This is a genomic window from Micromonospora sp. NPDC050276 (genome assembly GCF_044459545.1).
In the GTDB taxonomy this organism is placed as follows: domain Bacteria; phylum Actinomycetota; class Actinomycetes; order Mycobacteriales; family Micromonosporaceae; genus Micromonospora.
On record NZ_JBITJA010000011.1, the window covers coordinates 112,646 to 169,547 of the forward strand.

Below are 56,902 nucleotides of genomic sequence, written 5' to 3' on the forward strand. Positions count from 1 at the left end.
TCGGCCGCAAGACCGCCAACGTGATCCTCGGCAACGCCTTCGACGTCCCGGGCATCACCGTCGACACGCACTTCCAGCGGCTGGTCCACCGGTGGCGGCTGACCACCGAGACCGACCCGGTCAAGATCGAGCACGCGATCGGCGCGCTGTACGACAAGCGCGACTGGACCATGCTGTCGCACCGGATCATCTTCCACGGGCGACGGGTCTGCCACGCCCGCAAGCCGGCCTGTGGCGCGTGCACACTCGCGAAGCTTTGCCCGTCGTACGGCACCGGACCGACCGAGCCGACGGTCGCCGTCAAGCTGCTCAAGGGCCCCCGGGCGCGCGACCTCGCGGTGGCGGCCGGGGTCGACCCGGAGCTGGTGCCCGCGCAGGCCGTCGCCGCGGAGGTGCCGTGAACCGGCGCCTCGCCCTCGTCATCCTGCCGCTGCTGCTGGCCGTCGCCGGCTGCACCAGCGGCGCGCCCGACGACGATCCGGCCCCCCGTCCGGCCGCCGCCGAGCGGCCATCGCCGTTCCGGGACTGCGCCACGCTGAGCACGGCACCCACGGCCGCGCCGTCCGGTTCCGGCACGGCGACCCCCGGCACGGCGACCCCCGGCGCGACGGCGTCCGGCGCGGCGACCCCCGGTGCGACGGCGTCCGCCGCCGGCGGGCAGGCGCTGCCGGAGTTGACGCTGTCCTGCTTCACCGGCGGTGCACCCGTCGTGCTGCGGGAGGTGGCCGGGCCCGCGGTGATCAACGTCTGGGCCTCCTGGTGCCCGCCGTGCCGCAAGGAGTTGCCTGCCTTCCAACGCCTGAGTGAGCGGGCTGGCGGTCAGCTCCAGGTGGTCGGGGTCAACAGCCGGGACAGCCGCAGCGGGGCCCAGTCCATCGGTGAGGACTTCGGCGTCCGGTTCCCGATCCTGGTGGACCAGGGCGAAGCGCTCCAGCGCGAGCTGAAACGCAATGCCATTCCGCTGACCCTCTTCGTCGACGCCGACGGTCGGATCCGACACATCGACGCCAGCGGCGCGCTCGACGACGCCCAGCTCGCCAAGCTGGTCCGCCAGCACCTCGGCCTGACGGTGCCGGCGTGACCCGTCGACCGCCCGAGTGGATCGAGCCGTTGCTGACCCGGCTGGGCACCGCCCGTGCCGAGGATTTCACCCGGCTGACCACCCCGGCCGAAGGTGGCCGGGAGAGCGCCGTGCTGGTGCTGCTCGGCGAGCAACCCGGCGCGGGCCCCGACGTGTTGATCCTGCAACGCGCCGCCACCCTGCGCAACCACGCCGGCCAGCCGGCCTTCCCCGGGGGTGCGGCCGACCCGGAGGACGCCGACGTTCGCGCCACCGCCCTGCGCGAGGCGAACGAGGAGGTGGGCCTCGACCCGGCCAGCGTGACGGTGCTGGCCGAGCTGCCGAAACTGTGGATTCCGGTCAGCGACTTCGTGGTCACGCCGGTGCTGGCCTGGTGGCACGATCCGCACCCGGTGCACCCCCGGGAGCCGGCCGAGGTGGCACACGTCGCCCGGCTGCCGGTCAGCGAGCTGGTCGACCCGGCCAACCGACTGCGGGTCCGACACCCGAGCGGCTGGATCGGGCCGGCGTTCTCGGCCCGCGGGATGCTGGTCTGGGGCTTCACCGCCGGGGTGCTCGCCACCCTCCTCGAGATGGGTGGCTGGGCCCGCCCGTGGTCGCGCGGCCGGGTGGTGGAGCTTCCGCCGACCGGGGCGACACCGGCCCCGTCGGCCGGCACCGACGAGGCCGACGAGAACGCCCTGCGCTGACCGCACGGTCACCATCCGCAAGCGATGGTCATCTGGTGGGCGCACTGCCCGTACGCTTGACCCGTGTCCGTCGTGGATCTCGTCCTCCTGCTGCTCATGCTCGTGTTCGCGATCAGCGGATACCGCCAGGGTTTCGTCATCGGCGTCACGTCGCTGTCCGGCTTCTTCCTGGGTCTGCTGCTAGGTCTCCAGCTCGGGCCGCTGTTCGCGAGACAGTTCGTGGACGCCGGCACCCGGGTGCTGATCTCGCTCGTGGCGATCTTCGGGCTGGCGGTGATCGGGCAGGCGCTCGCCGGGTGGCTCGGCTCGCACCTGCGCAAGACGATCACCAGCGACGTGGGCAAACGGATCGACGACATCGGTGGAGCGTTCGTCTCGCTGTTCGCGGTGCTCCTGCTCGCCTGGCTGGTCGCCGTGCCGCTCGGCTCGTCCTCGGTGCCCTGGCTCGCCGCGTCGGTCCGCAACAGCGCGTTGATCACGGTGGTCAACCAGGTTCTGCCGGAACGGGCCCACGAGTTGTCCACGGCGTTGGAGGACACCGTCGACACCGACGGGTTCCCGGATGTCTTCGGTGACCTCGCGCCCACCCGGGCCCGGCAGGTCGATCCGCCGGATCCCGCGCTGGCCGGCTCGCAGGTGGTGGTCAGCGGTCGGCAGTCGGTCGTCAAGGTGCTCGGTTCCGCGCCCAGCTGCTCACGCCGGATCGAGGGTTCCGGCTTCGTGTACGCCGACGACCGGGTGATGACCAACGCGCACGTCGTGGCCGGCACCCGCTCGGTCGCGGTGGAGCTGGGCGGCGAGCGGTACGACGGCAAGGTGGTGGTCTACGACCCGAACCGCGACCTGGCGGTGCTGCTCGTGCCCGGACTGCCCGGCCCGTCCCTGCGGTTCGCCGCCGGCAACGCGGGCAGCGGTGCCGACGCCATCGTGCTCGGCTTTCCGCTGGACGGCCCCTACAACGCGCAGTCGGCGCGGATCCGGGACGTCGACCGGATCAACGGCCCGGACATCTACTCCTCCACCGACGTGACCCGGGAGATCTACACGATTCGGGCGCTGGTCCGCAGTGGCAACTCGGGCGGTCCGCTGCTCTCCGCCAACGGCCTGGTGCTTGGTGTGATCTTCGCGGCGGCGTCCGATGACCCGAACACCGGCTTCGCGGTGACGGCGGCCGAGGCGCGCCCGGTGGCATTGGCCGGCGCCGAACGCAACCGGCAGGTCGGCACCGGAGAGTGCACCTGAGCGTCGCGCGGGGTCAGCTCAGGACGCCGTCGCGGGCCGGCCGGACCGGCCGGAGGCCGGTGTGCGCCCGCCAACTGGTGAACGCTGCGGTGGTCGCCGCGACCACCGCCACACCGAGCAGCCAGCCGCCCACCACGTCGCTGGTGAAGTGCACACCGAGCGCCACCCTGCTCAACCCGGTCACCACGGTCAGCAGCACCGCGCCGACCCAGAGCGCGGCCCGGGCCGCCCCCCGCCCGGCGGATGGCAGGAGCACCAGCAGCAGCACCCCGGCGGCCAGGGTGGCGTTCAGCGCGTGCCCGGAGGGGAACGAGTAGCCGGCGGCCCGCGCCACCGGGTCCAGCAGGTCCGGCCGGTCCCGGCCGACGAGCAGCTTGAGCAGCGGGCCGACCGATCCACCGACGACCATGGTGGTGGTCGCCCAGAGGGCCAGCCGGCGGGCGCCCCGGCGCAGCAGCCAGACCACCAGGAGCAGGGCGACGGCCCGCAGCGGCATCGGCGCGAACACCTCGGTCCAGATCCGCATCAGCACGACCCAGGCCGGGTGATCCTGCGCGTAGCCGTGCAGCGCCTGGGTGACCGCCGTGTCCAGTCGGTGCAGCGGCGTCCAGGCACCGAGCACCAGCAGCGTGAGCAGCGCGAAGGGCACCAGCACCAGGAACGCGGCCGCCGCGGCGAGGGTGAGCCGCAGCCCCAGCGCGTGGTCCGGGTCGAATCTCCGGTGTCGCCAGGACGGCTGACCGGTGGGGGCGAGAGCGGGCGGCCGGTGCGTACTCATGGGTCCGTTCTACCCAGCCGGGTGGACAGTCAGGCCGGCCGGCAGATCGTGATCAACGGACCCGCTGACGGAGCCGGCGCAGCAGCAGGGCGGCGCCGCCGGCCAGGACGACCAGAAGCACGAGCCCGGTCCACACCTGCTGCGGTGCGGACGGGTCCTGACCGCCCGCCGCCCGGGCCGTCCACCGGCTCTGCTGACCGGGCGCGGCGAGGCCGAGCGGGTCGCTGCCGGCACCGGCCACCGGGTTGTCGTCGACGGAGCCGGGCGCCGGACCGAAACCGGTCACGCCCGGCGACGTCTGATCGTCCAGCGGGTTGGCGGTCACCGGCGGCACCTGAGCGGTCAACGCGGCCACCGGGTCGACCACCCCGTACCCGAAGCGGTCGTCCCGCCCGGTCGGGCCCAGGTCCCGTGCGGTGGCCAGCAACCGGTTGACCACCTCGCCCGCGGGCATCTGCGGATAGCGGGACCGGACCAGCGCGGCGGTGGCGGCCACCAGCGGCGCGGCGAAGCTGGTGCCCTGCACCCGCCAGTACCCGCTGGGGGGCTTGGCGCCGACCAGCCCGCTCGCAGGGGCGGAGAGCACCGTGGCCTGGCCGGTGATCGACCCGGACCACAGATTGTCGCTGCTGCGTTCGAGACCGGCGACCGCGATCACGCCCGGTTCCCGGGCCGGATACCAGACCTTGCTGCTGGTGGAGGTGGCCAGGTTGCCGGTGCAGGCGACCACGACCACGTCCCGAACGAACGCGTAGTCCAGGGCCGCGGCCAGGGCCGGGCTGTCGCCGGCGCCACCCAGCGACAGGTTGATCACACGGGCCCCGTTGTCGACCGCCCAGCGGACCCCCTGGGCGACGATCAGGGCGTCGTCGTAACGGTTCTCCTCGTCGAGCACACGGACCGGCAGGATCCGGGCGTCCGGCGCCAGGCCGACCACGCCCCGTTTGTCGTCGCTGCGCCCGGCGATCAGGCCGGCGACCGTGGTGCCGTGCCCCACCGGATCCGGACCCGCGCTGCCGCCGGAGCCGACCAGGTCCTTGCCGGGCAGCACCTGACCAGCCAGGTCGGGATGGGTGCCGTCCACTCCGGAGTCGACCACCGCCACGGTCACACCCCGGCCAGTGGAACTGCGCCAGGCCGTCTCGGCCCGCAACTCGTCGAGCTGCCACTGCTCGTCGCGGACCTGGTCGGTGCGGGAGATGGTGTCGCCGGGCGCGAACGCCATCGGCGCGCCGGCGAGTTGTCCGCCGTTCGTGGGCGTGGCGGCGGGCACGGCTGCCGCGGTCGGGGCCACGACGGCGAGCGCCGCGGCCACGCCGAGCAGCACCCGGCCGGTCGCTCGTCGGGCCGCTGACGGACCGCTGTACCGCACCCCAGTCACATCCTGAGCCATTCATCCCGACGGAACCATGACGATCGGAGATTACCGGTTTCCCCACCCGTCACGGGAAGAACCGGCGAGTCAGGTCACGGCGGCGGCAGCTGTGCGAGCTGAACGAGGCGTACGCCCTCCCGCCGAGTGACCAGTCGACCACGCCCCGGCGGCAGCGGTCCGGGCCGTACCGGGCCGACGAGTGCGCCCTCCTCGGGGCTGCCCGCCATCACCAGGCCGGCGGTGGACAGCTCCCGCAACCGCTGCACGATCGGCTCGTACTGAGCCCGACCCGCCCCACCGGAGCGGCGGGCCAACACCAGGTGCAACCCGATGTCCCGGGCGTGCGGCAGGTGCTCCTCCAGCGCGCGCAACGGGTTCGCCGGCCCCGCGGCCACCAGGTCGTAGTCGTCCACCAGCACGAACAGCTCGGGACCGGACCACCAGGACTGGTCCCGCAACTGTTGCGGGGTGACCTCCGGCCCGGGAGCCCGCCGTTCCAGATAGCCAGCGGCCGACTCGACCAGGTCGGCGGTGTGTGCCGCGGCGGTGCCGTACCCGATCAGGTGCGGCGTCTCGATGGCACCGAGCAGGCTGCGTCGGTAGTCGACGAGGATCACCCGGGCCTGCTCCGGAGTGAACCGAGTGGTGATCGACGTGGCCAGCGCGCGCAGGAACGACGACTTGCCGCACTCCGAGTCTCCGAAGACCACGAAATGCGGCTCGGTGGCGAAGTCGAGCAGCACCGGGCGCAGGTCGGCCTCCGCGATTCCGATCGGCAGTCGCAGCCCGGTCGTCGCGGTGAGGTCCAGATCGGCGTACGGCAGCACCGGCGGGAGCAGCCGGACCCGGGGCGCCGGCGGGCCCGACCACCCATCGGCGGCCTTCTTGACCAGGTCGGCGGTGTCCCCGCTGGTGCTGGCGAGTTGCGGCAGCGCGGTGAGGAAGTGCAGGCCCTCCGCCGTCACCCCACGGCCGGAGCGCTCCGGCACGTTCGCCGCCGCACGCCGGGCCACCAGCGAGTCGGCCGGGTCGCCGAGGCGCAACTCCAGCCGGGAGCCGAACAGGTCCCGGATCGCCGGGCGGAAATCCAGCCAGCGCAGCGCGGTGGCGACCACGTGCAGCCCGTACGACAGGCCCCGGGTGGCCAGGTCGGTGACCAGTGGCTCCAGGTCGTCGTACTCGCCGCGGATGGTGCTCCACCCGTCGATCACCAGGAACACGTCGCCGTACGGGTCGGCGCCCGGCTGACCGGTCGCCCCCGCAGCCGCCCGGCGCTGCCGGTACGCGGCCATCGACTCCACGCCCAACTCGGCGAAGCGGCGTTCCCGATCGGCCAACAGGGTGGTCATCTCACCGACGGTGCGTCGTACGGCGGTCGGGTCGGCGCGGCCGGTCACCCCGCCCACGTGCGGAAGGTCGCGCAGCGCGGCCAGCCCACCACCACCGAAGTCGAGGCAGTAGACCTGCACCTCGGCCGGGGTGTGGGTGAGCGCCAGCGCGCAGATCAGGGTGCGCAGGGCGGTGGACTTGCCGCTCTGCGGCGCGCCGACCACCGCGACGTGCCCGGCCGCGCCGTCCAACGCCAGCCAGAGCAGGTCCCGGCGCTGCTCCAACGGTCTGTCCACGACGGCCAATGGCACTCCGAGTGCCCCGTGCAGCTCCGGGTTACCCACGGTGAGCCCGCGCCTCGGGTCCACCTCGACCGGGCCGAGCAGCTCGTCCAGGGCCGGCGGCTGACCGAGCGGCGGGAGCCACACCTGGTGCGCCGGTGGGCCCTGCCCGACGAGCCGATCCACCAGCAGGTCGAGCAGCGTCCGACCGCCCTCCTCCTCGGTCACCACGGGTACGACCGGGGTTGCCGGCTCGGGCACCGGCACGACGTGGGTGGTGAACGTGAGCAGCCGTGCGCCCCCATCGCCGGTGACGCCGCCCGGCGCGGCCCGACGGCGGACGGCACCGGAGACGTACGCGGCCTTGAAGCGGGCCAGTGGGTCGGTGCCGGCGCGCAGGTAGCCGTGGCCCGGTGAGCGGGGCAGCTCGTGCGCGTCGGCCACCCCGAGCACCGTCCGGGACTCCAGCGCGGAGAAGGTGCGCAACCCGATCCGGTACGACAGGTGAGTGTCCAATCCGCGGAGCCGGCCCTCCTCCAGCCGCTGGCTGGCGAGCAGCAGGTGCACGCCGAGCGACCGGCCCAGCCGGCCGATCTGCACGAACAGGTCGATGAAGTCGGGCTTGGCGGAGAGCAGTTCCGAGAATTCGTCGCAGATCAGCAGCAACGACGGCAGCGGGGCGAGCGGGCTGCCGGCCGCCCGGGCCCGCTCGTAGTCGCGCACGCTGGCGAAGTTGCCGGCCCGCCGCAGCAGCTCCTGGCGGCGGACCAACTCCCCGTTGATCGCGTCCACCATGCGATCGACCAGGGGCAACGCGTCCGCCAGGTTGGTGATCACGGCTGCGGTGTGCGGCAACCGGTCGAACGAGGTGAAGGTGGCGCCACCCTTGAAGTCGACGAGCACGAAGTTGAGCTGCTCGGAGCTGTGCGTGGCGGCGAGCCCCAGCACCAGCGTGCGGAGCAGCTCGGACTTGCCCGAGCCGGTCGCCCCGATGAGCAGCCCGTGCGGGCCCATCCCGTCCTGGGCGGACTCCTTGAGGTCCAGCTCGATGGCACCGCCGTCCGCGCCCACCCCGATCGGCACCCGCAGCCGGTCCCGTGCCGAGCGCGGCAGCCAGCCCTGTTCCGCCGTGAAGCTCTCCGGGTCGCCGAGGCCGAGCAGCTCCGGAAGGCCCAGGTCGGCCTGCAGCGGGGCGTCCGGTCCGCGGGCCGCACCGGCGAGTCGCAGCGGCGCCAACCGCCGGGCGATCGCCTCGGCGTCGACCAGGTCCAACTGGTCGGCGGTGCCCACCTCGGCGTGCCCGTCGGACGACAACGAGTGCAGCCGCCGGCCGTGCAACTCCAGCAGCAGCGCGTACCGGTCCAGCAGTCGGGGCGGCGGGGTGTCCAAATCCAGCACGGTGACCGCGTCGATGCCGCCATCGCCGGTCAGGTCACTGGCACCGGTCAGGTCGCCGCCGTCGAGGACCACCACCACGTGCGGACCGTCGGTGGCCGGGCCGGCCGGGCTGAACCGGGACCGGGTGGCCAGCACGTCGGACAGCAGCGACTCCAGCTCGGCGGCGGAGCTGGTGACCAGCCGGACCGGGCCGAGCGCGTCGGTGCGGCCGGGATGGTGCGCGTGCGGAAGCCATTTCACCCACTCCCAGCAGCTGCGGCGCTCCGGCCCGGCGCAGACCGCGACGAGCAGTTCGTCCGGGGCGTGGAAGACCGCCAACTGGGTCAGCACGGCCCGGACCAGCGCCTGCGCCGCCGGGTCGCCGGTGGTCGGGCCGCCGGTGGTCGAGGTGGTCGCCCGGCTGCGGCCGGCGGGTCGCACGTGCACCCGGGCGAAGCTGCGCAACGACAGCGCCACCGGCAGGTCCGGCACCACGGAGTACGCGTCCAGGAAGCGGCGCAGCGCGCCGGCCGTCATCGGCTCCAGCTCCTCCAGGGGCCGGGTGACGGGTGGAACGAGTGGGGTGGCCAGGGTCTGCGGCCCGACGGCGACTCGTACCACCGCGAAATCCGGGTCGGCCGACCGCCGCTCCCAGACCCGGTGACTGTCCACGGTCGACCAGAGCCCGCCCGGGTCCGGGTGCCGGTAGTAGAGCCCGGCCCGCTGCTGGCCAGCGGTCCGCCGGACCCGGCGCCGCAAGGTGGCCAGGTGGCGCAGGTACTCCCGGCGGGCGGCCATCATCTCGGACTTCTTCGGGGTGCCGGAGGCGCTGCCCCAGGACGTCACCAGCATCGCCAACGAGGAGAGCCCGAACATCCCGCCCACCACGTACGAGTAGGCGCCGCCGCCCCGGCCGAACATCATCGCCATGGCCACCGTGCCGCCGAGCATGGGCAACAGCATCAACATCTGCTGCCATCGTCCGCCGGTCACCACGGGGATCTCCGGCGGCGCCTCGACGGGCAGCTCACCGGCGGGAATCTCCGGCGCTGGTCGACGCGGCGGGCGCTTGATGACGACGGTGGACACTCGGCCTCCTGACAGCGCTGGGTAACCCGAGCCTGGCTCATGGTAGGTAAAGTCCTGTCGTCCGCGCAGCCTCCGATCCCCCTCGATATGGAGACCAGTCGATGACTACCGGGCTGGCACGCGTCACCATCAGCGCGCCGCAACGACGGGTGGACGTCGCCCTGCCGGAGCAGGTGCCCCTGGCTGAGCTGCTGCCCGACGTGCTCCGGCACGCCGGAGTCGGGCTGGCCGACGACGGCGAGCAGCACGGCGGTTGGGTGCTCCGCCGCACCGACGGCGCGCTGCTGGTGACGGCACAGGCGCTGCTGCCGCAGGGGGTCCGCGACGGTGAGGTGCTGCACCTCGTGCCGGCCCGCGCGCACTGGCCCGAGTTGGAGTACGACGACGTCATCGAGGCGATCGCCGACGGTGCCCGCCGCCGCGGCGGCGCCTGGTCGCCCACCGCCACCCGGGCGGCCGGCCTGGCCGGTGCCGCCGTGCCGCTCGCGGTCGGGTTGGTCGCGCTGCTCGCCGGCGGGCCGACGCACCGGGCCGGCTGGTTGGCGGCCGCCGCGGTGGCGCTGGTGCTCACCGTGGCCGGCACGGTGGCCTCCCGCGCCAACGGCGACGGCACGGCCGGTGCGACGCTCGGCGGCTACGCGCTGCCCTACGCGTTCGCGGCCGGTGCCCTCGCGGTCGGCTCCGGTGACCCGGTCGGGCCGTTCGCGCCGGCCCGCTGGGTGGGCGCCCCCGAACTGCTGGCCGGCTCGGTCGCGCTGCTGCTGGTGGCGTTGATCGGTCTGCTCGGGGTGGCCAGCCGGCTGCGGGTCTTCGTGGCCGGTGTCACTGTCGGCCTGATCGGCGCCGGGGCCGCGCTCGGTGGGCTGTTGATGACCACGGCCGGTACGGCGGCAGTGCTGCTCAGTGCACTGGTCTTCGCCGTCGGCGTGATCCCGCTGCTGGCCATCCGGCTGGGCAAGCTGCCCCTGCCGCCGATCACCCTGCCGGCCTCGACCACCGCGGAGGAGCCGGAGCGGGCCCGCGACCTGCCGGACCGGAGCCGGGTGCACGCAGCGGTGATCCGCACCGAGGAGATGCTGACCGGAATGCTGATCGGCCACGCCCTGCTGGCGGGGGCCACAGCGGTCGTACTCGTGATTGCCGGCGGCACGGCCGGTCGGGTGCTGGTGGCCGTCACCTCGGCCGTGCTGCTGCTGCGGTCGCGACTGTTCGTGGCGCTGCGACACCGGGTGCCGACGGTGCTCGCCGGGCTGGCCGGCTACGCGGTGCTGGGCGCGGTGCTGGTCGGTCGGGCCGATGAGGCCGGGCGGTTGGTGCTGGTCCTCGGCGGGGCGGTGCTGGCCCTGGTCGCCGTCGCCAGCGGCACCGGGTACGCCCGCCGGCCGGTCTCGCCGTACCTCGGGAGGATCGCGGACCTCACCGACACGGCCCTGGTGGTGGCCGTGGTGCCGATCGCGTGCGCGGTGCTCGACCTGTACGACCGGGCCCGAGGGCTGCTCGGTTGAGCGACCCCCGGGCCCGGTGCGTCAGCTGTCGTCAGTGGGTGGATTCGCCGCGCGCCTCGGCGTCCCTGGCCCGCTGGTAGGAGGCGTGGATCTCGGCCTCGGCCTCGGTGCGGCCGACCCAGGTCGCGCCCTCCACCGACTTGCCGGGCTCCAGGTCCTTGTACACCTCGAAGAAGTGCTGGATCTCCAGGCGGTCGAACTCGCCCAGGTGGTGGATGTCGCGCAGGTGCTCCTGGCGGGGGTCCTCGTAGGGGACGCAGAGGACCTTGTCGTCCCCGCCCTTCTCGTCGGTCATCCGGAACATGCCGATGGTGCGGCAGCGGATCAGGCAGCCCGGGAAGGTCGGCTCGGGGACCAGCACGAGCGCGTCCAGCGGGTCGCCGTCCTCGCCCAGCGTGCCCTCGATGAACCCGTAGTCGGCCGGGTACTGGGTGGAGGTGAAGAGGGTGCGGTCCAACCGGATCCGGCCGGTCTTGTGGTCCACCTCGTACTTGTTCCGGTGACCCTTGGGGATCTCAACCGTCACGTCGAAATCCATCTGCACGCTCCCTCGTCTGCCCACGCTGGCTAACGGAACCACTGGCGACCCTCCGGACAGGTGAATGCCCACCCGCCGACTCCGGCCGCCGCATAGTCTTCGGACCGAAGTAGTGTCACCCAAGCCGTTTTTTGCTGGGGGAGGAGGGGGTCGTGGGGAGGGAAGATTCACACTACCGCCCGGACGGGGGCTCCGCGCACGGTACCGGACGATCCGGCTCCGGCAGCGCCAAGGGGCGGGTCCCGGTGCCGGAGGCGCACCTCCCACGCGCTCCCGAGCCATCGGTCCCGGCACCGGAGACGGTGCCCGAGCGGCCCCCGCCGCTGCCCTGGCGCCCGCCGGCCGGCCCGGCGTCGCCCACCCCGAACACCGGGCGCTTTCCGGTAGGCGGTGAGCGGCCGGTGAGCGGCCCGCCGCGCGGGAGTGCCACGGTACCGGTCAGCCCTGCGCCGGTCAGCCCGTCATCCGGTCCCGGGCCGACCGCCCCCGCTGCAGGCCCCCCGCTGGGCCCGCCGATCTCCGCGTTGCCGGCGTCCGGCGGTGCCGCACCCGTACCAGCACCCGCCGCGCCGCGCCGCCGGCGGCTGCCGATGGTGCTGGCCGCCGTGCTGCTGCTCGTGCTCGTCAGCGTCGGCGTCGTGGTCACCCGTCCCGGCCCGGTCGCCGGATGGCTGGGTGACGACGCCGGTTCGGCACCGAACGCGGCCGGCGTGACCCCGGACCCCGCCCCGTCGGAGGTGCTGGCCGGGCCGGACCCGAACGCCCCGGTGCCCACCCCGGACGGGGTTCGTGCCGCCCTCGACCCGCTGGTCGGCGTCGCCGCCCTGGGTGACCGGGTGAACGTCTCGGTCGCCGACGTGATCACCGGCCAGACGCTGTTCGCCAAGGGGGCGGACGACGGCACCGTGCCCGCATCGGTGACCAAGCTGGCGACCGCGGTGACGGTGCTGGCCGCCCGGGGGCCCGGCTACCGGATCCCTACCCGCGCGGTGGCCGGCGCGCAGGCCGGCGAGGTGGTGATCGTCGGTGGCGGCGACCCGACGCTCGCGATCAACAAGAAGGGCTACTACCCGGGTGCGGCGCGCCTCGACGATCTGGCCGCCCAGGTGCGGACCGCGCTGGGCGGCACCACGCCAACCAGTGTCATCGTCGACGGCTCAATCTATTCCGGCCCGGTCTACGGCCCTGGCTGGGACGACGACATTCCCACCGGCGGGTCGGGTGGCGCGGTGACCGCGTTGATGACCGACGGCGCGCGTGTCGACCCGGGTGTCGAACACGGCTCCGCCCCGCGGTTCGCCGAGCCGGACCTGGCGGCCGGCAAGGCGTTCGCCCGGTTGCTCGGTGTGCCGACCGACGCCGTGAAGCGTGGCACGGCCCCCGCCCCGGCCGCGGCCGGCGCCACCCCGGCACCCGGCACCGAACTGGGCGTGGTGCAGTCTCCGCCGCTGATCCGGCTGGTCGACGTCATGATCAGCGAGAGCGACAACCTGGTGGCTGAGGCGCTCGCCCGTCAGGTCGCGTTGGCCCGTAACCAGCCGGCCTCGTTCGACGGCGGCGCCGCCGCGATGGACGCGGTGGTGGCGGAGTTGGGCCTGCCCGCCGACGAGATCACCGTCTCCGACGGCAGTGGCCTGTCCCGGCGCAACCGGATCAGCCCATCGCTGCTGACCGATCTGATCCGGTTGGCCGCCAGCCCGGACCATCCGGAGTTGGCCGGCGTCTTCGGTGGTCTGCCGGTGGGCGGGTGGTCGGGGACCCTGAACGAGCGCTACGGCAGCGCCGCTGGCACCGCCGCGGGTGCGGGCAGCGTCCGGGCCAAGACCGGCACCCTGACCGCCGTGCACTCCATCGCGGGCCTGGTCACCACGGCCGATGGTCGGCTACTGACCTTCGCGGTGCTCACCGACAAGGTGCCGGGTGGCAGAGAGACCGCCCAGCCGGCACTGGACCGGATCACCGCCGCGCTGGCCAGCTGCGGTTGCGGCTGACCGTCGCCAGTCCGGCGCGGCGGAGTCACCATCGGCGTCGATCGAGGGCGCGAGCCCGGGCCGGGGTGTCGCGGCGCGGGTACGGTGGGTCCATGGCGCAGTTCGTGGACTGGGATCTGGCCGCCGCCACGGCGGGGGCGTTGAGCAAGTCGGGCCCCCGCGTGTCGTACGCCGAAGCCACCGACGTGGTCGGCGACCTGCGCCGACTGACCGACGAGGCGGCCGGGCACGTGGCCGACTACACGGGGCTGCGGGCGCAGGTGTCGCACCCGCCGGTCCGCGTGGTCGACCGCCGCGACTGGGCCGCGACCAACATCGCCGGGCTCCGCGAGGTGATCACTCCGCTGATGAGTCGGCTCTCCGGCGACAAGCAACCGGGCGCGTTGACCGAGGCGATCGGGTCCCGGCTGACCGGGGTGCAGGCCGGCACGGTGCTGGCCTACCTCTCCGGCCGGGTGCTCGGCCAGTACGAGGTCTTCTCGGCTGACCCGGGCCAGCTGCTGCTGGTCGCACCGAACATCGTCGAGGTGGAGCGCAAGCTCGGCGCCGACCCGCGAGATTTCCGGCTCTGGGTCTGTTTGCACGAGGTCACCCACCGCACCCAGTTCACGGCCGTGCCGTGGATGAGGGCCTACTTCCTCAGCGAGGTGCAGGCATTCGTCGACGCCTCGTCCAGCGGAAGTGAGCACCTGGTCGAGCGGTTGCGGCGCGGGGTGGCCACGTTGTCCGAGGCGGTCCGTGACCCGGAGAGCCGCACCAGCGTGCTGGACATCGTGCAGACCCCCGCGCAGCGCGCCGTACTGGACCGGCTCACCGCGTTGATGACCCTGCTGGAGGGGCATGCGGAGTTCGTCATGGACGGCGTCGGCCCGCAGGTGATCCCGAGTGTGGAGCGGATCCGGGCGTCGTTCAACCGTCGCCGGGAGGCGGGCAACCCGCTGGAGAAGGCGATCCGCCGGTTGCTCGGGGTGGACGTCAAGATGCGCCAGTACGCCGAGGGGCGCAAGTTCGTGCACGGTGTGGTGGAACGTGTCGGCATGGACGGGTTCAACTCGATCTTCAACTCGCCGCTGACCCTGCCTCGACTGTCCGAGTTGGGCGACCCGGATGCCTGGGTCGCCCGGGTGCACGGCCCAGCCGGCACCTTCCCGGCCGCTGGCTGATCACCCGCCGGTGGCTGCGCTCGCCCCGCCGGTGGCCGCGATCCGGGTGGCGGTCCGTCGCGCCCTGGCCGGTCTGCCGTCCGGCGGTCCGGTGCTGGTCGCCTGCTCCGGTGGTGCCGACTCGCTGGCGCTCGCGGCGGCCACCGTGTTCGTGGCGCCTCGGCTGGGCCGCAGCACGCTGCTCGTCACCGTCGACCACGGCTTGCAGGACGGCTCCGCGGAGCGGGCCGAGGCGGTGGCCACCTGGGGGCGGGAGGCCGGCTTCGCGTCCGCGACGGTGGTCCGGGTGGAGGTGGCCGGGCGTCCCGGCGGGCCCGAGGCGGCCGCCCGCGAGGCCCGTTACCAGGCGTTGACCGAGATCGCCCGGCAGCAGCACGCGGTCGCGGTGCTCACCGGGCACACCCGCGACGACCAGGCGGAGACGGTGCTGCTCGCGCTCGCCCGGGGCGCCGGCCCACGAGGCCTGGCCGGGATGCCCGCCCGGCGGGATCTGGGCGGGGTGCCACTGCTGCGCCCGCTGCTGGAGATCGGCCGGGAGCAGACGCGCGCGGCGTGCACGGTGCTCGGGCTGAGCCCGTGGCAGGACCCACACAACGCCGATCCGTCGTACGCCCGGTCGAGGGTGCGGGCCGACCTGCTGCCGGCGTTGGTTCGGGCACTCGGCCCCGGTGTGGTGGACAACCTCGCGCGTACCGCCCAGTTGGTTGCCGCCGACAACGCGGCGCTCGACGAGTTGGCGGCGACGGCGTTGGCGGCGGCCCGGCACCCAGCGGGCGGGCTCTCGGTGCCGGCGCTGGCCGGCCTGGCCCCCGCGGTACGCGGCCGGGTGCTGCACGCCTGGGCGCGTGAGCTGGGTGCCGTGCCGGGTGCCCTGTCCCACCGGCACGTCGCCGCGCTGGACGCCCTGGTCGTCCGGTGGCGTGGTCAGGGCCCGGCCGACCTGCCGGGTGGCCTCCGGGTGCTCCGTCGCGCCGACCGGGTGGCCCTCGTCGTCCCCGGCTGAGACTCCTGATCAGCCGCTGTGCGCCCGGTCCCGGAAGGTGGTCCGGTAGCTGTGCGGGGTGGCGCCGACCCGGCGGCTGAAGTGGTGGCGGAGCGCCGCCGCGTCACTGAAGCCGGACTGGTCGGCAACCGCCTCCACGCTCAACGGGGTCTCCTCGAGCAGCCGCCGGGCGAGCAGCACCCGCTGGTTGGTGAGCCAGTCGTGCGGGGTGGTGCCGGTCTCGGCGCGGAAACGGCGGGCGAAGGTGCGCGGTGCCATGCCGGCGCGGGCGGCCAGCTCCTCCACGGTGATCGTGCGATCCAGGTGACCCATCAGCCACTCCAGCACCGGCTCGAGGGTGGGTGCCTCGGGTGCCTTCGGGATGGGCGCCTCGACGTACTGGGACTGGCCGCCGTCGCGGTGCGGTGGGACGACCATCCGTCGGGCCAGTCGGGTCGCGGTGGCGGAGCCGTGCTCCTGGCGGATCAGGTGCAGGCAGGCGTCGATGCCGGCCGCCGTTCCGGCGCTGGTGAGCAGCCGACCGTCCTGGACGTACAGCGAGTTGCAGCGCACCCGGGCGCGCGGGTGCCGGCGTTGCAGCTCGTCCACGTACCGCCAGTGGGTGGTGCACTCCCGGTCGTCCAGCAGCCCGGCCTCGCCGAGCAGGAAGGCCCCGGAGCAGACGCTGAACAGGTGCGCGCCGCGGGCGTCGGCCCGACGTAGTGCGTCGAGCACCGGACCGGGGACGGTGGTGCCCTGGCTGTGCGCGGGGATGGCCACCAGGTCGGCCTCGTCGACCGGGCCGAGGTCCGCGTGTGGCGTCAGGTGGAAGCCGGACGAGGTCCGCACGGGGGCGCCGTCCGGGCTGCACACCTGGAAGTGGTAGGCGGGGAAACCGTCGGCTGTCCGGTCGGTGCCGAACACCTCGGCGAGGACGCCGAGCTCGAAGGGAGCGACCTGGTCGAGGGCGAGGACGGCCACTGTCCGAAGCATGTGACGAGGGTAACCCGACGGGTGGCAGTAAATCGATGACCAATGGCATTCCTGCCACTGTCCGGTCGGGTCCAGGGGGCGCAGACTGGTCTCAGTCCGGTGCGCACCGGCGGCGAAACCGACAGCAACCATGCGAAAGTGAGCGCCGCCATGGAGTTCTTGCTCTTCCTCCTGTTCCTCGTCCTGCTCGTCGCCGCCTCGGCGGCCGGCCTCACCGTCGACAGCCACGATTCGGCCGACTGGAAGCCCAGCGACGACGGCCGCCGCTGGCGGCCACGCACCAACTGATGCGGTTAGCGCGATTTGCGCGGAAAATCCTCGGCGGGACCGCGCCAAAAGGTGCGGCCCCGCCGACGGAGGCCATCCGACGTACGGCAGGCTAGGAGTCATGGCTGACGGCTCCTGGTACGACGCCGACATCGACCACGTGATCATCTCTGAGGCGCAGATCCGCGAGAAGACGGCGGAACTGGCCAAGCAGGTCTCCGCCGACTACGCCCACGTGGGCGACGGGCTGCTGCTGGTGTGCGTACTCAAGGGCGCGGTGATGTTCATGGCGGACTTCGCCCGGGCGCTGGGCCGTAACGGCCCGCCGGCGGAGCTCGACTTCATGGCCATCTCGTCCTACGGCCAGGGCACGACCTCTTCCGGGGTCGTCCGCATCCTCAAGGACCTGGACCGCGACATTGCCGGTCGGCACGTGGTCGTCGTCGAGGACATCGTCGACTCCGGGCTCACGCTCTCCTGGCTGCTGCGCTACCTCGAGTCGCGCTCGGCGGCGAGCGTCGAGGTGGTCGCCCTGTTCCGCAAGCCGGACGCGGTGAAGGTGCCGGTCCCGGTGAAGTACGTCGGCTTCGACATCCCCACCGAGTTCGTGGTCGGGTACGGCCTCGACTTCGGTGAGCGCTACCGGGAACTGCCGTACGTCGGGGTGCTCAAGCCCGAGGTCTACGCCCGCTCCTGACGCGGGCCCGACCCCTCGCGGCCCCCCGATCACCGGCGCGAGGCCGACTCGCATCGGCATCCATCAAGCCGACGTTCAGCGCGCTCTCAGCTGATGCGGTTACCGTGGAGCACGGTGGCCCGGAGGTTACTCCGCGCTCGACCCCCTCGATCGCGTGACCGGGCGTTCAGGTGGTCGAACCGGACTCCCCGCCACGCCGGTCTCTACCCGGCCCGCCGTACGTTGGTTGCGGGGCTGGTGGGCCTGCCCACGGTGCGTGCCGTCGATCTCGAAGGCGCGCCGGGTGCGGGGGGCTCGCAGGCTCGCTCCTGGCGTACATGGTCTTTTGAAGGTGCACGACTGCGGGGCTCGCAAGCTCACTCCTCGCGTACACGGTGTACCGTCGAATGACCGCGGCGCGGCAGTTTTCGCGCCTCGGGGTCGAGGCCGGCCCGCACGGCGGCTCCGGCCGCCGCTCACCGCGGCCACACCATCAGACGGTCAGGACGTCGATCAGGAGGATGCGGGCGCTCCGGCGCTCGACAACAGTATGGAACGTACGCGTTTCTTCCGCCGACCGGTGGTCTGGATCATCCTGGTCATCCTCGGCGCCGTTGTGCTCAGTCAGCTGTTCACCGCTGGTCCCAGCTACCACCGCGTGGACACTTCCGTTGCGCTCGATCAGCTGCACACCGCCAAGATCAACAAAGTCATCTTCCAGGACAAGGAGCAGACGCTCCAGCTGGACCTGGCCCAGAAGACGAAGTTCGGCAAGACCGAGACCAACAAGATCGAGGCTCAGTTCCCGTACCAGGCTGGCGACCAGATCTGGAACGAGGTGCTGGACGCCAAGGCAGCCAACCGGGTCACCGGCCCGGCCGACGCCAAGGTCTCCTCGGACAGCATCTGGGTGAGCCTGCTGGTCAACCTGCTGCCGATCGCGCTGCTCGTGCTCCTGCTGCTGTTCTTCATGTCGCAGATGCAGGGCGGCGGCTCCCGGGTGCTCAACTTCGGTAAGTCCAAGGCCAAGATGATCACCAAGGACACTCCGAAGACGACCTTCGCGGACGTCGCGGGTGCCGAGGAGGCCGTCGAGGAGCTGCACGAGATCAAGGACTTCCTGCAGAACCCGGCGAAGTACCAGGCCCTGGGCGCCAAGATCCCGAAGGGCGTGCTGCTGTTCGGCCCGCCCGGCACCGGCAAGACGCTGCTGGCCCGCGCGGTCGCCGGCGAGGCCGGCGTGCCCTTCTACTCCATCTCCGGCTCCGACTTCGTCGAGATGTTCGTCGGCGTCGGCGCCAGCCGGGTCCGCGACCTGTTCGAGCAGGCCAAGACGAACGCTCCGGCGATCGTCTTCGTCGACGAGATCGACGCCGTCGGTCGGCACCGTGGCGCCGGCATGGGCGGCGGCCACGACGAGCGGGAGCAGACGCTCAACCAGCTGCTCGTCGAGATGGACGGCTTCGACACCAAGGGCGGGGTCATCCTGATCGCCGCCACCAACCGGCCGGACATCCTCGACCCGGCGCTGCTGCGCCCGGGCCGGTTCGACCGGCAGATCCCGGTGGACGCCCCCGACATGGAGGGCCGCAAGGCCATCCTGCGGGTGCACGCCAAGGGCAAGCCGTTCACCCCCGATGTCGACCTCGACTCGGTGGCGCGGCGTACCCCGGGCTTCAGCGGCGCCGATCTGGCCAACGTGATCAACGAGTCGGCCCTGCTCACCGCCCGTAAGGACCAGCGGGCGATCACCAACGACTCGCTGGAAGAGTCGATCGACCGGGTGATCGCAGGTCCGCAGCGACGGACCCGCGTGATGAGCGACCAGGAAAAGAAGATCACCGCGTACCACGAGGGTGGCCACGCGCTGGTCGCCTGGGCGCTGCCGCACGCCGCGCCGGTGCACAAGGTGACGATCCTGTCGCGTGGCCGCTCGCTGGGCCACACCCTGGTGCTCCCGACCGAAGACAAGTACACCCAGACGCGCGCCGAAATGATCGACACCCTGGCGTACGCGCTGGGCGGCCGTGCCGCTGAGGAACTGGTCTTCCACGAGCCGACCACCGGTGCCGGCAACGACATCGAGAAGGCCACCCAACTGGCCCGCGCGATGATCACGCAGTACGGCATGAGCTCCAAGCTCGGCGCGATCAAGTACGGCACCAGCGGGGACGAGCCGTTCCTCGGCCGCAACATGGGCCACGAGCGGGACTACTCGGACTCGGTGGCCGCCGAGATCGACGGCGAGATGCGGGCACTGGTCGAGCTGGCGCACGACGAGGCCTGGGAGATCCTGGTGGAATACCGGGACGTCCTGGACAACATCGTGCTCGAGCTGATGGAGAAGGAGACCCTCTCCACGGCCGACATGGCGCGGATCTGCTCCCGGGTGGTCAAGCGCCCGCCGCTGGCGCCGTACAACGGCTTCGGCAAGCGCCAGCCGTCCACCGAGCCGCCCGTGCTCACCCCCGCGGAGAAGGACAAGCTCAAGGCGCAGGCCCAGGCCGACGGCGCGCAGGCGTCGGTCGGCGGTGGGGCGCCGTCCAACAACTCGGACGGCACGCACTGAGCAACGACCCGACGGCCAGCTCCCCGCACCGGGAGCTGGCCGTCTCCGCGACCGAACCCGACGGCGACGACGAGCTGGACTACGTGGCCGCGCGGCTGATCAGCGGCAAGCTGACCGGCCGCCCGGTCGAAGATGCGGTCGACCTCGGCCGGATCGAGAAGGCCGTCCGGGAGATCCTGATCGCGGTCGGCGAAGATCCGGACCGCGACGGACTTCAGCAGACTCCGGCCCGAGTCGCCCGCGCGTACGCCGAACTCTTCGCCGGCCTCCGGGTCGACCCGGCCCAGGTGCTCAGCACCACCTTCGAGGCCAACCACGAAGAGCTGGTCATCGTCCGAGACATCGACGTGATGAGCCTCTGTGAGCACCACCTGCTGCCCTTCCGGGGCAGCGCGCACATCGGCTACATCCCGGGCCCGGACGGGCGGATCACCGGCCTGTCCAAGTTGGCCCGACTGGTCGAGGTCTTCGCCCGTCGTCCGCAGGTGCAGGAGCGGCTCACCTCGCAGGTCGCCGACCTGCTGATGAGCAAACTCGCACCACGCGGGGTCGTCGTCGTGCTGGAGTGCGAGCACATGTGCATGGCGATGCGCGGCATCCAGAAATCCGGCGCCAAGACCATCACGTCAGCCGTGCGCGGCATCCTGCAGACCGACTCCAAGTCGCGGGCCGAGGCGATGGCGCTGATCATCCCCCGCTGACACTCCGACGCAGTACGGCCGGCTGTCGCTTTCCTGCGAGGGCTGGTCAGCCGGCGAGCAGAGCCAGCAGTAGGCCGGCCGTGGCCAGCACCGCCGGCACCAGGCACACCAACGCGCCGAAGCGCACCGTCCGGTCCAGCCGCTCAGACGGGGCAACCCGGAACAACCGCCCGATGCCGATCCAACCGGCGACGAACGCGACCGCCGGCATCGGCAGCCCGCAGATCAGTGCGGCCACGGTGGCCGGACCCACCCCCGTCGCCACGTACACCGCGAGCTGGATCAGTGGCACCACCAGCGCGAACGGCCCGTACACCAGGAGGTTGCGCGGCCGCGCGGGCCAGGACCCCGGGCGGAACCGGCGGCGCGCGGCCAGCGCCGCGTCCGCCGCCTCGGCCCGACCCCGCGCGGCCCGCAGCGCCGCCAACACGGCCGCCGGCCCGCCCGCCATCGACCGGGCCGCCTCGGACAGTTCCGGCGGCGACGGCACCAGGGAGATCGCCGGTACGCCCAACTCCCGCAGCCGTTCCTGCTGGCTCGCCAGCCCGGTGCGGACCACCGTCAGCTCCTCCCGGGCGGCCTCCGCCGATCGGGCCTGCTCACCGGCGGCGGCAGCCGCGCTACGGCGTACCCCATCCAACTGGCGGGCCGCGGCCAGATACTCCGCCCAGCCCGCGCTGGGCTCGGCCGCTGCCGGCGCGGCATCGCGCTGCCGCACCGGCCCGGCCACCGTTGCGCTCGGACCCACCTCGACACCTCCCACGCGCGCCACCCGATCAGCCGGCCTCGTCGGCGAACGGCACCAGGACAATGCCCCGCTCGCCCGGGCCGTCCCAGAGCACCGCTCGGTCGGGGCGCGCCTGCCACTCCACCGGCCGACCGAAGACCGCGGTGAGCTGCGCAACCGGCACGTCCAGCACGGCCACCGCGGCCAACTTGTCGACCTCACCCGGCGGCTCGAACAGCGCGGCGAACGGTGGCACGGCGCGCCACCAGCCCAGCAGATGCCGGCCCGCCGGCGGCCCGTCCAGCAGGAGGGACCGCAGCCGCTCCACCGGCAGCTCCCGAGGGCCCGGCCGGTCCAGCCCGAAGACCACCAGATACGTGGGAAGGTCGTCGACCGTGTCCGCGAGCAGCGTCGAAAGATCCACCAACTCGGCCGAGTGCCGGACCGCCAACTCGGCCGTCAACGCCTCCGCCAGCGCCCGAGAGCCCGGGTCCGGTGCCGCCACCAGGAAGCGGGCCGTGCCCGGCGCGTGATGCGCCGACGTGCTCCGGGCCGCCGTCGCCAACAGCCCGCCCGCCGCGGTGCCCGAACCCAGCACCGCGAGGTTGCGCCCGGCCGCCGGCCCCACCGGTACGGCGACCGTCGAGCGGGCCACGTCCACCGCACGGCCCAGCAGGGCGGCCGGTCCGTGCGCCTGCCCCGCCAGGGCCGCCCGGTGTCGCGGATCGTTGCCCAGCAGCGGACGTGCGTAACCAGCGAAGACGACCGGGGGTACCGACCCGGCCGGCCGGGCCGCCCACAACTCGTGCCGCAGCCGCTCCACCACCTCCGGGTGGTCCTGCGGATCCGGGTGACGGATCAGCCGCTCGTGGCCCCGGATCGCGCCCCGAGGGCCGCCCAGCCCGCCGGCCGTGTTCACCACCGCGCTGCCCACCGGCAGACCGGCCGCCGAGTCGTTCGTCGGCTCCAGCACCGGACTGCCACCCGGCAGCGCCACCCGCACCGGAAACTGCCCCAGCACCGAATCCCGATGACCACCATCCGCGCGCGCACTCAGCCCCAACTCACCCGCGCCCGCCAACACCAGGTGCACGCCGTACGCCCGACCGGCCCGGGCCAGCCCGTCCAACTGGGCGGCCACCTCGGCGGCCAGCCGGTCCCGCTCGGCGAAGAGCAGCGGCACGTTATCCACCACACAGACGATCCGCGGCAGCGGCTGATGCTGACGCAGCTCCGCGAAGCGTTGCCCCCCGGCCCGGGCACCCGCCTCGGTCCGGCGCTGCACCTCGGCCGTCAACTCGTCGAGCAGGTCGCGGACGTACTCCCGGTCGGCGGCGATCGCGGCCGCGCGTACCTGCGGAATCCACGACCGGTCCCGCTCGGTCTGCAGGAACTCCACGAAGGATTCGCCGTCACCGAGATCCGCGAGGTAGAACGCCAGGTCGTCCGGGCCGTACCGGGCGGCCAGGCCGAGCAGCGCGGTGGTCAGGAACGCCGCACGCCCCGCCGCGGACCGGCCGCTCACCAGCCAGTGCGGGGTCAACTCGGTGAAGCCCAGCGGCACCGACCGGCCGGCGGCATCACCGACGGTGGTGGTCAACCCGTCCGCGGAATCCGACTCCCACAGCCGCTCACCCGTCGGCGGCAGCAAAGCAGCCAACCCCAACCGGGAACCCGCCTCCACCTGCTCGGCGAGCCGTCGACAGACCGCATCGACCAGTTCGGCCGGCGGGTCCGACTCGACGAAGACGGGCGAGTTCAAACCGCCCGGCGGATCGGCGCCCGGACCAGCGAACGACGCCCCCGGCGGGTCGCCGAGCAGCGCGTACGCGTTCCGCAGCGCCAGCGGCGTCGTGTGCGGCAGCGGTGCTCGGGCCGAGTACGGGCCGGCGGGAGGCCAGCCCGCCACCACCAGGTGCAGCCCCGCACCCGGCCCCTGCTCGGCCAACACCTCGATCCGGGCCAGATCGCTCGGGCCGGTCGACTCCGGCAGCGCGGCCACCACCAGCAACAACGTGCGATCGTGACGGCGCCGCCCACTCGCCCCCGGCGTGACCCACTGCTCCGCCTCAGTCAGCACCGCCCGCAGACCCACCACGTCCACCACCGGCGGCGGCAGCAGGCCCGCATCCGCGAGCGCTCCGAACGGTGTCAGCGCAACCCCGGTGGCATCCACCGCCCGAACCAGCAGGGCGCCCGCCGGCGCCGCGCCCAACAACCGCAGGAGTACGGCCCGGAGCAACCCGGCCACCCTCGGTTCCCGCGCGTCAGCGTCCACGCTGAGGTGACCGGTGCCGACAAGCGGAACCAGTGCGGGGAAGCGTGCGTCGTCCAAGGGTGCGGCAGTGCCGACTCGGACGAACGGCGGCGGACCGTCACCCGCCGGAGAGTCCACAGTGAGCGAGTCAAGTGCCGCGCCCGACCAACCCGGCGCCAACAACGCCGCTACGGTCCGTAGACGATCGGCCACCTCGTACTGGCGGCGCTGATCGGCCGGAGCCGGTCGCGTCTCGTCCAGGATCCCGGCCGCCGCGGTTGCGACGGCCGCCGCCCGACGGTGCAGGGCTGCGGCGCGGTTCGTGCGAGCCTTCGGACCGGCCACCGCGTCCACCCCCTCTGCCCGAGGTTGGCAACCCCTCCCCAAGCAGAGACGGTATCCCAGCCGAGGCGACTCCTCCGGGAAGTGCCCCGGCGCTGCGCCGGTGTTGTCGTGGATCTCACCGGTGGGGAGCGGTCCGTCACGATCCGCTGGATCTGAGGCATTGGCTCCGGCGCGTCCAGCCGATAACGTCAGGAGGTGGAATCAGTGCAGCCCCCCGCCGGTTCCCAGGTCTCCCGCGTACCGGCCCAACGGTCACCGTCCGAGCAGCTGCCGCCCGCCCCGGCAACGCCGGCACCGCAGCCGCCCCGTCGCCGGATGCGGACGGTGCTCACGGTTGTCGCTGGGGTGCTCGCACTGCTCTGCCTCGGCGGGGTCGCGACGGCCTATGTCTGGTACAACCGCGCGGCAGCACCGGATCGCAGTACGCCAGACGTTGTGGTGATCAACTATCTCCAGGCGACGCTCGTCTCTCGCGATTCGAACCGAGCTAAGTTGTTCACCTGTGACGGTGCGGTCGCGTCGGTCGACAAGTTCGCTGCTGAGGTAACCGAGCGGGAGCAGGAATTGGGCGTCTCTTTCTCGATCAATATCGAAGACGTTGCCGTCTCCAAGACCGCTGCTGCCGATGCTTCGGTAACCGCTGTCATCCGACGAAGCGCCGCAATTGACGGAGTTCATCAGAGCTTGGCGGATACCTGGCGGTTCGATGTGGAAGATCGGGAGGGATGGCGCGTCTGTGCCGGCTCCAGAGTCAGCTGACTACTATTCGATCCACAGCAAATGGACGGGAACCTCCAAGGTCGTGGGGGATTGCCCACGCCAGGCCCAGCGGTACCACTCCACCTCGGGCGTGATGCGCACGCAGATGTCCCCCTCCGCCCCCGAGTAGGTCTCGGTGACCGCTCGAAGGTCACGGTGCTCCAAGCCGCCCTCGACGTGCACCACCCGCCGACCGGTGACCGCGTCCGCCTCGAAGACGGGTGTGGGGCTCCGGTGCGCCGGACCGTCCAGCGAGACCAACCGGATGCCGGTATCGCGGGCACTGTCCATCCCCGGTCGGCTGCCGACGGTCTCCACCCAGACCCGCTCCACCGGCACGAGCGGCGCGAACACCTCGACCTGGTCGGCTTCGGCCCGGTACCACTCGTGCTCGGGGATCACCGGCACGTAGGTCCGCGCGCTCTGCACCACCCGGTCGTCCGCGCGTAGGTCACCGCGCCAGCCCAGCCCCGGCAGCCCGACCAAGACCCGTCGCCCGCGCAACTCCACCCGCTCCGTCGCGGGGACGATGGCCAGCGGTCGAGGTGGCTGCGGTGCCCAGTCGGGCTGGTCGGCGAACGGGTCGGGCAACGGTCCGGTCATACCCGCGGCGGCCTCACTCGGCGGCGCGCAGCGGGGCGCCCCGCTGGCGCATGAACGGGACCGGGTTCACCGCGCCAGACGCATTGCGGTCGTTGCGCACGTGCACCTCGAAATGCAGGTGTGGGCCGGAGGAGTTGCCGCTGCTACCGACCTTCCCGATCACCTCGCCGGCCGCCACCATTTGATCTTTCTCGACGAAGGGCTTAACCACCATGTGGCAATACCGGGTGATGTAGCCGCCGGCGTGCAGCAGGTCGACGAACCAGCCACAGCCCTTCTTGCCGGGGAATCCGTCCACATTGCAGTCCTGTCGGCCGCGGTAGTCCTCGTCGCAGGTGGAGACCAGCACCCGACCGGCCGCTGCCGCGCGGATCTCGGTGCCCTTAGCCGCGCCGATGTCGACGCCGTCGTGGCCGGGTCGGCTGGCGGTGCGGAAACCGGAGCCGACATTGCCGGGGATCGGTGCGGTCCAGCCGGAGGCGGCGATGTGGCCGCGCTCGGCCGCGTTGCACACCGCCTTGCCGTTGATCTCGACGGTGCGGGCCGCACCGCCGGCCAGCGCGTCCACGAGCCGACTGGCCAGCTCCTCGTGTTTGGCGTATGCGTCCGGGTATGCGCTGATTTGCACGCGCTGCGCGACCACCGTCAGCGGTCGGCGCTGCCAACTTTCTACCTTGACGAGCTTCTCGTAGAACTTGCGGGCCGCGTAGGCGGGGGTCAACCGCTCGGCAACCGTGCCCCACCCGGGCCGCTGCTGGAACAGGCCCAACGAGTCATGGTCCGCGCCGACGCCCTCGTGCGGCAGGGCCAGGGACTCGGGCACACCGCTGTTCGCCAGGTTGCGCAGGGCGGACTCCTGCATGGCGGTGGCGAGGGCGATCACCCAGCCCCGGGAGGGCACGCCCATGTCCTGGCCAACCTTGATGATGATCGCGGCATTGCGGACCTGGGTGTCGCCGTACTCGCTGAACCGCGGCAGCTTGCCGGCGATATTCACCGCCCGGACCGGCCCGCACTCCAAGCCTGCCAAGGCGTCCCCGTTCTCGGCGTCGTCGCCGCCCAGCCCGGTGAGGAAGAACGCCGCGGTGCCGCCGGTGCAGCAGAGCAGAAGCAACACCCCGGTGAGCACCGCCGCGATCACACCGAGCCGGAGGGGTCGACGGCGGGTTTCGGCGCTACCAACGTCGTTCACGGCCGCTCCCAGTCCAGAACGTCGACCAGCCAACCACCGTCGGAGGTGACCAACTCCAGCCGGAGCCGGCCGGTATCAAGGGGGAGCAGCAACTCGACGAAGGTCTCGGTCCGCTCTCGCATCGTCGGGGGACCGGTGACCTTCTCGGCGGGCACACTCCCGGGCTCGGCGCCGGTCAACTTTTCTGTCAGCCCCGGCGTGGAGAGCGGCCGTAGGCCAGCCTGCCACTCTTCGGGGGTCATCCCGGGACGACCCAGCCAGGCCGTGGCGAAGCGGTCGGCGGTCTGCTCGGGCGTGCGCGCGCCGGGCGACGTCACGGGTGACGGCGGAGCCGCGCTGTTGAGTAGACCGTCGTCACCGGCCGTCGGGTCCACGGTGATGATCGGGCCGTTCGGACGGCTGCTCAGCCCGTCCGCCGGATCGCCCGGCTGGGAGATCAGTCGGGCCGCCCCGAGCACGCCGACGATCACCAGCCCGATCACCAGCGCCACACCCAGCCGCGATCGCAGCGCCCGGGTGAAGAGGAATTCCAACGCCCGTCGCATGACCGTCACCGCGCCTCTGAGCGCACCCGAGGTCCGGTGCGATCCGGTGCTCGCTCGGTGGAGCCCGGGCGGTAAACCACAAACGACGGGTTCTCGGCCGGTACGTCCGGTTCGGTCCAGGTGGCCGGCTGTCGGCGTCGGGGCTGCGGGGCGACCGGGCGGCTCCGGCCACTGCGTTCCTCCGCCGGTGCCTCGTCAGGCCGCTCCCGACCGTCGGGGCGCACCGCGTCTGTGCGCCGGCCCTCGGCCGCAGCGGTCGGCACCGGAACCGGGTCCTCCCGCCGCGCCTCCGGACGTAGCCGGGTCTGCTCGGCGTCGGGTGACCGTCGACGTCCGCCCACCGGCTCGGCGGTGCCGCCCGGCTCCGCCACGTCCAGGCGCGCGGCCGTCCGCATGTCGCGGAAGAACCGGCGGTGCCAGGACCCGGCGGAGCTGACCGCCTCGCTGCTGTCCTTGCCGCCGAGTTGGGTGATCCGCCGGTACGGCCGCAGCAGCAGCCATCCGACCACCCCGCAGAGCCAGACCAGCACCACCTGAAGCCAACCCGGCATGGTGGGGGTACTCATGATCAGGTCGACGGCGAACAAATAGATGGCAGCCCCGGTGCCAAAGATGGCGATGTTGAACAACGCGGCGACCACGGCGTTTGCCAACCGTCGCAGACCGGCGCTGGCCGGCCGGAGCAGGCCGATGGTGCCGAGGATGGGTGCCGCAATCACCGCCCATCGGAAGATCAGGAAGCCCAGCAAGACCAGCAACGACGCGGTCAGGTCGAACATCGCGAAAAGTATGGCCGCGAGCACGGCGATGAACCCAGCGCCGACCCGGTCCATATCCCGCACACCCTGGAGGTACTCGTACGCCTCTGGGTCCTCCGTCTTGATCTGTTGCGCTACCCGCGCCCACTGCTGCTGCTTTGCCTTAATGGTCGCATTCCGAGCGGCCGAGCTGGCACGCATTGATTTGGCCTCACCCCACGTCAGGGACTTCGCATCGTAGAGCGCGGGGCCGTATTTGAGAGCCGTCTCGCTGTCGGCCGAACCGAGCACGCCCCGGAGCCAGTTTCGGTAGAGCATCGTTTCGGTGGCAGTGTCGCTGGCCCGGACGGCAGGAGTTCGGAGATCCTTGCAGCGGTCGGGGTCGATGCACCGTCCAGGGTCCGGCTCCTTTGCTTGCGGCCCAACGGCGTCATGCACCACTCCGAGACTGGTGACAAGGGCACCGTCGGCGATATTCGCCGACTTGACCGGCCAAGCGGCCAGGGCCGTGACCGCGACCATCACCAGCAGCGCCCAGCCTGCGGTGGTCATCGCGTTGCTCATGTCTGACTGACGGGACCGCCAGAGTAGGTAGAGTCCCACCACGCAGAGGGTGACAATGCCGAAGACGCTAAACACCTTCTGGTAGACGGCCTTGGTCGCTTGTTCGACAAGCGGGTCCGCCCAGCCCCACATCGAACCGGGGTCCCAGGCGCGCTCTCTGAGCGCATTTGACGCGCCGATGATTGCGGTGGCGGCCATGAACTCGCCATTGGCGACCGTCGTGGTGAACTTGTAGTCCGGATGAAGCACGCTCGAGGCGCATCCGCCGTCGACGTCGTAGGTGTTGTAGCTGTAGCCCCCATAGCCATAGAGGCTGTACCGGCCAGCTATGCCATTCGCCGCATCCGTCGGTGGCGCGGCGGCGAACCAACCGGCGAGCCCGGAATCCGGCGCACCCGGGGTTGGCGCGTTACGGCACTTGACCTCGTCCTCGCTGATCGCTTGCAGCTTCGCGACGCAGGCGCGGAAGTCGGCTTGCCATTCGGGGGCCGTGCAGAGGTCGGCGCGGGCCTGGGCGGCGGGCGGTGCGGCGGCTGCGGCCTCCGCGCCGATCAGCGGCCAGGTGAGGCTGGCCCCGGCCAGTACGCCGAGGGCGAGCAGGAACGACACGGTCCTGGCCCATGCCCCAGGACCTGGGTCACGCGACTGCGCCTCGGCTCGACCGAGGACCCTGACCCAGGCCCTAGCCATGTCACGCCTCCAGATCCGGCAGGGGGATGCTCGGCAGCACTCCGGCCGCTGCGGCGATCGCGGCGGGCGTCGTGTCGAGGTGATCCAGCAGCCCTTCGACGTACGAGACGTCGACTCGGACCTTCTGCACCCGGCCGTCGACGTCGCGCATCACGAACTCGCGGAAGCCGAGCCGGCTGGACGAGCTGGTGTCGGCGGCGGAGAGCGAGGCGAGGGTGGCCTCGTACCCGTCGTTCACCGGCACCCGGAGCAACCGCAGTGCTTCGGAGGCGATCTCGGCGTCTTCGGCGATGCGGCCGACGAAGACGGTGGAGACGAGGTTCTGTACGTCGAGGCCGAGGATGTCGCGCGGGTTCTGTGAGGCGACCAGTGCGGCCAGGTTCCATTTGCGGGAGTCGCGAGCGAGTCGGACCAGGAAGGAGCGCCCGGACCGCCAGCCCTCCATGAAGTGCGCCTCGTCGAGGCCGACGAGTTTGCGGGACGACATCGAGCCGCCGTAGCAGCGGCGGACGGCGAGCCGGTGCGCGGTGTGCAGCATCGGCAGGGCCAGTGCCTCCTCGGCTGACCAGTACTCCCGTTCGATCTTGAGGTCGGGCAACCGCAGCCCAGCCATGGTGATCACGGTGAGCGCCGCGTCGGCGCCGAGCAGCCCTTCTGGCGGTCGGCCGAAGAACAGCATGGCCAGGGGCATTTCGGCGGTGTCCAGCAGCAGGTTGGCCAGTTCCTTGCCGGCGTCGTCGTCGAGCCGCCCGAGGCAGCTCACCACGTCGTCCAGGGTGGATGTCTCCTCGGCGGGAACCTGGCGGACGGCGTGCCGGAACAGGGTGGCGGTCGACGCCTCCCTGGCCACCTGCGGCGGGACGAGCATCATGCAGATGTCCTGGACCAGCATCCGCCGCTCGGCACGGGCGTTGGAGACCGCGATCTCGAACTCCCGGTCACCGGCGGCCCCGGTGCCGAACTCGCTGCGCAGTGGCGTCGGGATGAGCGAGTAGGGCGCCAGCGTGCCGTGCTCCGAGCCGGTCAGGTTCAACACCCGGGAGTACGGCCGCAGCTCGGGCATCGCGCAGAGTCGGGCCAGGGGCCCGGACGGGTCGAGTAGGGTCACCTGGACACCTCGGCGGGCGGCCAGGTAGCCCAGGGCGCCGAGCAGGGTGGACTTACCACCGCCCGGTTCGGCGACGAAGACCGCGAGCCCGGAGCGTTCCCGGACCTCCATGGGGAAGTGCAGGTCGAGGAAGACCGGGCGGCGGCAGGTGCCGGCGGTCCGGCCGATCAGGTCGCCCCGCCGGTCGCCCACGTTCGACGCGGCCTGGGGGAGCGCCGCGGCGAGCAGTGGCACCGGCATGCGGCGGACGTAGCCGGTATTGGCGATCGGCTCGCCGGGGATGAACTCGCGGGCCAGCCAGTCCTGGTTCTTCGGGTGCTGCAGCGAGATGCGCAGCTCCCGGGAGTAGAGCTGGATGAGCCGGCGGGCCCGCTCGAGGCATTCTTCCCTGGTCCGGCCGCCGACCGCGATCCGGTGCCAGCCGTGCGCACGGGCCGAGTCGACCGGCAGACCGGTGGTCATCTCGTCACCGATCACCAGGGCGCGCTTGGCCAGTCGTTCCAGCTCCGGGGGCGCGTCGATGCCGTGCTCGGCGTAGTCGAGTTGTTGCGAGCGGATCATCCGCAGCCGGTGTTCGAGATTGCGGAAGGAGTCGCCGGAGCCGAGGATGTCGACGCGGGTGGAGATCTCCATCGGCCAGGGCAGCCGCTCGTGGAAGTGCAGCCAGGGCTCGTGCCGTTCCGGGATCTCCAGCGGCTCCATCCGGCCGACCGCGAGCACGGCGACGTGCCGCTCCTCGCCCGTCATCCGGTTGACCAGCTTGACCGTCGAGCCGTACGGGGTGCGGTAGCGCTCAACCTGCTCGGTCATGGCGAGCAGGTCACCGCGCTCCCAGTGCCCGTCGGTGACCGGGGAGAGGGTGCTCGGCGGCGACATGCACAGCGCCACGGAGCGGTAGAGCAGCCACTCCAACTCCTGGGCGGTGACCCGCCGCCCGCGCATGCCGAACGCGCCGAGCACCTCGTCGAACTGCTCGACGGTGCGGCCCAGCTTGCGGCGTTCGCCGTCCGCGGTGCCCCGCCCGAAGGTGCGCAGCAGCCGCTCGGTGAGGGAGTCGCCGAGGGACCGGCGGGCGAAGGTGACGCCCAGGTAGGTCTGCCCCTCGGCGTGGTTGACCGCCATCAGGTGCCGTTGGGCGGCGACCAGGTGATCGGCCCAGCCGGTGGTGCCGGGCACGTCGGGCAGGGGTGCCGAGGTGTGCGTGTCGATGGTGCGCGCCCACTCGTCGGCGGGGAACGGCCGGGTGGTGCGGCGCAGGTGCAGCCGGAAGCCGGCCAGGCCGGCGTACTGCTCGGAGATCGCCGACAGCAGCGCCTCGCGTTCGGCGTCCGGCCGGAACGCCCAGCGGACCTCGGGCAGCCAATACCAGGCGGTGACGGTGTTCGGAGTGAAGGTCAGGTGGCCGGCGATCTCGGTGATGGCCAACTCGACCGACGGATCCCGATCCCCGAATTTGATCTTCGGAGCCCGAACCCGGGTCGGCTTGATCGGTCGGTCCGGTCGGCTAGCCGTGCGCTGTCGGGGCGGGGCGACCTCCTTCCCGGTGGGTCGGCCCGGCTCGGTTGCCCGGCGCGCCGTGCGCTCCAGAGCCGGCCGATCCGCGGCCGCGATGGCCGGCTGCTCCGCCGGAGTCGTCGCCCGAGCCGCTTGAGCCGCCGGTCGGGCTGTGGGACGGCCATCCGGCACGGTGCCGGCCGGTCGACCAGCGGGACCAGTGACCGCCGCCGGCGACCCACGGCCGGTGGTCGGATCGGGCTCGTCCGGTGGACGGTGCATCGGCCGTCGATCGCCGGCCTGATGCGGGACTCGGGGCTCGCTAGCCGGGTGGCCGCCGCCGTGCCGTGGCTCGGCGGGCCGCTCGCCGTTGCCGGCTTGGTCGGCGGGTGTCCACGGTGGCTCCAGCTCGGGAGTCGCGCGAGGTGGTGCCGGGCTGGCGACGGGCGGCGGCTGATGCGGGATCGCCGGCTGCTCCCGGGTGCCCGGGCCGGCCGTGACGGCGCGTGCCGTGCCGGGCCGAGCCCCGCCGAAGAGGTCCAGGAAGGGGGAGTCGATATCGGCGTTCTCGCCGGCCGACACCGCGCTGGGCTCGGCGGGCGGCGTACGGCGGGGAACCGGTCGGGGCGCCTGGAACACACCGACGGCACCGTGGCCGGGGGAGGTCACCAGCGCGGGATCGAGCGCCACCTCGCCCTCGTCGTCGGTGTAGTCGAATGAGTGCGGACGGTGACCGGTCGGCGCGGGCGGGCGGCCGGCCGGAGAGCCCGGCGTGGAGGAGCGGCTCATGCGACCGCCTCGGAAACTGCGAGCAGACCCTTGCCCGTGTCCTGCGACGGACCGTTCGACGTACGCCCGGTCATGCCAGCTCCTCCCTAATCCTGATCCGGCTGCCGACCAGGCGCGGGTCGCGCTGCTCGACCGCCGGCTCCCGGGTGCGTCGCCAGTCGGTCAGCGCGGTGCGGATGACCACCCGCGCCGGCCGGTCGGGGTCGACGTGCCGGAAGATGAACGACGTGGTCACGATGGCGAGCGCGATCTCCCAGGCGGGGAAGAGCTCGACCGTCAACGTGAACAGCCAGTGGATGAACATGTAGAGGGGAACCAGCAGCATGAAGAGCCCGTACTGGGCGTAGGGCAGGTGGACCGGAAGGGTGTAACCGGGCGGCCCGAGGTAGACCAGGCGGGCCCGGTAGATGTCGTCGTCGGTGCGCAGCCGCATCTGGTGAACGCGCCTATTCGAAGATCAGGTCGATCAGGTAATCGCCGACGAAGAAGAGTGTTGCCGCGCCGGCGATGAAGGCGAGCCCGACGATGGCGATCGCGGAGCTGGTCAGCACCTTGGAAATCTCGCCTCGGCTGGCACGGCCGATGAAGATGACGCCCAGGACGGCGAGCAGGATCGGCGCGATCTTGCTGGCGAAGAAGGTGACGACGCTGTTGGTGTCGATCCCCTTCGGTGCCGGTTCCGCGAGCGGAGCCGACGCCAGGGTGGAGAGCGCGTGGGCGACGCCGGACGACGCCGTCTCCATGAGCTCGAAGGCGATCACTGGAACCTCCCCATAGCGCGGCCGGCGGTGCCGCGGCGGTGCAATAGGCAAGCCTGGCGGGAAAAGTGCTCCACAGGGCATGGCGTTCTTGACCCTGTGTTCGTTACTCACCACGGAGGGTGGCGAGGTTTGGGCGGATTTTCCCCGCTTCGGCCCTCCCTCCAAGCTTCGCCATCTCCATGCTGGCCAATTCCAAAGCGTACGGGCCGCCCCGGATTGCGACAAGCCGCGAAGGGGCTGTCGGATGCTGCCCGGATGACCGATCGTACACCTGTTCTAATCGGCACGTCAGGGGTGGTGGTGTGCGGCCGACCCGGGTCGCTCGGCACCGCTGCCACGACCGGTACCGTCTAGTCGTGACCGATCTGGTGCGGGCCCCGGGCCCGGTGGTGATGGGCGTCCTCAACGTCACACCGGACTCCTTCTCCGACGGCGGACGGTACGCCGACCTGGACGCCGCCGTCGGACACGGCGTCCGTCTGCGCGACGCCGGTGCACACCTGGTCGACGTCGGCGGCGAGTCGACCCGTCCGGGCGCCGACCGGATCGACGCCGCCACCGAGGCCGACCGGGTGTTGCCGGTCATCCGCGAGCTGACCGCCGCCGGTGTGCGGGTCAGTGTCGACACCAGCCGCGCACGGGTGGCCGAGGCTGCCCTGGCCGCCGGCGCCGCGGTGGTCAACGACGTCTCCGGCGGGCTGGCCGACCCGGACATGGCCCGCGTGGTCCGCGACGCGAACTGCCCCTGGGTGTTGATGCACTGGCGTGGGCACTCCCGTGCGATGCGCGAGCTGGCCAGCTACGGCGACGTGGTGGCCGACGTCCGGGCCGAGTTGGCCCAACGGATCGACGAGGCGCTGGCCGCCGGGGTGGCCGCCGACCGCCTCATCGTCGACCCCGGGCTCGGCTTCGCCAAGACGGCCGCGCACAACTGGGAACTCAGCGCCCGCCTGCCGGAGCTGCTGGATCTCGGCTACCCGCTGCTCTTCGCGGCCAGCCGCAAGTCGTACCTCGGCGGGTTGCTCGCCGCCCCGGACGGCACGCCGCGACCGACCGCCGAGCGGGAGGCGGCCACCGTGGCCACCAGCGTGCTGGCGGTCGCCGCGGGGGCCTGGGGCGTACGTGTGCACGACGTGCGGGCCACCACCGACGCGCTCGCGGTCTGGACCGCGACCGGCAGCCCGCGCCTCGCCGCAGCACCACACGACCAGCACCGAGCGCTCCACGACCACGAGCAACACGACCACGAGCAAGAGGTACGGCGATGACGACGGACCGGATCCAGTTGACCGGCCTGCGGGCGCGCGGCCGGCACGGGGTGTACGACTTCGAACGCGTACAGGGGCAGGACTTCGTGGTCGACGCCGTCCTGGAGCTGGACCTCGCCCCGGCCGCGGCCAGCGACGACGTCACCGCCACCGTGCACTACGGCGAGCTGGCCGAACGTCTGGTGGCGGTGGTGACCGGCGAGCCGGTCAACCTGATCGAGACCCTCGCGGACCGACTCCTCGCGGTCTGCCTGGCCGACGAGCGGGTCGACACCGCCACGATCACCGTGCACAAGCCGGAGGCTCCGGTGCCACACACCTTCACCGACGTGGCCGTCACCATGACCCGGACGCGTGCCCGATGACCCGGGCCGTCCTCTCGCTCGGCAGCAACCTGGGCGACCGCCTGGAGCACCTGCGCACGGCAGTCGCCACGCTGGGCGACACGGTGCTCGTGCTCTCCGGGGTGTACGAGACTCCCCCGTGGGGCGACACCGAACAGCCCGCGTACCTCAATGCGGTGGTGCTGGTCCAGGACGAGACCGCGACCCCGCGCGACTGGCTGGACCGGGCCCGCGACGCGGAGCGCGCGGCCGGCCGGGTCCGGGACCCGCAGCGGCGGTTCGGGCCGCGCACCCTGGACGTGGACGTGATCGCGGTCTGGGGTGACGACGGCGAGCCGGTGCTCAGCGACGAGGAGGAGCTGACCCTGCCGCACCCCCGGGCGCACCTGCGCGCCTTCGTGCTGCGCCCGTGGATCGACATCCAGCCGTACGGTCGGTTGCCCGGTCACGGTTGGCTGACCGACCTGCTGACCACCGGTCCCGCGGCGGACGAGGCGTTGGAACTGCGTCCCCGGCCGGAGTTGGCGTTAGAGTCGACGGCATGACCGAGCGGAACCGGCCGGCATGACGCAGGCGAAGCCTCCACCCCGCGGGTCGGGCCCGGACGGGTCTCGGATGGGCCCCACCCGGATCTCGACCCTGGTCGTGGCCGGCCTGGCCGCTGCGGCGGTGGCCTGGCTGCTGATCAGCACCCTCTACTACAGCGGGATTCCGCGACTGCCCTGGCTGCCGGTGGTCACCCTGGCCGGGCTCGCCGTGCTGGAGGCGTACGCCGCGATCAACACCCGGGGCCGGATCGAGCGCAAGCCCGGCCGGGAGCCGGTCAACCCGCTGATGGTTGCCCGCTTCGTGGTGCTGGCCAAGGCGTCGGCACTGGCCGCGTCGATCTTCGCCGGCTTCTACGCGGGGCTCACCGGCTGGCTCTTCGTGGAGACCACCCGCGCCGCGCTGGACGATCGACCGGCCGCTGGTGGGGGTCTGCTCGCCTCGCTGGCCCTGGTCGGCGCCGCGCTGTGGCTGGAGCGTTCCTGCCGGGTGCCGGAGCGACCGGACGACGAACGCGAGCAGGACCCACGGGAGAGCCGCCCCGGCCAGCGCTGAGCAGGGGGTTACGCCCGGCTCCGGGCGCGGGTACGGTGCCTGCGATCGGAGAGCAAGGGCCGCCCGGGGTCCGTCCGCGCGCCGGACTGGAGACGGCCGGCCACTGGGGAGGCGGCGTCATGGGGTACGAAGAAGCGGGCCGGGACCGGTCGGCCGAGCCCTCGTCGGGGGTGCCGTCCGCCGTTCTGGAGAACGTCTTCGACGACCCCACCCACGGTGAGCCCGGCCGGGATCGGATCGGCGTACATCTGGGGTGGGAGCTGCTGCTGTTGGCCGGGCTGGCGGCCGTGGGCTGGCTGCTCTGGCAGGAAGACCCCGCCGCCCTGCGCGACGGCAACCTGCGCACACTGCTGATCGACGCGGTCGGGCTGGGGTTGCTCGCCCTGGCCGCCGGGGTGAGCCTGCGTACGGCCGCACCGAACCTGGCCGTCGGCCCGGTCGCGGTCGCGGCCGCCCTGCACTACGCCGAGCAGGGCGACCGGGGTCTGCCGGCGTCGATCGGCCCGGCCGTTGCGGTCGCCGCGGTGGGCGGGCTCGCGCTGGCGCTGGCCGTGGTGGTGCTGCACGTGCCCGGCTGGGCGGCCAGCCTGGCCGGCGCGGCTGCGGTGGTGGTGTTCATCGAACGCCGCTCGGCGCCCGTGCTCGTGCAGGGCGACTACGACCCCGGGCGCAACGCCGGGTACCTCTTCGCCGGCTTCGCCGCGGTGGCTGCCCTCGGCGGGTTGTTCGGCGCGATCCGGGCGATCCGCCGGCTGGTCGGCCGGTACCGGCCGATCGCCGATCCCGCCCGTCGACGGGGCGCGGTGGCGGCCGTGGTGACCGCCGTCGCGCTGGTCGTCTCCACGGTGCTCGCCGCGCTCGCCGGCGTGCTGCTCGCCGCCAACGATCCCGAACCGGTGGCGCCCACCTCGGGGCTGGACTGGACGGTGCTGGCGATCGGCGTGGCGTTGCTCGCCGGCACCAGCGCGTACGGTCGGCGCGGCGGCGTGTTCGGCACGGTGCTGGCGGTCAGCCTGGTCGCCGTCTTCCAGGTGTACGCCCCGGAGCGCGGCTGGACGCTCAGCAACTGGGTGGTCGGCGGGGCCGCCCTCGGCGTCGGGCTGCTGGCCACCCGGCTGGTGGAGACGTTCGGGCGACCCCGACCGGGCAGCGCCGACAAGCCCGAACCGGTCAGCGACGGCACGATCAGCTCGGGTTGGACCATGCCGCAGCCGCAGTCGGTCGACAACTGGCCTCCCACGCTGCCGACCCAGGCCGCGCCGCAGCCGGTCGACCCGTGGCGGGATCCGCGTTGGGAGGACAGCCCGCGTCGGTGGGACACGGACGAGCGGTGAGCCGCGTCGCGTCCGCCGAGCCGGAGCTGATCTCGACCGTTAGGCTCGGCGACATGACCGACACACCTGCCGCCACCCCCGGCGGAACCTCGTTCGAGGAGCTTGACGCGCTGTCCACCGAGGAGCTGCGGGAGCGGGCGTTCGCCCTCGCCCGCGAGCGTCGGGACGTGGGCTTCTACTGGTCGGTGCTGCGCCACCTGCCGAACGCGGACGAGGCCACGGTGCTGGACGGCGCCCCGAACTCGATCGGCCCGACGATCGACGAGGCCAACGCGCTGTGGCGGGAGTTGACCGGTCACGGTTACGAGGAGTCGGCGCCGCTGCTGCGGGCCGCCTTCATCGACTACCTGATGAAGCACTGAGCCGCTCCCGGCAGCCCAGGTCCGCCCGGACCACCGGTTCGGGGCCTGGGCGGATCGCGTCGTTCTTCCACCGCTCCGGCCCGGTCAGCCGCTACGGCACGGCCGCCGGCACCGGCGCGCTGGCCGTGTTGCTGCTGGTCGGCATCTGCGGCAGTCCGGCGTACGCCGGCTGGGCCGTCCGGCAGACCGACCCCGACTCGGGCGGCGCGTTCTACGCGCGTCTGCTCGCCTGGCCGGCCTGGCGGCTCGACGCGGACGGGCAGGCTGGCGGGTTGTTCGCCGCCGACCTGCGGGCCGTACTACTGGTGGTCCTCGCGGTGGCACTGCTCTACCTGTTGCCGGCGGCCCAGGTCGCCCGGGTGCCCGGCCCGGTCAGCCAGTTCTTCTCCGGCTGGGCCGCGTACGTGCTGGCCGCCGGGCTCGCCGCGGTGCTGGCGGCGCTGCTCGGCCCGGCACCGTCACTGCTCGGTGCGTTGCAGGGCGCCAGCACCGGCGCCGGTTACGGCTTCCTCACCGGGTGGATCGTCGGCACCGCCAGCCTCGGTGGTCGCGCCTGATCCGACCGAGGTCGGTCAGCTGGTCGGGCGGCCGAGGTCGAGGAGGCGTTGTCGGCTGAGTGCGCCCACCGGCTGGCCGGCGTCGGTCACGACGAGCCGATCCCGGCCCGAGGTGAGCAGGACCGCCAACGCGTCGTACGCCGAGCCGTCCACGGCGACGGTGGGCAGGTCCGCCGCGGCGCCCTCGGGCACCGGCTCCAGCGACTCCCGGTCGAGTGGGGTGACCGCCAGCCGGCGGATGCCCCGGTCGGCGCCGACGAACTCGCGGACGAACTCGGTGGCGGGCGCGCCGAGTAGTGCGGCCGGCGTGTCGTACTGCTCCAGGTGCCCGCCCTCGGAGAGCACCGCGATCCGGTCACCGAGTCGGACCGCCTCGTCGAGGTCGTGGGTGACCAGCACGATCGTCTTGCGGACTTCGGCCTGGAGGCGGAGGAACTCCTCCTGGAGGCGGGCCCGGACGATCGGGTCGACGGCCGAGAACGGCTCGTCCATCAGCAGCACCACCGGGTCGGCGGCGAGCGCCCGGGCCACCCCGACCCGCTGTCGCTGACCACCGGACAGCTCGTGCGGGTAGCGACCACCGAAGTCGGCCGGGTCCAGCCCGACCAGGTCGAGCAGCTCGTCGACCCGGGCCCGGGTCTGGCTCTTGGGCCACCGGAGCAGACCCGGCACGGTGGCCACGTTGGCCCGTACCGTCTGGTGTGGAAAAAGGCCGACGTTCTGGATCACGTACCCGATCCGACGGCGTAGCCGCACCGGGTCGGCGTCGGTGACATCCTCGTCGCCGAGCGTGATGCGGCCGGCGGTCGGCTCGATCAGGCGATTGATCATGCGCAGGACCGTCGACTTGCCGCAGCCGGACGGGCCGATCAGCACCGCCAGCTCGCCGGCCCGGACATCCAGGCTGAGGTCCCGGACGGCCTCGGTGCCGTTCGGATAGCGCTTCTGGATGCCCTTCAGGGAGATCGAGGCCGCGCGAGGGGACTGGGCCACGTTGGCGGCCTCCGGGGTAACGTCCACGTATGTCCTTCCGCCTGAGCTACCGGGCCGACCCGGGTAACCCCTGGTTCTCCTGGCAGTACGTGCGGGACAACTCTGACACGATCCTTGCCGCGGTGCGCGAACACGCCTCCCTCACCGGGCGGGCGGTGCTGATCGCGGTGCTGATCGCCCTGCCGTTGTCCGTGCTGGCGTACTGGGTCCGTCCGCTCGCCGGTCCGATCCTCGCGGTCAGCGGCGTGGTCTACACCATCCCGTCGTTGGCGCTCTTCGCGTTCATCGCGCCCTACCTGGGCACCGGCGCGACGACGGTGCTGGTCGGGCTGGTCCTCTACGCGCTGCTGCTGATCGTGCGCAACGCGGTGGCCGGCCTCAACCAGGTGCCTCCGGAGGTTCGCGAGGCGGCCGAGGGCATGGGCTACGGCCGGTGGGGGCGCCTGTTCCGGATCGACCTGCCGCTGGCGCTGCCGGGCATCGTGACCGGCGTACGGCTGGCGACCGTCTCGACGGTGGCGCTGGTCACCGTCGGGGTGCTGGTCGGGCACGGCGGGCTCGGGCAGTTGATCTTCGCGGGCTTCCAGAACAACCTCTACAAGGCCGAGATCATGACTGCCGCACTGCTCTGCGTGGCGCTCGCGGTCGTGCTCGACCTGCTGCTCATCCTGGTCGCCCGACTGGTGACCCCCTGGTCCGCCCGGAGGGCACGGTGACCGTCGCGGCGAACCCGATCGGGCAGGCGATCACCTGGATCAACGACCCACTGAACTGGACCAACCCCGGCGGGATGCTGGACCGGCTCGGCGAGCACCTGACGATCTCGGCCCTGGCGGTGGCGCTCGGCTGCCTGGTGGCCTGGCCGCTCGGGCTCTGGCTGGGGCACCTCGGCCGAGGTGGCGGTCTCGTGGTGCTGATCTCCAACGCCACCCTGGCCATCCCCACCCTGGCATTGCTGACCATCCTGCCGGTGGTCTTCGCCAGCGGCTTCGGAAAGACACCGGTCGTGGTGGCGCTGGCCGTGTTCGCCGTGCCGCCGCTGCTGGCCAACGCGTACACCGGGGTGCGGCAGGTGGACCCGGAGGCCCGCGACGCGGCCCGGGGGATGGGTCTGTCCGGCGGGCAGTTGCTGCGTCGGGTGGAGCTGCCGCTCGCGGTGCCCTACCTGGCGGCCGGGTTCCGGACGGCGGCGGTTCAGGTCATCGCGACCGCGGCGCTGGCGTCCTTCGTCAACGGCGGCGGCCTCGGCCAGATCATCCGGACCGGCTTCGGTATCGGTATCGCCGCCGGCGGGGGCCAGATCGTCGCCGGCGGAGTGCTGGTGGCCGGGCTCGCGCTGCTGGCCGAGGTGATCCTCGGTGGGGTCGAACGGCTGGTCACCCCCAAACCGCTGCGGCGCGGGCGGCAGCGCCTCGGGCGGCCCCGGGCCGCCGACGCCACCGGCAGCGCCTGACCCGTCCGGGTGCGCCTGCGTCGAGCCGGCGGCCCACGCCCGACCAATCTGTGACGATGGGGTGACGAAGTCCATCCCAAGTTGTCGGTCGGTTGCGGAGCATGTTGGGTGGATATTCGCGGGCGACCGACAGTCAGGATCGCCCGTCGGACACGCGGCCGGCCCGGGACGGGCCGCGCCGGGACACGGAAGGCGGGCACATGCGCGCACGTACACGTATGGCGATCGGGGCTGTCAGCGCCATCGCCGGGGCTGCGCTTCTCACCGGTTGCGGGGACGCCGGCTCGTCCGGCACCGACGCTCCCCAGACGAGCGCCTCCGGCGCCGGGTGCGCCCCGGTCGCCGGCCAGCAACTCATCGCTCTTCAGGACGACAAGAAGCTCCAGAACTCCGACAACGTCATCCCGGCGGTGAACAGCAAGGCGGCCAATCCGCAGCTGATCGCCGCACTGGACAAGGTTTCCGCCGCGCTCGACACCCCGAAGCTGATCCAGCTCAACAAGGCGGTGAACGAGGACCGCAAGACCCCGAAGGTGGCGGCCGAGGAGTTCGCCAGCGCCAACAACCTCACCGCGGGCATCGCCAAGGGCCCCGGCGGCGACATCACGGTGGGTGCCGGCAACTTCGCCGAGAGTCAGACGCTCGGCGAGCTGTATCGGATCGTGCTCACCGCGGCCGGCTACCAGGTCAAGGTGCAGCAGATCGGCAACCGGGAGCTCTACGCGCCGGCTCTGGAGAAGGGCGAGATCCAGGTCGTCCCGGAGTACGCGGCGACGATGGCCGAGTTCCTCAACACCAAGGCCAACGGCCAGAACGCCCAGCCGGTCTCCTCGCCCGACATCAACACGACCGTGACCGCGCTGAAGGCCGAGGGCGACAAGGCCGGCCTCACCTTCGGCACCCCGGCCGCCGCTCAGGACCAGAACGCCTTCGCGGTGACCCAGGCCTTCGCCGACAAGTACGGCGTACGGACCCTCTCCGAGCTGGCGGCGAAGTGCTCCGGCAGCGCGACGGTGCTGGGTGGCCCGCCGGAGTGCGAGCAGCGTCCGTTCTGCAAGCCGGGCCTGGAGAAGACGTACGGGCTGTCGGTGGGCAAGTTCTCCTCGCTGGACCAGGGTGGGCCGCTGACCAAGAGCGGGCTGCGCGACGGATCGATCAGCGTGGGTCTGATCTTCTCCTCGGATGGGGCCTTCGCCACCAGCTGAACCCTCTCGGAACGTGCTGCGGACGCCCCCACCCCCGACCGGGCGGGGGCGTCCGCACGTCCCGGGGACCCCGTTCCCTCCAATGGACATCGTGGGTAGGCTGCACATCCATGCCAGCCCCGGCCACCTCTGACGCCCGGCGTCAACCACCGCTGCTGACCATGCTCTTCTGGGCGGGCGTCGCTCTCGCGCCGGTGGCGGCGCTGATCCTGCTGGTGGCCGACGGCAACGGTCCGCTGCGCTTCGCCGCGGTGCTCGCCATTCTCGCGGTGGTGCTGATCGGCCTCTCCATCGCGCTGCGGCCCGACGGTGAGGGCGACTCGGCGCGGGCCGACGAGCTGTTGGACGAGATCGAGCAACTGCGGCGGGAGTTGCGCAGCGAGATCGTGGCTGCCGCCCAGCGCGGTAACCAGGCGCTCGACCAGGCGCAACGGGCCCACGAGGGGATCGCCGCGGTGCGCCGTCGGCTCGATGCCAGCGGTGCCGCCCTCGCCGGCGCCGCCCCCGCCGCCGAGCCGGCGGGCGCCGGGCGGGCGCGGGTGGCTGCCGTCGAGCCGCCGGTGGACGACGCGCCGGTGGCCCGTAGCCGGGTTCCGGTGCCGGGCGACGCGCCGCCCGGCCGTGCTCGGGTGTCCGGCCCCGACGACGCGCCCCGGTGGGGTCGGTCCGGGCAGACGGACGACGACGAGCCGGCGTACGCACGGGACGTGGCCGAGCCACCAGCCACCGCCGGGGTGTACGGCGCCGCCCGCCCCCGGGAGCCCGAACGCCCTGAGTCGGCGCACCGACCGGGTGGCGTGGTCCGGCACACCGAGACCGTGCACGTCACCACCCGGCACACGGTGGTGGACGGTGGCCCGGCCGAGCCGGCTGCGCGCTACGGCGGCGGGTACGCCGGCCAGTGGACCCCGCCCGCGCAGGAGTGGACCCGTGGCGGCGGCGCGGACGAGCGCCCCCGCCCGGCCGGCCGAGCCCGGAGCGAGCCGGAGGAGCGGCCCAGAACCGGGTATGGCGACGAGCCGGGCTGGACGGGCCGCCGCGACGAACCGGAGTGGACGGATCGGCGCGACGCGTACGCCCAGCCCGACGAGACCCCTGCGGCGGCCCGGTCGCACCGCACACCGGACCGGCCGGCGCCGAACTCCTGGGACAGCCCGGACGATCGCGGCTGGTCGGAGCAGCGTGATCGGGCGAGCGCCGCAGCGCCGCAGCCCGGGCCGCCGCTGCGGGCCGACGACACCGGCGAGTACTGGTCACAGTTGCGGGCCGGTGACCGGTGGGCCGCCGTCCGCGACGACGAGAACGGCCGCGAGTTGCGGGTCGGCGAGCGCCGGGCCGAGGTGCACGCCGACGCCACCGGCACCGAGTACCGGGTGGCCGACCGCTGGGCCGCCGTTCGCCACGAGGAACCCCGCCGCCACGAGGAACCTCGCCGCCACGAGGAACCTCGCCGCCACGAGGACGCCGGCCGGTATGACGACGCCGGCCGCTACGAGGACCCCGGCCAGTACGAGGAGCCCCGCCGCTACGACGACGCCGGCCGCTACGACGACGCCGGCCGGTACGGCGACGCCGGCCGGTACGGGGAGCGGGAGTCGTACCCCCGGCATGACCCCGACGGTGGCTGGCGGGCCGAGCCGGAACGGCCGGCGCTGCCGGTGGGCGGGGTGCCGGTTCCGGATGAGTGGCGCCCACCGCGCCAGCGTGGCCACCAGGCGGAACCCGTACCGGAGCGAACCGGCCGGCGGCGGGTCGACGAGCGCTACGGCTACCCGCCCGCAGACGACGTACCGCGTGCCGGCGGCGCGCCGCCCACCGACCGCTGGCGGTGACCGGTCAGGCGGCTCGCGTCACTTGTCGATGTCGCCGACCACGAAGAACATCGAGCCGAGGATCGCGATCAGGTCGGGGACCAGGCAGCCCGGGAGCAGGGTGGCCAACGCCTGCACATTCGCGTACGAGGCGGTGCGCAGCTTCAACCGCCACGGTGTCTTCTCGCCCCGGGACACCAGGTAGTAGCCGTTGATGCCGAGCGGGTTCTCCGTCCAGGCGTACGTGTGCCCCTCCGGAGCCTTGAGCACCTTCGGCAGTCGCGTGTTGATCGGCCCGGTCAGCCGGTCCACCCGGTCGAGGCACTGCTCGGCAAGGTCCAGCGACGCGTACACCTGGTCGAGCAGCACCTCGAAACGGGCATGGCAGTCCCCGGCGGTCTTGGTGACCACCGGCACGTCCAGCTCGTCGTAGGCCAGGTAGGGGTCGTCGCGGCGCAGGTCCAGGTCGAGCCCGGAGGCCCGGGCCACCGGCCCGGACGCGCCGAACGCGGCGGCGTCCGCGGCGGAGAGCACACCCACGCCGACGGTACGGGCCAGGAATATCTCGTTACGCCGGATCAGGCGGTCCAGGTCGGGCAACCGGCGGCGTACCTCGCCGATCGCCGCCCGGGCCCGGCCGGTCCACCCGTACGGCACCTCTTCCTTCAGGCCGCCCACCCGGTTGAACATGTAGTGGATCCGGCCGCCGGAGACCTCCTCCATCACCGCCTGGATGGTCTCCCGTTCCCGGAACGCGTAGAAGATCGGCGTGATCGCCCCGATCTCCAGCGGGTACGAGCCGAGGAACATCAGGTGGTTGAGCACCCGGTTCAGCTCGGCGAGAGCCATCCGCAGCCAGGTGGCCCGCTCCGGCACCTCCATGCCCATCAGGCGTTCCACCGCGAGCACCACACCCAGCTCGTTGGAGAACGCCGAGAGCCAGTCGTGCCGGTTGGCCAGCACGATGATCTGCCGGTAGTCACGCACCTCGAAGAGCTTCTCCGCGCCCCGGTGCATGTACCCGACGATCGGCTCGCAGGAGACGACCCGCTCGCCGTCGAGGACCAGCTTCAGCCGCAGCACGCCATGGGTGGACGGGTGCTGCGGACCGATGTTCAGCACCATGTCGGTGCCGAGCTGCTGATCACCGGTGCCGGCGACCAGGCCGGCCCCGGTGCCGACGGTCAGTTCGCGAAGGGCCCCGGCGTCGGTGGTCATGCCCGTCATCGTGCCACGGCCGGCCCGAGCGGGATGCCGACCGGCTGGCGTAGCCACCAGTGCCCGCCGAGCCCGGCCGGGTCGGTCAGCTCGGCCACCGCCGACGCGGCGGCCAGCGCCCGCACGTAACCGGCCGGGTCGGTGCCGGCCAGGGTGAGCGGCGGTCGCCCGCCGTCGGCCCCGAGCGCCCGCAGCGCCTCCCGCTGCGAGACCAGGGAGTACGCGCACCGGGCGACCGCCGCACCAGCGGAGGCGACCGAGTCCATGGCCACGTGCGCGGTGACATCGCTCGACCCGTCCGGCACCGGAGGCACCTGCCGCCCGCCCCGGTACCCGGTCAACGTCCCGTCGACGGGCCGGTTCTCTCTCAGGTGCCCGTAGTCCACGGCCACCGCCAGCCCTCGGCTGACCTTTCCGACCGCGTTGGCCCAGGCTTCGTCCCGTGGTCTGCCGATCTCTGCGCGGTGGTCGCTGTGGGGGGTTTCGGGGAAGCCCGGCCGGCTCCGGGCGGTCAGGCTTGATCCCTCCGCCGGCCGGGCTTCCCCGAAACCCGACTCGTCTCCGCTTGTCGCGCCCGTCGAGGTCAGCCCTCGTTCCGGGTCACTGTCCGCACGCAAATGGCTCGCGGCGCTGGGCCACCACGTCGTGAGCCAATCAAGGTCAGCCGGGCTGACCAGCTCACCAGTCGATTCGGCACCACTCTCGGGCTCAACCAGCACGTATCGCCAGCCGTCCTCGGTGTGCACGGCCACGTCCAGTGGCACGTTGTCCAGCCACTCGGTGGCGATCAACACCCCGTTGATCTGATCTGGGATCTCGGACACCCAGCCGATTTCTTCGGGCAGGTCTTCGGGGCGGTCGGCGTACTCGACTGCTGTGAAGCGGACCCGCTCCGCGAGCGACGGGCGGGCGGCGACCAACGACGGCTCCTCCGACGACCGATGGGCGGAGGCCGTGGGAGTCAGGGTTTCCGGGGAGCCCGACCACGGAGGGATTAAGCCTGACCGCCCGGAGTGGGCGGGCTCCCCGGAAACCCCCACCGCAACCCGGACGGACGCCAGCAGCTCCCCACGCCCAGCCCCGACGTCGACCACGTCGAGCCGTGGTGGATGGCCGAGCGCAGAGTCCACCTCCGCGACAAGGCGCAGGAGCGCGGCGGCGAACGCCGGGGCGGCGTGCACGCTGGTCCGGAAGTGGTCGGCCGGCCCGCTGCCGGCCACGAAGAAGCCGTCCGGCCCGTAGAGGGCCTGGCTCATCGCGTCTCTCCACGGGATCGACATCTCAGTTCACTCCGGGTTCAGGGTGCATCATGCGGTGATCAGGTGATGAAAAGTAGGTCAGTAACGATCCGATCGCCTATTTTCCAGCACTTGATCAAGGTGGTCGCGGGAACGCGCTGGTGGGCGGCGCTGCTGAGCGGTCGGGGACTGTGGCGAGGGCACTTCCGGGGGTGGTGAAGGTTTTCACACATGCTTGTCCCGGTTCGGCGGGCCGAGCGCATACTTGCGATCGACCGGTACCCCTTCTCGAGGACTGGATCGTCGTCATGAGCGCACCGTTGCGCCCGCGTCCGGCCGCCCCACAGGGGCCTGCCGCATCGTGGGATCGCGCCGTTCCCGGCGCCCGCGCCACCTCCCGTCTGTTCACCGTCGGTGTCGTCGGCGCCGGCCGGGTCGGTGCCGTGCTGGGTGCCGCGCTCGCCGCCGCCGGGCACCGGGTGGTCGCCGTCTCCGGCGGCTCCGGAGCCAGCCGCGCCCGCCTCGCCCTGCTGTTGCCCGAGGTGCCCCGCCGCCCGGTCGTCACCGTGGCCCACGCCGCCGCCGACCTGCTGCTGATCGCGGTACCGGACGACGCCCTGGCCGGCGTGGTGGCCGACCTCGCGGAGCGGGGGGCGTTGCACCCGGGCCAGCTCGTCGTGCACACCTCGGGGGCGCACGGACTGGCCGTGCTGGCACCGGCTGTCGCGGCCGGCGCCCGACCGCTCGCCCTGCACCCCGCGATGACCTTCACCGGTACGCCGGACGACCTGGCCCGGCTGGACGGCATCTCGTACGGGGTGACCGCCCCGGCGGAGTTGCGCCCGTTGGCCGCCCGACTGGTCGCCGACCTCGGTGGCGTGCCTGAGTGGGTGGCCGAGTCGGATCGCCCGCTCTACCACGCCGCACTGGCGCACGGCGCGAACCACCTGGTGACCCTGGTCAACGAGGCGACCGACCGGTTGCGGGACGCCGGGGTGTCCCGGCCCGAGAAGGTCCTCGCCCCGCTGCTGCGGGCTGCCCTGGAGAACGCGCTGCGGCTCGGCGACGACGCACTGACCGGCCCGGTCTCCCGTGGCGACGCGGGCACCGTGCAGCGGCACCTGACCCGGTTGGCGGCCACCGCGCCGGAATCCGTCCCCGCGTACCTGGCGTTGGCCCGTCGTACCGCCGACCGGGCGATCGCCGCCGGGCGGCTCCGACCGGTGGACGCACAGTCGCTGCTCGGCGTGCTGGCCGACAGCGGTAGGGAGGTGGCCGCATGACCGAGCTTGTCCACACGCGTGCCGAGTTGGCGCAGGCCCGGGCCGGGCTGAAGGGCACGGTCGGGGTCGTGATGACCATGGGTGCCCTGCACTCCGGGCACGAGACGTTGCTGCGCGCGGCCCGCGAGCAGGCCGACCACGTGCTGGTGACGATCTTCGTGAACCCGTTGCAGTTCGGGCCGAACGAGGACTTCGACCGCTACCCGCGCACCCTCGACGCCGACCTGGAGGTGTGCCGGCGGGCGGGCGCGGACGTGGTCTTCGCCCCGTCGGTGGCGGACATGTACCCCGACGGGCAACCCCGCGTACGCCTCGACCCGGGGCCGCTCGGCGGGGAGCTGGAGGGCGCGAGCCGCCCCGGCTTCTTCCACGGGGTGCTCACCGTGGTGCTGAAGCTGCTCCAGCTCACCCAGCCGGACCTGGCGTTCTTCGGTGAGAAGGACTACCAGCAGCTCACCCTGGTCCGGCGGATGACCCGTGACCTGGACGTGCCGGTCGAGGTGGTCGGCGTGCCGACCGTCCGGGAGCCGGACGGGCTGGCGCTCTCCAGCCGCAACCGCTACCTGAGCGAGCCGGAACGGGCCGCCGCGCTGAGCCTGTCCGCCGCGCTGCGGGCCGGTGCGCGGGCCGCAGACGACGGCCTGGACGTGGGGGCGGTGCTGACCGCCGCGCACGCCGCGTTCGGTGCCGGTACGCCCGGCGCCCGCCTCGACTACCTGGTGCTCACCGATCCCGAGTTGGAGCCGGGGCCAGTGTCCGGGCCGGCCCGGCTGGTGATCGCCGCCTGGGTGGGCACCACCCGCTTGATCGACAACGCGGCGATCCACCTCGCCCCGCGCCCCTGACCCGGCCGCGCCATCCGCCACCAATCCCGCGAAAGGCCACCCCGATGCTGCGGACCATGCTCAAGTCGAAGATCCACCGGGCCACGGTGACCCAGGCCGACCTGCACTACGTCGGTTCGGTGACGGTGGACGAGAACCTGCTCGACGCCGCCGATCTGCTCCCCGGCGAGCAGGTGGCGATCGTGGACATCACCAACGGCGCCCGGCTGGAGACGTACGTGATCCCGGGCGAGCGGGGCAGCGGCGTGATCGGCATCAACGGCGCCGCCGCGCACCTGGTGCACCCCGGTGACCTGGTCATCCTCATCTCGTACGGGCAGATGGACGACGCCGAGGCCCGCTCCTACCGGCCCCGGGTGGTGCACGTCGACGCCGACAACCGGGTGATCGAGTTGGGTGCCGATCCGGCCGCGGCCGCGCCGGGCACGGCCGGGAACCCGGTGCCCAGCCCGCTGGCCGTGTCCGGAGTCTGATCCCGCGTACCGCGATTCCGGTCTGTTACCGGAAGGTCATTTCCGGTTACCCTGGGCACGCTGGCGGAAGCCGGTCGGTGGCTGGGGGAGGCCGCGATGCGCCGTGCCATGACGACCCTGTTCGCCGCTGCCGTGACGGCAGTGCTGCTGGTGGGCTGCGCCGGGTCCGGCGGCCTGGACGGCGATCTGACCGATGACTGGGCGGCGCTGCCGGCACCGTCGGCGTTCACCCCGGCGGCCGGTGTGTGTCACGCCGCCGACTTCACCGATCTGGTCAGCCTGGCTTCCTACGAGCCGGTGGACTGCGCCGGCCCGCACCGACTGGAGACCGTGCACGTGGGGGCGTTCCCGGTAGAGCGGACGACCGCCCCGGCGACCGGTTCGGCGGAGTTGCGGGGCGCGTTCGCCGAGTGCGACACCCGGGCGACCGGCTACGTGGGTGACGACTGGCGGTCGGGCCGGCTGCGGCTGTCCGTGGCGCTGCCCAACGGGCCGGGCTGGGCGGCGGGTTCCCGGTGGTTCCGGTGCGACCTCACCGAGCTGACCACGGTCGAGGCGGCGGCCACCGTGGTGGTCCGGTCGGGCAGTCTGCGGGACGCGTTGAAGACCCCCGGCGGGCTGCGGCTCGGTTGCCAGCAGACCCGCGAGGGCTCGGGCCGGGGTGTGCAGACGCTCATCCCGGTGGAGTGCGGCAAGCAGCACGACGCCGAGTTCGTCGGGGTGTGGCGCGCACCGGACACGGCGTACCCGACCCGGGAGGCCGACTGGTTGCCGCTCTACACGGGTTGTCGCAGCGTCCTCGCCCGGTACGCGGGCGTACCCGACGATGCCCAGCTGCGCTTTCGCAGCGGTGTGGTGGTCCGACCGCCGGGGGCGGGGCGCTGGAAGGTCGGTGATCGGGGCGTCCGCTGCTACCTGTGGCTCAGCGACCGTACGGTGACCGCCTCGCTGAAGGGCGCAGGCCCGACGGGTCTGCCGGTTCGGACGAAGTGACCACCGCCTGACGGACGGCGCGGCGCGGACGGGGTCGCCGAAAACACTCGTCCCGCCCCCGCCGCCCCGGGCGAGGATGGTTCGGGTTGACTGGGGGGATGGACCTTCCGACCGTCGACCTGCCTGCCCTACCCGCGTTGCTGGCCGCGCCCGCGCCCGGCTGGGTGGAGACCACCGACGTGATCGTGGTGGGTTCCGGCGTGGCCGGGTTGACCGCGGCGTTGCACCTGCGGGAGGCGGGCCTGCACGTCACGGTGGTCACCAAGGTCAACATTGACGACGGCTCGACCCGGTGGGCGCAGGGTGGCATCGCGGCCGTGCTCGACCCGGCCGACACTCCGGCGGCGCATGCCCGGGACACCGAGGTCGCCGGGGTCGGGCTCTGCGACCCGGCGGCGGTCCGGGTGCTGGTCGAGGAGGGCCCGACCCGGCTCCGGGAGCTGATGCGGATCGGCGCCGAGTTCGATCGTCACCCGGACGGCTCGCTGATGTTGACCCGCGAGGGCGGGCACCGGGCGGACCGGATCGTGCACGCCGGCGGGGACGCCACCGGTGCGGAGGTGCAGCGGGCCCTGCACGCCGCGGTGCAGCGCGACCCGTGGATCCGGCTGGTCGAACACGCCCTCGTGCTGGACCTGCTGCGGGCGCCCGGCGACGGTCCGGGCGGGCTCGGCCCGGCCTGCGGGATCACCCTGCACGTGTTGGGTGAGGGCAGCGAGGACGGCGTCGGCGCGTTGCTGGCCCGTGCGGTGGTGCTCGCCACCGGCGGGATGGGGCAGGTCTTCGCGGCCACCACCAACCCGGCGGTCTCCACCGGGGACGGTGTGGCGCTGGCGCTGCGGGCCGGCGCGGCGGTGACCGACGTGGAGTTCGTCCAGTTCCACCCGACCGCCCTGATCACCCCGCCCGGCGCGGGGGTGCCCGGTGCCGGGCACGCGCAGCAGCCACTGGTCTCCGAGGCGCTGCGCGGCGAGGGCGCGCACCTGGTGGACGCGGACGGCAAGAGGTTCATGGTGGGCCAGCACGAGTTGGCCGAGTTGGCCCCCCGGGACGTGGTGGCCAAGGGCATCCACCGGGAGCTGCTGGCCACCGGCGCGGACCACGTCTTCCTCGACGCGCGACACCTGGGCGGCGACTTCCTGGCCGGTCGGTTCCCCACCATCGTGGCATCCTGCCTGGCGATCGGCGTGGACCCGGCGACCGACCTGATCCCGGTGGCGCCGGCCGCCCACTACGCCTCCGGTGGGGTCCGCACCGACCTGCGCGGGCGCACCTCCATCCCCGGGCTGTACGCCTGTGGGGAGGTGGCCTGCACGGGCGTGCACGGCGCGAACCGGCTGGCCAGCAACTCACTGCTGGAGGGTCTGGTCTTCTCCCGGCGGATCGCCGAGGACATCGCGGCCGGCCTGCCCGAGCAGGCGCAGCCGGCGGACACCGGTGCCTGGCGTGGGGCTGCGGGCTGGGTGCTGCCGGCGGCGGCGACGCCGACCCTGCAACGGTCGATGACCCGGGGGGCCGGCGTGCTCCGGTCCGCGGCGACGCTGGCCGACGCGGCCGGGACGCTGACCGAGTTGGGCGTCGCCCGGGGCCGGCCGCGCACCGCCGACTGGGAGGCGACGAACCTGCTCACCGTGGCGTCGACGCTGGTTGCCGCCGCGTACGCACGCGGGGAGACCCGGGGTTGCCACTGGCGGGAGGACTTCCCGACGGCCGACGAGCGGTGGCTCGGCCACCTGGTCGGAGCGGTCGGGGCGCAGGGCCGGGTGACGCAACAGTGGGAGGGGACATCGTCATGACGGAGTCGACGCAGGCGGCGCTGCGGGCGGTCGGGCTGGATCCGGCGCAGGTGCGCCAGGTGATCGAGGGCGCGCTGGTCGAGGACCTGGGCCCGGGTTTCCTGGACGTCACCAGTGTGGCCACCATTCCGGCGGAGCAGAACGACACCGCCGACCTGGTGGCCCGCGCGGACGGGGTGGTGGCCGGCATGGCGGTGGCCGCCGCCGTGTTCGAGCTGGTGGGCGAGGTGACCGGCTTCGGTCGTACCGTCGAGGTGTCGGTGCTGGCCCGCGACGGTGAGCGGGTGGCCCGCGGCGACGTGCTGGCGACGGTGACGGGCCCGACCCGGCTGTTGCTGACGGCCGAGCGGACGGCGCTCAACCTGCTCTGCCGGATGTCCGGGGTGGCCACCCACACGCGGGCCTGGGCGGACGCGCTGGCCGGCACCAAGGCGATGGTGCTGGACACCCGCAAGACGACGCCGGGCCTGCGGGCGCTGGAGAAGTACGCGGTGCGGGCCGGCGGTGGCACCAACAAGCGGATGGGCCTCTACGACGTGGCCATGATCAAGGACAACCACAAGCTGGCGGCCGGGGGCATCACGGCGGCCTACCGGCGGGTCCGGGAGGCGTTCCCGGAGGTGCCGGTGCAGGTCGAGGTGACAACCGTCGACGAGGCGGTGGAGGCGGTGGAGGCCGGGGCGGACTTCCTGCTCTGCGACAACATGACGCCGGAGGTGCTGGCCGGGGCGGTGGCCGCGGTGGGTGACCGGGCGGAGCTGGAGGCGACCGGCGGGCTGACTCTGGAGGTGGCCGCCCGGTACGCGGCCACCGGCGTCGACTTCCTGTCGGTGGGCGCGCTGACGCACTCGTCGCCGATCCTGGACATCGCGCTGGACCTGCGTAGCGAGTAGTTGTCTAGGCTGCGTGCGTGCTGCTCTGCATCGACATCGGAAACACCAACACCGTGCTGGCGACCTTCGACCGCGACAAGCTGGTGCACTCCTGGCGGATCAAGACCGATGCCCGCTCGACGGCGGACGAGCTGGGCCTGATGTTCCGGGGTCTGCTTGCCGGTGACAACGTCGAGATCACCGGTGTGGCCGCCTGCTCCACGGTGCCGGCCGCGCTGCGGTCGCTGCGCACCATGCTCAGCCGCTACTACGCCGACCTGCCCAGCGTCGTGGTCGAGCCGGGAGTGCGGACCGGGGTGCAGCTGGCGATCGACAACCCCAAGGAGGTGGGCGCCGACCGGGTGGTGAACACCCTGGCCGCGTACACCCTCTACGGCGGCCCGTCGATCGTGGTGGACTTCGGCACCACCACCAACTTCGACGTGATCAGCGAGCGCGGCGAGTTCCTCGGCGGTGCCTTCGCCCCGGGCATCGAGATCTCCTTCGACGCGCTGGCCGCACGGGCCGCGCAGCTGCGCAAGGTTGAGGCCACCAAGCCCCGCTCGGTGATCGGCAAGAACACCGTGGAGTGCCTCCAGGCCGGCCTGTACTTCGGCTTCGCCGGCCAGGTGGACCGGATCGTCGAGCGGATGACCGAGGAGTTGGGGGAGGTGCGGGCGGTGATCGCCACCGGCGGCCTCGCCTCCCTGGTGATCAACGAGTGTCGCAGCATCACCCACCACGAACCGATGATCACGTTGATCGGTCTGCGGATGGTCTACGAGCGCAACCTGTGACCCCGCTGGTTCAGCGCCGTCGGGCGCGCAGCACCAGCGTCCGGTACGGCAGTTCGATGGTCTCCCGCCCCACCAGGGCGGGGTGGGTGTCCAGGAGTTCGGTCAGTCCCCGCTCAACCTGCTGCCGATCCTCCGTGCCGGCGGTGAGCCAGTACGACCGGGTGCGGACCACGCCGAACAGCTCATCCGGGGTGAGCGTGGCGCGGTGCTCGAACACGCGCTGCTCGATGGCGTCGAACGCGGGGCCGAAGTCGGCGTACTCGCCGAAGACCAGGCTCGACTTGTCCCCGAAGTGCGCGATGCGGCCCAGTTCGGCCACCCAGTCGACGCTGTCGTCCCGGATGTTCCAGATGGGGGCGAACGTGCCACCCGGGCGGAGCACTCGGGCCATCTCGGCGTGCGCGGGCTCCCGGTCGAACCAGTGGTACGCCGTCCCCACCAGCACCGCGTCTGCCGTCGAGTCGGGCAGTGGCACGGCCTCGGCGCTGCCCGCCAGCGCCGTCGTGCCCGGGGTGCTGGCGGCGAGCTGCGCCCGCATCCCCGGATCGGGCTCGACGGGTACGACCTGGTGGCCCAGGGCCAGCACGGCCCGGCTCAGGATGCCGGTGCCCGCCCCGAGGTCGACGACCCGGGCACCGCTCAGCCCATCGAGTGCCCAGCGGACGGCAGCCTCGGGATAACGTGGCCGAAACCGGTCGTAATCGCTCGCGGCGGCACCGAACGAGAGGGCGTGAGTGTGATCGACCATGGCGGGCAGGTTATCCCGTAACAGCCTCCGGGCCGCTTGAGTACGCTCGGGCCTGACCCCCTGTATCTCCGTGACGAGGAAGCGTGCCGTGAGCGAGCAGAACCCCGTGCCAGTGGACCCCGCCGACGACCTTCCCGAGCAGATGAAGGTCCGCCGGGAGAAGCGGGACCGGATGCTCGCCGAGGGCGTGGAGCCCTACCCGGTCGGCTTCTCCCGCACGGCCACCCTGGCGCAGGTCCGGGCGCGCTACGCCGACCTGCCGACCGACACGGCGACCGGCGACCAGGTCGCGGTCACCGGCCGGGTGATCTTCGTACGGAACACGGGCAAGCTCTGCTTCGCGACTCTCCGGGACGGCGACGGCACCGAGTTGCAGGCCATGCTCTCCCTGGATCGGGTCGGGCCGGAGCGGCTGGAGGCATGGAAGCGCCTGGTCGACCTCGGCGATCACGTCGGCGTCACCGGTGAGGTGATAACCAGCCGCCGGGGTGAGCTGTCGGTGCTGGCCGAGCGGTGGGAGATGACCGCCAAGGCGCTGCGACCGCTGCCGGTGGCCCACAAGCCCCTCTCCGAGGAGGCTCGCGTCCGGCAGCGTTACGTCGACCTGATTGTCCGGCCGCAGGCACGGGAGATGGTGCGTACCCGGGCCGCCGCGGTACGCAGTCTGCGCGATTCACTGCACGGGCAGGGCTTCATCGAGGTGGAAACGCCGATGTTGCAACTGCTGCATGGAGGAGCGGCCGCCCGACCGTTCGTGACCCACAGCAATGCGTTGAACACCGATCTGTATCTGCGAATCGCGCCGGAACTGTTTCTCAAGCGCGCCGTGGTCGGTGGCGTCGACCGAGTCTTCGAGATCAACCGCAACTTCCGTAATGAGGGTGTCGACTCTTCGCACTCGCCGGAGTTCGCGATGCTGGAGACGTACCAGGCGTACGGCGACTACGACACGATGGCCGAGTTGACCCGCAATCTCGTGCAACAGGCGGCGATCGCAGTCAGCGGCTCGACGGTGGTGACCCACGCCGACGGACGTGAGTTCGACCTGGGCGGCGAGTGGCGGTCGGTGACGTTGTTCGGTGTGCTTTCCGAGGCGCTGGGCGAGGAGGTCACGGTCCGCACCGAACGCACCCGCCTGGTGGAGTACGCCGACAAGGTGGGATTGGCCGTGGACCCGAAGTGGGGTCCGGGCAAGCTGGCCGAGGAACTGTTCGAGGAACTGGTCGTTCCCGGCCTGGAGGCGCCCACCTTCGTCCGGGACTACCCGGAGGAGACGAGCCCGCTCACCCGGGCCCACCGCAGCGAGCCGGGGCTGGCCGAGAAGTGGGACCTCTACGTGCTCGGCTTCGAGCTGGGCACCGCGTACTCCGAGCTGGTCGACCCGGTCGTGCAGCGGGAACGGCTGGTCGCCCAGGCGCAACTGGGCGCCCGGGGTGACGACGAGGCGATGCGTCTCGACGAGGACTTTCTCCGGGCGATGGAGTACGGAATGCCGCCGGCCGGCGGTATGGGAATGGGAATCGACCGGCTGTTGATGGCCCTGACCGGCCTCGGAATTCGGGAAACGATCCTCTTCCCGTTGGTCCGCCAGGAGTAGTCCCGCCCGGGTTCACGCCGAGCCGTAACGGGATCCTATTGACGCGACGAGCGGCGCGGGGGTTATTGTGCTCTCGTTAGCAGGATCACCCTGCTCGAAAGGAATGTGGGACGTGGCCAAGCAGATCATTCACAAGCTGGTCGATGACCTGGACGGCGGGGACGCGGACGAGACCGTCAAGTTCGCCCTCGACGGCGTTCAGTACGAGATCGACCTGTCGAGTGCCAACGCCGCGAAATTGCGGGATGCATTTGCGCAGTACGTGGGCGCCGGTACCAAGGTCGGCCGGGGCGGCGTCGTGATCGGTGGGCGGGCTGCCCGCGGTCGGGGCGGCGCGACTGCCGATCGGGAACAGAACAAGGCGATCCGGGAGTGGGCCAAGAAGGCCGGCAAGGACATCTCGGACCGGGGTCGTATCCCGCAGGAGATCGTCGACGAGTTCCACGCGAAGCGCTGATCCATCAGCAACTCGGTGGCCAACCGCCACCGCAGGCGACACCGACGCCGGGCCGGAGGAGTTCTCCGGGCCGGCGTCGCCGTATCCGCCCGGCGGGAAGCATTCCGGGTCCGCCGACGTTGTCCACAACCAGTGGAACAGCTATCCACAGCCTGTGGACAACCTTCCCAGGGCCGGGCGCGGGGTTCGCCGCGACCGGCGGTCCGCCCTCCCGGAGCCTCCCGGAGCGCTTCCCGGGCCGGGACAGGGCTTCCGTGGAGCCAGTCGGATTTCGCTCTGCGCGTAGCGACAGGGCTACCGGAACACCTCCTGAGCGCGGACGGTTGTTCAAAACGACGTGGAACCGACCCAGACCAGAGACACACGACCTCAGCTGAGTCGGTGAACGACGATAGAGTAAGGAGGCACGGACGCCCGTCCTGGACGTTCGTGCACCGGCCCCGCCAAGATCTTGACCATCAAGGCGCACGGCACGTGAGGAGCACGAGGGCATGTTCGAGCGGTTCACCGACCGAGCGCGACGGGTTGTCGTCCTGGCCCAAGAAGAGGCCCGGATGCTCAACCACAACTACATCGGTACGGAACACATCCTGCTGGGCCTGATCCACGAAGGTGAAGGCGTCGCGGCAAAGGCCCTGGAGAGCCTCGGCATCTCCCTGGAGGGCGTCCGCCAGCAGGTCGAGGAGATCATCGGCCAGGGCCAGCAGGCGCCGAGCGGGCACATCCCGTTCACGCCGCGGGCGAAGAAGGTGCTGGAGCTGTCGCTGCGCGAGGCGCTGCAGCTCGGCCACAACTACATCGGCACGGAGCACATCCTGCTCGGGCTGATCCGTGAGGGCGAGGGCGTTGCCGCCCAGGTGCTGGTCAAGCTCGGCGCCGACCTCAACCGGGTCCGCCAGCAGGTGATCCAGCTGCTCTCCGGCTACCAGGGCAAGGAGC

The 56,902-nt window shown here is 72.4% G+C and carries 52 protein-coding genes (2 of these 52 cut by a window edge); 34 read left to right on the forward strand and 18 right to left on the reverse strand.

All coding sequences use genetic code 11. From position 1 onward, the window contains the following. From nth to ACIBF8_RS23705, 4 genes are all read left to right on the forward strand, one after another. On the forward strand, positions 1–401 hold the 3' portion of the coding sequence (gene nth, locus ACIBF8_RS23690; RefSeq protein ID WP_396785668.1) for an endonuclease III. Its footprint begins 388 nt before the window's first position; 401 of the gene's 789 nt are visible here — the last part of the coding sequence; its start codon lies off the left edge, out of view; the stop codon is at positions 399–401. Further along, positions 398–1,081: a redoxin family protein gene (locus ACIBF8_RS23695; protein WP_396785669.1), complete on the forward strand. Its 684-nt coding sequence runs from the start codon at positions 398–400 to the stop codon at positions 1,079–1,081. The genes nth and ACIBF8_RS23695 overlap by 4 nt, the downstream gene beginning before the upstream one ends. After that, positions 1,078–1,770: an NUDIX hydrolase gene (locus ACIBF8_RS23700; protein WP_396785671.1), complete on the forward strand. Its 693-nt coding sequence runs from the start codon at positions 1,078–1,080 to the stop codon at positions 1,768–1,770. The genes ACIBF8_RS23695 and ACIBF8_RS23700 overlap by 4 nt, the downstream gene beginning before the upstream one ends. A 63-nt stretch (positions 1,771–1,833) precedes the next feature. Then, positions 1,834–3,012 carry a MarP family serine protease gene (locus ACIBF8_RS23705; RefSeq protein ID WP_396785673.1) on the forward strand — a complete coding sequence of 393 codons (1,179 nt, stop codon included), beginning with the start codon at positions 1,834–1,836 and terminating at the stop codon, positions 3,010–3,012. A 13-nt stretch (positions 3,013–3,025) separates the two neighbouring features. Here ACIBF8_RS23705 and ACIBF8_RS23710 read toward each other — a convergent pair whose 3' ends face one another. The 3 genes from ACIBF8_RS23710 to eccCa all read right to left on the reverse strand — a co-directional run bounded on the left by ACIBF8_RS23710 (position 3,026) and on the right by eccCa (position 9,241). After that, entirely contained in the window at positions 3,026–3,790 is a 765-nt protein-coding gene (locus ACIBF8_RS23710) for a phosphatase PAP2 family protein (protein ID WP_396785674.1), read from the reverse strand. A gap of 52 nt (positions 3,791–3,842) precedes the next feature. Next, positions 3,843–5,183 (reverse strand): type VII secretion-associated serine protease mycosin, encoded by a 1,341-nt coding sequence (gene mycP, locus ACIBF8_RS23715; RefSeq protein ID WP_396785676.1) that lies wholly within the window; start codon positions 5,181–5,183, stop codon positions 3,843–3,845. Positions 5,184–5,257: 74 nt separating this feature from the next. After that, the gene (eccCa, locus tag ACIBF8_RS23720; RefSeq protein WP_396785678.1) at positions 5,258–9,241 is read right to left on the reverse strand and encodes a type VII secretion protein EccCa; all 3,984 of its coding nucleotides are present in this window, start codon (positions 9,239–9,241) and stop codon (positions 5,258–5,260) included. A 101-nt stretch (positions 9,242–9,342) separates the two neighbouring features. Between eccCa and eccD the strand changes: the two genes are divergently transcribed. Beyond that, the gene (gene eccD, locus ACIBF8_RS23725) at positions 9,343–10,746 is read left to right on the forward strand and encodes a type VII secretion integral membrane protein EccD (RefSeq protein ID WP_396785681.1); all 1,404 of its coding nucleotides are present in this window, start codon (positions 9,343–9,345) and stop codon (positions 10,744–10,746) included. A gap of 31 nt (positions 10,747–10,777) precedes the next feature. Here the strand turns inward: eccD and ACIBF8_RS23730 are convergent, their stop codons facing one another. Beyond that, the gene (locus ACIBF8_RS23730; RefSeq protein WP_210780802.1) at positions 10,778–11,284 is read right to left on the reverse strand and encodes an inorganic diphosphatase; all 507 of its coding nucleotides are present in this window, start codon (positions 11,282–11,284) and stop codon (positions 10,778–10,780) included. A 590-nt stretch (positions 11,285–11,874) separates the two neighbouring features. On the opposite strand from ACIBF8_RS23730, the gene dacB reads away from it, so the two are divergent. The 3 genes from dacB (at position 11,875) to tilS (ending at position 15,441) form a co-directional block, all read left to right on the forward strand. Next, the gene (gene dacB, locus ACIBF8_RS23735; protein ID WP_396785815.1) at positions 11,875–13,275 is read left to right on the forward strand and encodes a D-alanyl-D-alanine carboxypeptidase/D-alanyl-D-alanine-endopeptidase; all 1,401 of its coding nucleotides are present in this window, start codon (positions 11,875–11,877) and stop codon (positions 13,273–13,275) included. A 92-nt stretch (positions 13,276–13,367) separates the two neighbouring features. After that, positions 13,368–14,438 carry a zinc-dependent metalloprotease gene (locus ACIBF8_RS23740; protein WP_396785683.1) on the forward strand — a complete coding sequence of 357 codons (1,071 nt, stop codon included), beginning with the start codon at positions 13,368–13,370 and terminating at the stop codon, positions 14,436–14,438. Positions 14,439–14,448: 10 nt separating this feature from the next. Continuing rightward, on the forward strand, positions 14,449–15,441 hold the full coding sequence (gene tilS / locus ACIBF8_RS23745) for a tRNA lysidine(34) synthetase TilS (protein ID WP_396785685.1): 993 nt from the start codon (positions 14,449–14,451) through the stop codon (positions 15,439–15,441). A 9-nt stretch (positions 15,442–15,450) separates the two neighbouring features. Here tilS and ACIBF8_RS23750 read toward each other — a convergent pair whose 3' ends face one another. Next, positions 15,451–16,413 carry a GlxA family transcriptional regulator gene (locus tag ACIBF8_RS23750; protein ID WP_396785687.1) on the reverse strand — a complete coding sequence of 321 codons (963 nt, stop codon included), beginning with the start codon at positions 16,411–16,413 and terminating at the stop codon, positions 15,451–15,453. 138 nt (positions 16,414–16,551) lie between these two features. Here ACIBF8_RS23750 and ACIBF8_RS23755 point away from each other — a divergent pair, with 138 nt between their 5' ends. The 4 genes from ACIBF8_RS23755 to folE all read left to right on the forward strand — a co-directional run bounded on the left by ACIBF8_RS23755 (position 16,552) and on the right by folE (position 20,626). Next, on the forward strand, positions 16,552–16,701 hold the full coding sequence (locus ACIBF8_RS23755; protein ID WP_396785816.1) for a hypothetical protein: 150 nt from the start codon (positions 16,552–16,554) through the stop codon (positions 16,699–16,701). Between the two features lie 100 nt (positions 16,702–16,801). Next, a complete protein-coding gene (gene hpt, locus ACIBF8_RS23760; RefSeq protein ID WP_030328005.1) occupies positions 16,802–17,377 on the forward strand; it encodes a hypoxanthine phosphoribosyltransferase in 576 nt (191 codons plus the stop codon). Positions 17,378–17,906: 529 nt separating this feature from the next. Continuing rightward, positions 17,907–19,925 (forward strand): ATP-dependent zinc metalloprotease FtsH, encoded by a 2,019-nt coding sequence (gene ftsH, locus ACIBF8_RS23765; RefSeq protein ID WP_396785688.1) that lies wholly within the window; start codon positions 17,907–17,909, stop codon positions 19,923–19,925. Between the two features lie 35 nt (positions 19,926–19,960). After that, entirely contained in the window at positions 19,961–20,626 is a 666-nt protein-coding gene (folE, locus tag ACIBF8_RS23770; protein WP_030328001.1) for a GTP cyclohydrolase I FolE, read from the forward strand. A gap of 46 nt (positions 20,627–20,672) precedes the next feature. Here folE and ACIBF8_RS23775 read toward each other — a convergent pair whose 3' ends face one another. After that, on the reverse strand, positions 20,673–21,374 hold the full coding sequence (locus ACIBF8_RS23775) for a hypothetical protein (protein WP_396785690.1): 702 nt from the start codon (positions 21,372–21,374) through the stop codon (positions 20,673–20,675). Positions 21,375–21,402: 28 nt separating this feature from the next. Further along, a complete protein-coding gene (locus ACIBF8_RS23780) occupies positions 21,403–23,964 on the reverse strand; it encodes an FtsK/SpoIIIE domain-containing protein (protein WP_396785692.1) in 2,562 nt (853 codons plus the stop codon). 306 nt (positions 23,965–24,270) lie between these two features. Here ACIBF8_RS23780 and ACIBF8_RS23785 point away from each other — a divergent pair, with 306 nt between their 5' ends. Beyond that, the gene (locus ACIBF8_RS23785; RefSeq protein ID WP_396785694.1) at positions 24,271–24,714 is read left to right on the forward strand and encodes a hypothetical protein; all 444 of its coding nucleotides are present in this window, start codon (positions 24,271–24,273) and stop codon (positions 24,712–24,714) included. A gap of 3 nt (positions 24,715–24,717) precedes the next feature. On the opposite strand, the gene ACIBF8_RS23790 is transcribed toward ACIBF8_RS23785, so the two are convergent. The 7 genes from ACIBF8_RS23790 to ACIBF8_RS23820 form a co-directional block, all read right to left on the reverse strand. Further along, positions 24,718–25,317 (reverse strand): hypothetical protein, encoded by a 600-nt coding sequence (locus ACIBF8_RS23790; protein ID WP_396785696.1) that lies wholly within the window; start codon positions 25,315–25,317, stop codon positions 24,718–24,720. Between the two features lie 13 nt (positions 25,318–25,330). Continuing rightward, positions 25,331–26,509: a M23 family metallopeptidase gene (locus tag ACIBF8_RS23795; protein WP_396785697.1), complete on the reverse strand. Its 1,179-nt coding sequence runs from the start codon at positions 26,507–26,509 to the stop codon at positions 25,331–25,333. Further along, entirely contained in the window at positions 26,506–27,054 is a 549-nt protein-coding gene (locus ACIBF8_RS23800) for a hypothetical protein (RefSeq protein WP_396785699.1), read from the reverse strand. Before ACIBF8_RS23800 ends, ACIBF8_RS23795 begins: the two co-directional genes overlap by 4 nt. Before the next feature lie 5 nt (positions 27,055–27,059). Continuing rightward, complete coding sequence (locus ACIBF8_RS23805; protein WP_396785701.1) at positions 27,060–28,985, reverse strand: MFS transporter; 1,926 nt, start codon at positions 28,983–28,985, stop codon at positions 27,060–27,062. A gap of 82 nt (positions 28,986–29,067) precedes the next feature. Beyond that, positions 29,068–32,457, reverse strand: coding sequence for an ATP-binding protein (locus tag ACIBF8_RS23810; protein WP_396785703.1), 3,390 nt, complete (start codon positions 32,455–32,457; stop codon positions 29,068–29,070). A gap of 70 nt (positions 32,458–32,527) precedes the next feature. Next, a complete protein-coding gene (locus tag ACIBF8_RS23815; protein WP_053654782.1) occupies positions 32,528–32,890 on the reverse strand; it encodes a hypothetical protein in 363 nt (120 codons plus the stop codon). A 13-nt stretch (positions 32,891–32,903) separates the two neighbouring features. Continuing rightward, a complete protein-coding gene (locus ACIBF8_RS23820) occupies positions 32,904–33,218 on the reverse strand; it encodes a hypothetical protein (RefSeq protein WP_030327982.1) in 315 nt (104 codons plus the stop codon). A gap of 356 nt (positions 33,219–33,574) precedes the next feature. Here ACIBF8_RS23820 and folP point away from each other — a divergent pair, with 356 nt between their 5' ends. From folP to ACIBF8_RS23855, 7 genes are all read left to right on the forward strand, one after another. Next, the gene (folP, locus tag ACIBF8_RS23825; RefSeq protein ID WP_396785705.1) at positions 33,575–34,486 is read left to right on the forward strand and encodes a dihydropteroate synthase; all 912 of its coding nucleotides are present in this window, start codon (positions 33,575–33,577) and stop codon (positions 34,484–34,486) included. Continuing rightward, positions 34,483–34,851 (forward strand): dihydroneopterin aldolase, encoded by a 369-nt coding sequence (folB, locus tag ACIBF8_RS23830; protein ID WP_396785707.1) that lies wholly within the window; start codon positions 34,483–34,485, stop codon positions 34,849–34,851. The genes folP and folB overlap by 4 nt, the downstream gene beginning before the upstream one ends. Beyond that, positions 34,848–35,375 carry a 2-amino-4-hydroxy-6-hydroxymethyldihydropteridine diphosphokinase gene (gene folK, locus ACIBF8_RS23835; protein WP_396785710.1) on the forward strand — a complete coding sequence of 176 codons (528 nt, stop codon included), beginning with the start codon at positions 34,848–34,850 and terminating at the stop codon, positions 35,373–35,375. The genes folB and folK overlap by 4 nt, the downstream gene beginning before the upstream one ends. Before the next feature lie 19 nt (positions 35,376–35,394). Then, complete coding sequence (locus ACIBF8_RS23840; RefSeq protein ID WP_396785712.1) at positions 35,395–35,931, forward strand: DUF3180 domain-containing protein; 537 nt, start codon at positions 35,395–35,397, stop codon at positions 35,929–35,931. 119 nt (positions 35,932–36,050) lie between these two features. After that, a complete protein-coding gene (locus tag ACIBF8_RS23845; RefSeq protein WP_396785714.1) occupies positions 36,051–37,265 on the forward strand; it encodes an ABC transporter permease in 1,215 nt (404 codons plus the stop codon). 53 nt (positions 37,266–37,318) lie between these two features. Then, the gene (locus tag ACIBF8_RS23850) at positions 37,319–37,627 is read left to right on the forward strand and encodes a hypothetical protein (RefSeq protein ID WP_184179324.1); all 309 of its coding nucleotides are present in this window, start codon (positions 37,319–37,321) and stop codon (positions 37,625–37,627) included. A 125-nt stretch (positions 37,628–37,752) separates the two neighbouring features. After that, the gene (locus ACIBF8_RS23855) at positions 37,753–38,184 is read left to right on the forward strand and encodes a hypothetical protein (RefSeq protein WP_396785716.1); all 432 of its coding nucleotides are present in this window, start codon (positions 37,753–37,755) and stop codon (positions 38,182–38,184) included. A gap of 15 nt (positions 38,185–38,199) precedes the next feature. Here ACIBF8_RS23855 and ACIBF8_RS23860 read toward each other — a convergent pair whose 3' ends face one another. Next, on the reverse strand, positions 38,200–39,204 hold the full coding sequence (locus ACIBF8_RS23860; protein ID WP_396785718.1) for an ABC transporter ATP-binding protein: 1,005 nt from the start codon (positions 39,202–39,204) through the stop codon (positions 38,200–38,202). 2 nt (positions 39,205–39,206) lie between these two features. Here ACIBF8_RS23860 and ACIBF8_RS23865 point away from each other — a divergent pair, with 2 nt between their 5' ends. The 4 genes from ACIBF8_RS23865 (at position 39,207) to ACIBF8_RS23880 (ending at position 43,667) form a co-directional block, all read left to right on the forward strand. Continuing rightward, positions 39,207–39,893, forward strand: coding sequence for an ABC transporter permease (locus tag ACIBF8_RS23865; protein ID WP_396785720.1), 687 nt, complete (start codon positions 39,207–39,209; stop codon positions 39,891–39,893). After that, positions 39,890–40,630 carry an ABC transporter permease gene (locus ACIBF8_RS23870; protein WP_354969109.1) on the forward strand — a complete coding sequence of 247 codons (741 nt, stop codon included), beginning with the start codon at positions 39,890–39,892 and terminating at the stop codon, positions 40,628–40,630. Before ACIBF8_RS23865 ends, ACIBF8_RS23870 begins: the two co-directional genes overlap by 4 nt. A 200-nt stretch (positions 40,631–40,830) precedes the next feature. Continuing rightward, positions 40,831–41,835 carry a glycine betaine ABC transporter substrate-binding protein gene (locus ACIBF8_RS23875; protein WP_396785722.1) on the forward strand — a complete coding sequence of 335 codons (1,005 nt, stop codon included), beginning with the start codon at positions 40,831–40,833 and terminating at the stop codon, positions 41,833–41,835. A gap of 110 nt (positions 41,836–41,945) precedes the next feature. Further along, positions 41,946–43,667, forward strand: coding sequence for a hypothetical protein (locus ACIBF8_RS23880; RefSeq protein WP_396785724.1), 1,722 nt, complete (start codon positions 41,946–41,948; stop codon positions 43,665–43,667). 18 nt (positions 43,668–43,685) lie between these two features. On the opposite strand, the gene ACIBF8_RS23885 is transcribed toward ACIBF8_RS23880, so the two are convergent. Together ACIBF8_RS23885 and ACIBF8_RS23890 are read right to left on the reverse strand one after the other, a co-directional pair. After that, entirely contained in the window at positions 43,686–44,873 is a 1,188-nt protein-coding gene (locus ACIBF8_RS23885) for an NADH-quinone oxidoreductase subunit D (protein WP_396785726.1), read from the reverse strand. Then, positions 44,870–46,120, reverse strand: a complete 1,251-nt coding sequence (locus ACIBF8_RS23890; protein WP_396785728.1) for an SAM-dependent methyltransferase — start codon at positions 46,118–46,120, stop codon at positions 44,870–44,872. The genes ACIBF8_RS23885 and ACIBF8_RS23890 overlap by 4 nt, the downstream gene beginning before the upstream one ends. 290 nt (positions 46,121–46,410) lie before the next feature. On the opposite strand from ACIBF8_RS23890, the gene ACIBF8_RS23895 reads away from it, so the two are divergent. The 7 genes from ACIBF8_RS23895 (at position 46,411) to ACIBF8_RS23925 (ending at position 53,161) form a co-directional block, all read left to right on the forward strand. Continuing rightward, positions 46,411–47,385 (forward strand): Rossmann-like and DUF2520 domain-containing protein, encoded by a 975-nt coding sequence (locus ACIBF8_RS23895; RefSeq protein ID WP_396785730.1) that lies wholly within the window; start codon positions 46,411–46,413, stop codon positions 47,383–47,385. After that, positions 47,382–48,230: a pantoate--beta-alanine ligase gene (gene panC, locus ACIBF8_RS23900; RefSeq protein ID WP_396785732.1), complete on the forward strand. Its 849-nt coding sequence runs from the start codon at positions 47,382–47,384 to the stop codon at positions 48,228–48,230. The genes ACIBF8_RS23895 and panC overlap by 4 nt, the downstream gene beginning before the upstream one ends. A 44-nt stretch (positions 48,231–48,274) precedes the next feature. Beyond that, positions 48,275–48,703, forward strand: coding sequence for an aspartate 1-decarboxylase (panD, locus tag ACIBF8_RS23905; RefSeq protein ID WP_396785734.1), 429 nt, complete (start codon positions 48,275–48,277; stop codon positions 48,701–48,703). A gap of 96 nt (positions 48,704–48,799) precedes the next feature. Continuing rightward, entirely contained in the window at positions 48,800–49,696 is an 897-nt protein-coding gene (locus ACIBF8_RS23910) for a septum formation family protein (protein WP_396785736.1), read from the forward strand. Positions 49,697–49,794: 98 nt separating this feature from the next. Continuing rightward, the gene (locus ACIBF8_RS23915; protein WP_396785738.1) at positions 49,795–51,492 is read left to right on the forward strand and encodes an L-aspartate oxidase; all 1,698 of its coding nucleotides are present in this window, start codon (positions 49,795–49,797) and stop codon (positions 51,490–51,492) included. After that, a complete protein-coding gene (gene nadC, locus ACIBF8_RS23920) occupies positions 51,489–52,385 on the forward strand; it encodes a carboxylating nicotinate-nucleotide diphosphorylase (protein ID WP_396785740.1) in 897 nt (298 codons plus the stop codon). The genes ACIBF8_RS23915 and nadC overlap by 4 nt, the downstream gene beginning before the upstream one ends. A gap of 17 nt (positions 52,386–52,402) precedes the next feature. Then, entirely contained in the window at positions 52,403–53,161 is a 759-nt protein-coding gene (locus ACIBF8_RS23925) for a type III pantothenate kinase (RefSeq protein ID WP_396785742.1), read from the forward strand. 10 nt (positions 53,162–53,171) lie between these two features. Here the strand turns inward: ACIBF8_RS23925 and ACIBF8_RS23930 are convergent, their stop codons facing one another. After that, entirely contained in the window at positions 53,172–53,909 is a 738-nt protein-coding gene (locus tag ACIBF8_RS23930) for a class I SAM-dependent methyltransferase (RefSeq protein WP_396785744.1), read from the reverse strand. 88 nt (positions 53,910–53,997) lie between these two features. Between ACIBF8_RS23930 and lysS the strand changes: the two genes are divergently transcribed. From lysS to ACIBF8_RS23945, 3 genes are all read left to right on the forward strand, one after another. Beyond that, positions 53,998–55,506, forward strand: coding sequence for a lysine--tRNA ligase (lysS, locus tag ACIBF8_RS23935; RefSeq protein ID WP_396785746.1), 1,509 nt, complete (start codon positions 53,998–54,000; stop codon positions 55,504–55,506). Between the two features lie 112 nt (positions 55,507–55,618). Continuing rightward, a complete protein-coding gene (locus tag ACIBF8_RS23940) occupies positions 55,619–55,963 on the forward strand; it encodes an Lsr2 family protein (protein WP_396785748.1) in 345 nt (114 codons plus the stop codon). A 491-nt stretch (positions 55,964–56,454) separates the two neighbouring features. Then, positions 56,455–56,902 carry the 5' portion of an ATP-dependent Clp protease ATP-binding subunit gene (locus ACIBF8_RS23945; RefSeq protein WP_030327930.1) on the forward strand. Its footprint extends 2,096 nt past the window's final position, so only the first 448 of its 2,544 coding nucleotides appear in the window; its start codon is at positions 56,455–56,457; its stop codon lies beyond the right edge, outside the window.

What these genes read in the sequence shown, in the direction of transcription:
- ACIBF8_RS23710 (WP_396785674.1), bottom strand. Translation starts at nt 3,790, where the DNA reads ATGAGTACGCACCGGCCGCCCGCTCTCGCCCCCACCGGTCAGCCGTCC.
- mycP (WP_396785676.1), bottom strand. Translation starts at nt 5,183, where the DNA reads ATGGCTCAGGATGTGACTGGGGTGCGGTACAGCGGTCCGTCAGCGGCC.
- eccD (WP_396785681.1), top strand. Translation starts at nt 9,343, where the DNA reads ATGACTACCGGGCTGGCACGCGTCACCATCAGCGCGCCGCAACGACGG.
- ACIBF8_RS23730 (WP_210780802.1), bottom strand. Translation starts at nt 11,284, where the DNA reads ATGGATTTCGACGTGACGGTTGAGATCCCCAAGGGTCACCGGAACAAG.
- dacB (WP_396785815.1), top strand. Translation starts at nt 11,875, where the DNA reads ATGGTGCTGGCCGCCGTGCTGCTGCTCGTGCTCGTCAGCGTCGGCGTC.
- ACIBF8_RS23740 (WP_396785683.1), top strand. Translation starts at nt 13,368, where the DNA reads ATGGCGCAGTTCGTGGACTGGGATCTGGCCGCCGCCACGGCGGGGGCG.
- ACIBF8_RS23750 (WP_396785687.1), bottom strand. Translation starts at nt 16,413, where the DNA reads ATGCTTCGGACAGTGGCCGTCCTCGCCCTCGACCAGGTCGCTCCCTTC.
- hpt (WP_030328005.1), top strand. Translation starts at nt 16,802, where the DNA reads ATGGCTGACGGCTCCTGGTACGACGCCGACATCGACCACGTGATCATC.
- ftsH (WP_396785688.1), top strand. Translation starts at nt 17,907, where the DNA reads ATGGAACGTACGCGTTTCTTCCGCCGACCGGTGGTCTGGATCATCCTG.
- ACIBF8_RS23785 (WP_396785694.1), top strand. Translation starts at nt 24,271, where the DNA reads ATGCGGACGGTGCTCACGGTTGTCGCTGGGGTGCTCGCACTGCTCTGC.
- ACIBF8_RS23790 (WP_396785696.1), bottom strand. Translation starts at nt 25,317, where the DNA reads ATGACCGGACCGTTGCCCGACCCGTTCGCCGACCAGCCCGACTGGGCA.
- ACIBF8_RS23800 (WP_396785699.1), bottom strand. Translation starts at nt 27,054, where the DNA reads ATGCGACGGGCGTTGGAATTCCTCTTCACCCGGGCGCTGCGATCGCGG.
- ACIBF8_RS23810 (WP_396785703.1), bottom strand. Translation starts at nt 32,457, where the DNA reads ATGAGCCGCTCCTCCACGCCGGGCTCTCCGGCCGGCCGCCCGCCCGCG.
- ACIBF8_RS23815 (WP_053654782.1), bottom strand. Translation starts at nt 32,890, where the DNA reads ATGCGGCTGCGCACCGACGACGACATCTACCGGGCCCGCCTGGTCTAC.
- folB (WP_396785707.1), top strand. Translation starts at nt 34,483, where the DNA reads ATGACGACGGACCGGATCCAGTTGACCGGCCTGCGGGCGCGCGGCCGG.
- folK (WP_396785710.1), top strand. Translation starts at nt 34,848, where the DNA reads ATGACCCGGGCCGTCCTCTCGCTCGGCAGCAACCTGGGCGACCGCCTG.
- ACIBF8_RS23840 (WP_396785712.1), top strand. Translation starts at nt 35,395, where the DNA reads ATGACGCAGGCGAAGCCTCCACCCCGCGGGTCGGGCCCGGACGGGTCT.
- ACIBF8_RS23845 (WP_396785714.1), top strand. Translation starts at nt 36,051, where the DNA reads ATGGGGTACGAAGAAGCGGGCCGGGACCGGTCGGCCGAGCCCTCGTCG.
- ACIBF8_RS23850 (WP_184179324.1), top strand. Translation starts at nt 37,319, where the DNA reads ATGACCGACACACCTGCCGCCACCCCCGGCGGAACCTCGTTCGAGGAG.
- ACIBF8_RS23865 (WP_396785720.1), top strand. Translation starts at nt 39,207, where the DNA reads ATGTCCTTCCGCCTGAGCTACCGGGCCGACCCGGGTAACCCCTGGTTC.
- ACIBF8_RS23875 (WP_396785722.1), top strand. Translation starts at nt 40,831, where the DNA reads ATGCGCGCACGTACACGTATGGCGATCGGGGCTGTCAGCGCCATCGCC.
- ACIBF8_RS23880 (WP_396785724.1), top strand. Translation starts at nt 41,946, where the DNA reads ATGCCAGCCCCGGCCACCTCTGACGCCCGGCGTCAACCACCGCTGCTG.
- ACIBF8_RS23885 (WP_396785726.1), bottom strand. Translation starts at nt 44,873, where the DNA reads ATGACGGGCATGACCACCGACGCCGGGGCCCTTCGCGAACTGACCGTC.
- ACIBF8_RS23890 (WP_396785728.1), bottom strand. Translation starts at nt 46,120, where the DNA reads ATGAGCCAGGCCCTCTACGGGCCGGACGGCTTCTTCGTGGCCGGCAGC.
- ACIBF8_RS23895 (WP_396785730.1), top strand. Translation starts at nt 46,411, where the DNA reads ATGAGCGCACCGTTGCGCCCGCGTCCGGCCGCCCCACAGGGGCCTGCC.
- panC (WP_396785732.1), top strand. Translation starts at nt 47,382, where the DNA reads ATGACCGAGCTTGTCCACACGCGTGCCGAGTTGGCGCAGGCCCGGGCC.
- panD (WP_396785734.1), top strand. Translation starts at nt 48,275, where the DNA reads ATGCTGCGGACCATGCTCAAGTCGAAGATCCACCGGGCCACGGTGACC.
- ACIBF8_RS23910 (WP_396785736.1), top strand. Translation starts at nt 48,800, where the DNA reads ATGCGCCGTGCCATGACGACCCTGTTCGCCGCTGCCGTGACGGCAGTG.
- ACIBF8_RS23915 (WP_396785738.1), top strand. Translation starts at nt 49,795, where the DNA reads ATGGACCTTCCGACCGTCGACCTGCCTGCCCTACCCGCGTTGCTGGCC.
- nadC (WP_396785740.1), top strand. Translation starts at nt 51,489, where the DNA reads ATGACGGAGTCGACGCAGGCGGCGCTGCGGGCGGTCGGGCTGGATCCG.
- ACIBF8_RS23930 (WP_396785744.1), bottom strand. Translation starts at nt 53,909, where the DNA reads ATGGTCGATCACACTCACGCCCTCTCGTTCGGTGCCGCCGCGAGCGAT.